This window comes from Alicyclobacillus kakegawensis NBRC 103104, assembly GCF_001552655.1.
Taxonomy (GTDB): domain Bacteria; phylum Bacillota; class Bacilli; order Alicyclobacillales; family Alicyclobacillaceae; genus Alicyclobacillus_G; species Alicyclobacillus_G kakegawensis.
In genome coordinates this window covers 1-57,671 of the sequence record NZ_BCRP01000010.1, presented here as the reverse complement: position 1 = coordinate 57,671, position 57,671 = coordinate 1, and the positions used below count along the sequence as shown (strand labels likewise).

The window sequence follows — 57,671 nt, the reverse complement described above, 5'->3', positions numbered from 1 at the left end:
GTCCAAGCATCGTGGATGCGTTGTTGGTGATCTTTCCACAGATCCCCGAATACATCCATGGGCTTGTTTACAGCATTTGATAAATGGAGATCCGCCAGAGCAAAAAAATTCATGCCAGTCCAATCCCTTCTCCGCTCATCATAGCAATCTGTCATTTGCAGACGCAAACCTCATGATCCCATACTTCATCTCATCTTCACAAAGCAATCGGCAAAATCACCGGACGGTATGGCCCAGTCGGCTCCATACATGGCATGGTTAAGACACAGACTCGGGAGGGTGTCCGATTGGGATGATGTGGACAGACGAACAAGCGCGGGTTGTGACGGGAGCCTGTGCGAACCGCGTGATCTTCGCCGCGCCGGGTAGCGGGAAGACGGCCGTGCTCACGGCTCACGTTCACCAACTTTTGGCTACTGGCCTCATGCGGGGACGGGAAATCGCCGTGCTCACCTTTACCCGTCAGGCGGCTTCTGAATTGAAACATCGATTGCGGGCGGACAATGGTCTTCCTGAGGAAGAGGTTGAGGCACTGCGGGTGGGCACCTTTCATTCCCAGGTATTTCGCGCCTTGCTGGAATCCCGGGTTCGGGTGCCGGTTCCATTGCACGCATCGGAACAGATGGAGATGATGCGGACCGCGATGGAGATGTCCGGGAAGAATCCATCGCCGGTGAACGTGCGCAAGGTGATGGGTGAGTTGACGAAACAAAAATCCGTCTGGCCGCAGTCCAAGGTGCCACGTTCGCTGCGGCGCACATTCGCAGCATACGAACGGTTGAAGCGCCAGCAGAATCGCTGCGACCTGGACGATTTGCTGTTGGCTATGTGCGACTTGGTGGAGGATGAGGCACGATGGAAGCGCGTATCCTGGCTGCATTCTCTCCGTTACATTCTCGTCGATGAGTTTCAGGATACCAATGCGGTGCAGTGGTATATTCTCCAGCGACTCTGTCGGCTTAGCGGAGCCAGTTTATGTGTGGTGGGTGACGATGACCAAGCGATCTATGGGTTTCGGGGCGCCAGCCCTCGTTGGCTGTTGGGATTTTCAAAAGCCATGCCCGAAGCGGAAGAGGTGATACTGTCGCGCAATTTTCGCTCCTGTTCCCGCATCGTTGCGTACAGCCGCCGATTGATTGAACACAACCGTGCGCGCGTTGGCAAGCCGATTGTCGCCGTCCGCGAACAGGCCGGTCTTTGCCGGGCGCTGCCATGGGCCACCGAGGCGGATGAAGCCGAGGGGGTCGCACGGCTTGTGCGTGCGGAGACGACCTCGTCTGTGGCCATCCTCGCCCGCACACGGCGTCAATTGATGTTTGTGTATCAAGCCCTTCCCATCAGCATCCGACGCGGGATTGGTTTTCACACGCTCCATGAGGCGAAGGGACGGGAATGGGATGTCGTGCATATCATTGGAGCGGTGGGTGACAACCCGTACCTTTCCTGGCAGGTCTGGGACAGAAATCATCCGGCCGACACGGCGCAAAGCGAAGAGGAGCGGCGTCTTTTCTATGTTGGCATGACTCGCGCGCGCTTGCGGCTGTTTATTCATGTGCCGAACCAGTGCCGGGGGAGGCATTGCCTGCCGATTGAGTATGTCGAAGAATGTGGACTATCCCTTTCGTAAGCCCTGTGATATACTATGTGAAAATGGAATCGGCCAGAGAATGAACAACAGTGTACAAGCGGGTGTGGCGGAATTGGCAGACGCACCAGATTTAGGTTCTGGCGGGAAACCGTGGGGGTTCGAGTCCCTTCACCCGCACCAATTTGGGACAGGACGGCCCAATTTGCCGTCCTTTTGTCGTATTGTCGCCATCATCCCGTATATGGAAGCCGAATCCTCATGGTATCATAATGACAAGAGTTGTCTCAGGGGGTGATCAGCATGCCCGTCACGATATATGATGTTGCACGCGAAGCGAAAGTTTCCATGGCCACGGTGTCGCGGGTGCTCAATGGCACCGCCGTTGTCAAGGAAGAAACGAAGAAGCGTGTACTGGACGCCATCGCCGCATTGGGCTACCGTCCCAACGCGGTTGCACGTGGTTTGGCCAGCAAGAAGACGCAGACTATCGGCGTCATTGTTCCTGATGTGTCTGCGGCCTTTGTGGCGGAAGTTGTCCGCGGCATTGAAGACATCGCGGCCATGTATGCATACCAGATTATCCTGACCAATTCCGATTCGCAGTTGGAACGCGAAATCGATTTGGTGGGAACGATGTGGGAAAAACAGGTCGATGGGATTATTTACATGACAGACAAGCTGCGGAAGGAACACATCAGCGCTTTTGAACAGGCGCAAATTCCGGTGGTTCTGTGCGCTACGGAAGACCCAGAGCGCCGGATTCCTTCTGTGAACATAAACAACCGGCAGGCGGGCGCCGATGCCGGGCAGTATCTGATGGAGCGCGGATGTCAGCGCATTGCGTTTGTCACCGTGGAGGAAGGGCGCTCCGTCCTGTCGGATCGGCGCGGGAGGGGGCTGCAGGCGAGCCTCCAGGGTCAGCCGCTAATTCGCATCGAAACGCGTGATGGTCGGTACGAAAGCGCCCTGCCAAGGATTCAGCAGGCGCTCAAGGAACACGAGATCGACGGTATCGTGGCTGCTTCCGACGAACTTGGACTGGCTTCGATTCATGCTGCCCAAGACCTGGGCCGCTCGGTTCCAGAGGACATCAAGGTCATCGCATTTGACAACACTCGCTTGGCGGAAATGGTGCGTCCCAAAATGTCGGTGATTGCTCAGCCGATGTACGACTTCGGGGCTGTTTCCATGCGCTTGCTCACGAAGTTTTTGCGTGATGAACCGGTGGACAATTACACCGTAATCCTGCAACATGATATTGTGGAACGGCTGTCCACCTGATTCGGTTCGCGTGGCGCGCGTATGGCACGGATTGTGGTCGCTCCGACAGCTTTGGAGGAGGCACTAAGAATGATCCGTGAGTTTATCGAACGGCACCGCCAAGAGATGATTGAGTCGTTGCAAGGGTTGCTGCGCATCCCCAGCGTCAAAGGACCTGCCCAACCGGGGCGCCCGTTTGGGGACGGCCCGGCCGAGGCATTGTCCTATGCACTCCAGTACGCTGCCAAGCATGGGTTTCGGGTTGCTGATATCGATGGCTACGCTGGGCATGTGGAGCTTGGGGACGCCGAAGGCTATGTCGCGGTCTTGTCCCACTTGGACGTGGTGCCTGTGGGACCCGGGTGGACCTATCCTCCGTTTGCGGCGGAGATTCACGATGAGCGGGTCTATGCCCGGGGGGCGATTGACGATAAAGGGCCAGCATGGAGCGCATTGTGGGCGTTGATTGCCTTGAAGGAATTGGGCTGGACCACAAAGCGCAAGGTCCGATTGATCTTTGGCCTCGATGAAGAGAGCGACTGGCAATGCGTGCGCCATTACTTCTCGAAGCAACCTGCCCCGCTCGCCGGGTTCACACCGGACGCGGATTTTCCCTTGATTTTTGCTGAGAAGGGCGTCGCGACGCTGTGTTTGGAAATGCCGGCCGACAAGGACTCCATGGCACCGTGCGTGACTCGCTTTCATGGGGGCGACAGGCCGAACATGGTGCCGGATGCGGCCGAAATTGAAATTGACTGCCACTCGGAAACCGCCGCGCGGGAGTGGGAGCAGCAATTGCATAAAGAGGCCCGACAGCGCCACATGGAATTGGTGATCAAGCGGGAGAGTTCACAACTTCAGGTGTCTGTCCGGGGGGTATCCGCGCACGGGAGCACCCCGGAAAAAGGGGTCAACGCCATTGTTCAGTTGGCCACTCTGTTGACCAATCGAAATGTTGCGAACGCGTCGATGTGGCGCATGATTGCCTCCCAGGATACATGGGGCAAAGCACTTGGGTTGGACACCGAGGACGACATCACAGGCCCTTTGACCAGTAACCTAGGTTGTGCCGAATTGATAGATGGGCGGTTTCGCTTTTGGTTCAACATTCGTTACCCCATCGGCGCCCGGGTGGGGGAATTGATCGAGAAGTGCCAGGAATATGTATCGGATAGATGGTCTGTGAGTCTGGAGAACGACATGCCTCCCCATTATGTGCCATTAGACAGTCCTGTGGTACAGGTGTTACAACGGGTGTATGAGCAGCATACGGGTGCCCCAGCCCAACCTCTGGCCATCGGAGGCGCTACCTACGCAAGGGCCATTCCCAACGCGGTTGCTTTCGGTCCCTTGTTTCCGGGGCAACCAGACCTTGCCCATCGCCGGGATGAATACTGGGGTATCCACGATTTTCTACGCTGCGTCGAGATATATGCGCATGCCATTCATGAATTGGCGAATACGCTGTAACAACTCCGGTCGCCAGATCGAGGCGCTTGGTTGCACGGATCATGGCGCTGGCTGCCTGGGTAGACAAAGGAGGGAGAACTCGATGCGAGTGGAGCGGATTGCCAAAGACAAAGTGCGCATCTTTGTCAGCTACGACGACCTTGAGGAACGCGGGATCGATCGCGATGAAATTTGGAAAAATGGACGCAAGGTCCAAGAGTTGTTTTGGGATATTATGGAGACCGCCTACACGGAAGTTGGATTTGAAATTGCGGGTCCCATCGCGGTGGAGGCGTTCACCATGCCGACCGAGGGTGTCGTCGTCATTGTCACCCGGGTACCGAGCCTTCCAGCGCCGGATGAGGACGAGGAGGAGGAGATGGATGTCGAGCTGACGCCCGATGTGTTCTCGTCCTTCGCCTTCGCGTTCGAGGATTTTGAAGATGTGGTTCGTGCAGCTCACGCCATCTGGCCGAATTACGATGTGGGTGGCACGTTGTACGAATATAAGGGAAAATATCATTTGTACTTCGACGAGGACAGGTTGGCAGAAGAGGATTATGACCCACTGTGGGCGTTGCTGCATGAGTTTGGTGAATTTTCGGATACAACCTACGCTGTGTTGGAGGAATACGGGAACTGCATTCTCCGTGACAACGCCATCGCGGACCTGGTGCGCCTGTTTCCGCTCTATATTTGACGACTCTGTTCCTAAAAGGCGGGCCGCAGGGCCCGCTTTCGTGTATAAGGGGGCTGCCTCCTGCCGCAATTCAGTCTATGCCAGCGGCAGACCTTTTGCCTGCACCACATTCCATTGTATACTGTTGGCGGCCTCCTTGATGCAAGCCGATAGATCTTATTACGACTCGACCTTTAAAGGAGTATGACCATGCAAGCGCAAACCGATCCAACCTCCTCGCCCGGGGTGGACATGGAAGTTCTCGATGTCTATGCCAACACGCAGGGCGTGATTGAGGAGGCTTTGAAATATCTGGGCTACAATCGACAGATGTTTGACCTCCTGAAAGAGCCCATTCGGGTTCTGACCGTGCGCTTTCCCGTCCGCATGGACGATGGCAGTGTGCGTGTTTTCACCGGTTACCGAGCCCAGCATAACGATGCCATCGGGCCAACCAAGGGCGGAATTCGTCTGCATCCGGATGTCAACGAAGACGAAGTGAAAGCTCTCTCCATCTGGATGTCTGTCAAGTGTGGCATTGCGGGACTTCCATACGGGGGCGGCAAAGGCGGCATCGCATGTGACCCGCGGGAGATGTCCTTCTCGGAAATCGAACGCTTGAGCCGAGCGTATGTCCGAGCCATTAGTCAAATCGTGGGACCTACGAAAGACATCCCGGCACCGGATGTGTTCAGTAATTCTCAGAACATGGCCTGGATGCTCGATGAGTATGCCAGTATACGGGAATTCGATTCACCCGGATTCATCACCGGTAAGCCTTTGGTGTTGGGCGGCAGCAGGGGACGGGAGCGTGCCACTGCGCGCGGGGTGGCCATATGCATTGAGGAAGCTGCGCGCGTCAAAGGCATGTCGTTGTCAGGCGCCCGCATCATTGTGCAGGGGTTTGGCAACGCAGGCAGCTACTTGGCCAAATTCATGCACGATCACGGTGCTAAGGTTGTTGGCATATCGGACGCCTACGGCGCATTGTACAATCCTGATGGGCTGGATATCGCTGATTTGCTGGAACGACGGGACTCATTTGGAACCGTCACGAAGGCTTTTCACGATACCATCACGAACCGTGAGTTGTTGGAGAAAGAATGTGACATTTTGGTCCCAGCTGCTGTAGAAAATCAAATTACCGCTGAGAACGCATCCCGCGTACAAGCTGCCATCGTCGTAGAGGCAGCCAACGGTCCAACCACGCCGCGGGCCACGCAGCTTTTGACGGACCGCGGGGTTTTGGTTGTTCCCGACGTGTTGGCCAACTCCGGCGGCGTCATCGTCTCCTACTTCGAATGGGTACAGAACAACCAGGGCATGTACTGGACCGAAGAAGAGGTGGAGACGAAGCTGGAGAGGCTTATGCGGACAAGCTTTGACACCGTTTATGGGACCGCTCGGCGTTATGGAATCGACATGCGGTTGGCGGCTTATATTGTAGGCGTGAAGAAGTTGGCGGAAGCCGCCCGTTGGCGAGGTTGGGTGTGAGCCTATGCATGGAGAAGGAAATTTGGCTTGAGCGACGAATGAAATAGCGAGCGCTGGAAAGTTTATCACAAGACGGCGCCGACCATAATGGATGTATTCGCCCGCGTACGATAGGGGGTACAAAATATGCGGTCGGAAACACTCGTCTCCGAAGGAGTGCAGGATGACGTGGCGCTGACAAATCAGCGGGTCAAAGTGCACATTCGTTGCCGAAAGTGCGGAGAGACGTTCATTTTGCGCGGAGTTCGCGACGCGAAGGGGCGAATCGAAACCGGCTTTAAACGCTGTTTGTGCGACAACGAGGACGATTTCGACATCGAACCTTTGAACTGAGGTGCCTGCTCACCTGTCCAACCTTCGGGTTGTTTTGCCGGTATGCCTGCCGAAACGGCAGGCATATTTATTTTGTCCTTTTGACACAATATCCCCGAATCGAACAAAAGGAGACAGGGGGATAAGCGGCGGTGTTAAAAAAGCTCAAATGGATGGGGCTGCTTGGGGCTGCACTGCTCACCCTGTGGCAGCCGGCAATGAATGCATCGCGGGTTGAGGCGTTCACCGCCCGCAACCTGCAGTACGGCAGCCAAGGATACGACGTCGATGAGCTGCAGAACCGGCTTAAATTTCTCGGATACTATCACGGCAAGGTCGACGGCATCTTTGGCTGGGACACCTATTGGGCTGTGCGCGACTTTCAGTATCGCTTCGGCATGAAGCCGACGGGGCTTGTGGACATGCATACAAAGATGATGTTGGTCAAGGCGACGAAGAACTGGCACTATCGCGGTCCGTTGCCGGCCAAGCCCAGGGCGACCGGGGCAGCCGGCGAGCAGCTCCCGCCAACCGTAGGCGGGATATCCCAATCTGACATCAACCTGCTTGCGCATCTCGTATATGGAGAAGCCCGGGGGGAGCCGTTTGTCGGTCAGGTGGCGGTGGCCGCCGTGGTGTTGAACCGGGTGAAGAGTGACAAGTTTCCCAACACAGTCGCGGGAGTGATTTACCATCCGGGAGCCTTCACGTGTGTTTCGGACGGGCAATTTAACCTGCAGCCGAACAAGCAGGCTTACCAAGCGGCCTTGGATGCGGCTCACGGCTGGGACCCGTCACACGGCGCGTTGTATTACTACAATCCGAAGAAGTCCCAAAACGGCTTCATGATTCGACGGCCGAAAATCGTCACCATTGGGGATCATATCTTCACGCGTTGAAGAATGAGCGGAACTCTGTTCGAGTGAAAGGAGAGTTGTCTCTATGCTGCAGCGCACCACATGGGTCGCCATACCTGTGGCCGCCTTGGCGGTGGTAGGAGGGAGCCTGGGCTGGTGGGGTTACAGTGAGCACCAGCAGAAACAGGCTCTCGCGGCGGAAGTGCAGAGCCGCTATGCGGGAACCTTCCACAACCTGACGAGTGATGTGAGCCACCTGGAGGAAGAAATGGGCAAGGCCCTGATCACGGCGGACGTGGCATCGTTTCAAGAGCACCTACGCAACATCTGGCGCATGACCAGCATCGCACAGGAGGACGTGGGCAATCTTCCTCTACAATTGATGCCGATGCATAACACCCAACAGTTCTTGTCGAACGTGAGCAAGACGATGGACAATTGGCTGACCGAAGGGGTGGCTCCCACCCAGGCTAACGTGCATCGGCAGTTGCAGACGATGTACATGAATGCCCATAAGCTTTCAAACTCCCTGATGCAGATGCAGGGGACGGTCTTAGATCGGAACCTGAATTGGATGACGGTAACGCAAGCCTTGCAGCAGAGGCAGCAAAAGACCGATAACCAAATTATCGATGGATTCCAAAAAATGGACGGAGCGGCGGGCGCGTTTGTCGAAACCCAGAATACTCCTTCTACACCGCACCGACCCAGCACGAAGGCACTGTCGGGCCAGGCAAAGATCACCGGCAGCGCGGCACGCGCGGCGGTCGCGCGAATGCTAGGGGTCGCAGTGGGTTCCGATTGGAAAGTGACGTTGACGGATAAGGGGGCGCACGTACCAGAGTACATCGTCACGGGTTCCACCAAATGGGGACATCTGCGTGCGTTCGTCAGCCAGCCAGGAGGCCACGTGTTGTCCTATCAGCTGGATTATCGGCCGGGGAAAGGGACGTACGACTTTGGCAGCGCAGCTCGGGCGGCACAAGTTTGGTTGCAACGGAATGGTTTTGGCACGGTTGAACCGTTGAATTCGTATCAATACGATCACGTTGCCTATTTCATGTTTGCTCCCGTGTATCAAGGCGCCGCCGTAATGTCGCAGACCTTATCCGTCAAGGTGGCGCTCGACAAAGGGGGCATTATCGGATATGACGGCAGCAACTACTTTTATTACCCGGTGACTCATGTACCCTCCCGCGTTTATACGGCTTCCCAATTGCAAAAGCGTCTCCATCCGGCGTTTCAGGTGCGCATGGAGCGCGAGTGTATCGTGCGGGACAAAAACGGGGACTACCAGCCCGCCGTGGCGTTCTACGGGGTGGAAAACGGAGAAACCTACCGCGTGTACATGAATGCACATAACGGCCGCGAGATGGCTATCGAACAATTGACTCATCACTCATGACCGAGGGCTATTGAACCCACGGCGGTCTCGCATATCCGGCGGGGCCGCCGTTTTTTATTGTGGTTGCGGCGGCCCCGCCTGTGTCAGTTGTCTTATAATAATAAATATGGAAGCGGGGGTGGGGCGAATGAGGCTGCCTGTGGTGGGGCAGTGGCTACGGATACGCGAACAGCCTGATCAACCACACTATCTATGCAAATTGCTCGACATAACAGACGCTTATTGGCTGGTGGACAATCCGGTACCAGACGCGGGTCAACCGCCGCTGCAACTGGCTTTGCACAGAAACATATGGGTGGAGTACCAGGCGAAGGATGGCGCGTTGTGTGCCTTTACCGGAGAGGTCATAGGAAGGCAGGAGGGCGTGTTGCCATCCTGGGAGATTCGGGCGCCGAGGCGGGACGAGATCATTCGTCAGCAACGACGAGAGTTCCTTCGTGTACCGGCCGATATCCCGGTCCGGCTGGAATGGACGGATGGACAGCATAAGCGAATCGACGATGTATTTACCCGCGACATCAGCGGCGGTGGACTGGCGCTGCTGATCCCAAGGCAAGTCCGTCTCCAGCCTGGAATGATAGTCCGAGTCTTCTTTTCCTTGCCAACCAATCAGTTCGCAGTAGATGCTCAATGCCACGTAGTCCGGGTTTCAGACCGCAACGAAGCGGGATATGCGGTGGCTTCCATGGCGTTCACCAGCATCAAAGAGGCGGTTCGCCAACGCATCATTCAATACACATTTCAACGGCAAAGGGCATTGATGTAGGGGGTGGCGTGCCTGTGAGTCTCGGCATGTCCCGCCGGTGAGAGGCATATCCTAGGAGTGGAGGGATGCCGATGGCTGGCGAGACATGGACCCGGCGGTTACATGACCTGGTGGCGCGCACGGATGGCGTGTTGTTGCCTGTGTGTGCAGGTTGCCTGACCTTTCTGCTGGCGGTCCAGGCAGCGGGCCGGTTGCCTTTCGTGCGCGAGCATCTGGATGCGGCGGCGGATCGATTCGTCCAGATGCCGAGCGAGGTGGTCCCGGCCAGTGTAGAGGCGGAGCAGGCAACCATCACGCTGTACTTGTCGCCTGAGACTTCCCTCGATGCGCCCATCCATGTCTTTTGCAACGGCCGGTTGGTGGGGGTGTTTGAACGGGCCTCTTTGTCGCTCCAACTGCACGAAGGAGACCAAATCACGCTGTATGCGCCGACATTGAAGCACAGCTTGACCGTCGAAGTGGACCAGAACAATCCCCGGCTGTTGACGCCGGCTCCCGGCTGGACCGCGACGTTGGGGCCAGACCAACCACGCGTGCATCTGCCGACCGCAAAGTTCACGGTGTAGGTGCGTTGCGTACCGTCGATTCCCTATGCTACTATATGGTTACTGGTATAGCGCTACAGTTACCCGCTCGCGCTGTCGTGCGTCTTAACCTATAGTGTCAAACGAGGCATAGAGAATGGCTCGGTGAGGGCTTACGAAAAGCGGGCGTTGGCCTGCTTTTCTTGTTCTCGGACGCTGGAAAAAGACGTATCAGCACCAAGGTCAAGACGGAATCATAGGGGTTTATTTGCGTATGAGTCGTATGGCTATTGCCATTGATGGACCTGCAGGCGCCGGAAAGAGCACAGTGGCCAAGGCAGTCGCGCAGCAGCTTGGCATCCTCTACCTGGATACAGGGGCGATGTATCGCGCCGTTGCGTGGCTGGCGGATCAACACGGTGTGAATGTCGACGATGAGGCAGGATTGGTGCAGCTACTGCGGACCCACTCATTGTCCATCGGCGAGTCGTCATCGGGAGCACTTGCCGTGTTTGTGGATGGAGAGGACGTCACTCCTTATCTGCGTTCTCCCGAGGTGTCGGCCAAGGTCTCGCGGGTGGCGGCCAAGCCGCGAGTGCGTCAACTGCTCACACAGTTGCAGCAAGAATTCAGTAAAGAGCACGCCGTCGTCATGGATGGGCGGGACATTGGCACAGTTGTCCTCCCAGACGCCGACGTCAAAATCTTTCTAACAGCGAGCCTGGATGAGAGAGTGCGCAGGCGTCGTCAAGAACTGGAAGACCAGGGGTTCACTGTATCGCACGAGGATTTGGCGCGCTCAATTGAGGAGCGTGACCGTCTGGACGCGTCGCGGGCTGTTGCGCCACTTTGTCCCGCCCAGGATGCCCGACACGTGGATTCGACAGGGCGTTCGGTGGAGGAAGTTGTGGCGGAGATTCTCGCGATTGTGGAGCAAGTCGTGCATGAATAGAACGGACGACCCGACGCGCACATTCTGGTTTCGCGTCGCACGCGTGATAGTGACGAGCTTCTTCCGTGTGACGTACCGGTTTCGCATCGTGGGCGCGGACAACATACCGAGTACAGGACCGCTGATCTTGGCGTCCAATCACATCAGCAATTTGGATCCGCCCGTGATTGGGATATGCACGCACCGCCACGTGCAATTCATGGCCAAGGCAGAACTGTTTAGAATCCGTCCTATCGGCGCTTTTCTGCGATGGCTCGGAGGTTTTCCCGTTCGTCGCGGTCTTCGTGACACCACCGCCATCAAGTACGCTGTTTCGGTGCCCAAACGGGGTGGATGCCTGGTCATCTTTCCGGAGGGGCACCGGTCCAAGGATGGACGTTTGGGCAAGGGATTGACGGGGGTTGCGTTTATCGCACGGCGAGCCGGGTGCCCGATTGTTCCGGTGGCTATCGTGGGGCCCTATCGCTTCCGACAACCGCTGACTGTCCGGTTTGGTCGACCACTGTTGCCAGAGGCCGATGATAGCAATGAGACCTTGTTGGAGAAGCTGATGTCCAGTATCCAGGAGCTGCTGAACGAGGGGCATGCTTGAGGTTCCGCGACGGGTTGGGCATAGGGCATTGACCTGGAACGTAAGCCGCATACTATGGATCATCCATTCGTCGCGTATGGCTCGGTTTTCGCCGCTGCGGTCGGGAATCGAGAGTACTATACAAAGTTCTGTGGTCACATGAGGAGGGCTTCGGATGTCTGAGGATCTTCAGGAAATGTTGAATACTGCTGCTCTGCAGCCGGGGGACGTCGTCAATGGGACCGTAACCGCCGTTGACGACAAAAAGGTGTCTGTAGATATCGGATATAAATTTGAAGGCATCATCCCCATCCGTGAATTGTCCGCGTTGCGTATTGATCACCCGAGTGAAGTCGTTGCTGTGGGAGACACGGTCCGGACGAAGGTGCTGAAAATTGACGAGGACTCGGAAGTCGTCGTCCTGTCCAAGCGGGACGCGGATGCCGCCGATGCCTGGGACGACCTTCTGCGCAAGTATGAAAACAACGAAGCGTTCGACGTTGTGGTCAAGGACGTGGTGAAGGGTGGACTGGTCGCCGACGTCGGCGTGCGCGCATTCATTCCGGCCTCATTGGTTGACCGGCACTTTGTCGAAGATTTGAGCGAGTTTAAGGACAAGACCATCCGGGTCCGTGTCATCGAAATCGATCCCGAAAACAACAAGTTGGTGCTGTCGCGGAAGGCTGTCCTGGACGATGAGCACCAGGCGCAGGTGCAAAACATCATGCGCTCTCTCGAAACGGGCGCGGTGGTTGAGGGCACCGTCCAGCGGTTGACCAGCTTCGGTGTGTTCGTGGATGTCGGAGGTGTGGACGGCTTGGTGCACATCTCCGAATTGGCATGGCACCATGTGGATGACCCTGCGGAGGTCGTCAAGAAGGGGGACAAGGTCCGGGTCAAGATCCTGCGGGTGGACCCGGAGGCTGGACGCATTTCGTTGTCCATAAAGGAAGCCGAGCCAAGCCCGTGGGAGCGCTACATCGACGAGTTCCGCGAGGGCGACGTGGTGACCGGCACGGTGAAACGGCTTGTGGATTTCGGAGCTTTTGTGGAGCTTCGTCCGGGCTTGGAAGGGCTGGTCCATGTCTCCCAGATCTCTCGTCAGCACGTTGCCCATCCGGCCGATGTGCTCAGCCCGGGACAGGAGGTTCAGGTAAAAATCCTGTCATTCGATCCGGATCGTCAGCGCATTTCGCTGTCCATCAAGGAGGCGGGCAACGATCCGCTCGGTGGCGGCTCCCGTCAATCAGACCGCCTGTTTGACCGGCACAACGATACCCATTCCGGGACAGGAGCGACGCTTGGAGATCTGTTTGGCGACTTGTTCAAACGCTAAACAGGCCGCTTGTCTCGTATCCCTATACAGGCGCATGGCCAATGGCCGTGCGTCTTTTTTTACTGCCAGGGGAAGACTACCGTGTGATAGTGCCCCTCTACAAGGCGGGCCCTGGAGCCCGTTTCACCTAGTGTCTGGCGGCGGGTGCGGAGGATGAGAGAATGAATGACGTGCATGTGGTGATGATTGTGAGCGCGTTGGTTTTAGCGTTGGAGCTTGTGTACCCGGCGCTCAGTTCCAGCCGGCAGCGCGGCCAATGCACCTGGGTGGTATATCTTGTAAACTTGTCCGCCGTGTTTGTCCAGCTGTTGACCCCGCCAGGTCCGTGGCTGCTTCTCATGCCGGGAGCCCTGTTTTTGTATGGAACCTGTCGCGTTCTGTTGCTCGCCCATCGAAGGCTCCCCGTATTGGCATGTGGCTCCCTGTTGTCCGCCTGGGCCGGCCGCTGGATGTGGGAACATTACCCATTCAACTCCTGGCATGGGGTGCCCATGTGTGTGTGGTCGGGGCTGGTGTGCGCTTGTGTGTTGAGCGCGATGACACGAGACATCCAGGAACAGATCATGGGATCTGGATTGGCCCTGCTCTTACAGCTTCCAAGCCGGCCACCCTGGCAATCGTACGCATCCTGGGTCACTCTCGTCGGGCAGTGGTGGACCGTGATCGCTGTGCTCAGCGTGATTCACGTGTTGACCCGCTGCGTGTTGGCCATGCGGCGCCGCGGCCGATCCGGTTTGCCCGTGTCGTTAAGTTGACCGCATTGGACAACATCAAGCATAATGATATAATGACAACTTCCGAGTCAGGAGTGGTACGATGCCTCGCATCGCGAGAGTGCGGCCAAATTCGTTGGCCGAGGAGTTGGAATTGGCTCCCGGCGATGAAATCGTGAAAATCAATGGGCAACCCATTCAAGATATTATCGACTTGTCCTACGCGCTCGCTACTGAGGACATGGAGTTGGAAATCAAGCGGGCGAATGGTGAAGAGTGGATTTTAGAAGTGGAAAAGGACTATGACGAGGGTCTGGGCGTGGATTTCGAACATCCCACGGTGGACCGCGTGCGGCTGTGCCACAATAAGTGCGTGTTTTGCTTTGTGGACCAGATTCCGAAGAACATGCGGGAGACCCTCAACGTCCGCGATGACGATTACCGGCTGTCGTTTTTACATGGTAACTTTGTCACTCTGACCAACGTCAAGGATGAGGAACTTCAACGCATCGTCAATATGAAAATGTCGCCGCTGAATATATCGGTGCACACCACCAACCCCGAACTCCGTGTGCGCATGCTGGCGAACAAGCGGTCGGGCGAGATTCTGCGCCAGATCTCGTTCCTGGCCGAACACGGGATTGAGATGAACACGCAGATCGTCCTGTGTCCCGAATGGAACGACGGCCCTGAGCTGGATCGCACCATTGCCGACCTGCATCCGTTCTATCCGGCTGTGCGCACGCTGTCGGTGGTCCCGGTTGGCTTAACCAAGCACCGTCGGGGACTGCACAAGCTTCGTCCCTGCACCCCAGAAGAAGCCCGGCAGGTGATCAAGCAAATCCAGGCGTGGCAGGAGAAGTTGCGGCCTCGACTGCATGCGTCGTTCGTGCACGCCGCGGACGAATTTTACGTGCTGGCCGATATGGATGTCCCTCCATCGGAGTACTATGACGACTTCGGCCAGACGGAGAACGGTGTCGGCATCATCCGCACGTTCCTCGATGAATTGGAAGAGGCCTGGCCGCATGTGCCCAAGCGAGTGAACGGTCGGTCGCGCAAAGTGGCTGTTGTCACAGCGGTTTCCGCTGCGAAGACGATTCGTCAGTCCTTGGCCCGGCTGGACGGCATTAACGGTTTGACCGTCGAGGTGTTTCCGATTGCCAATTACTTTTACGGTCCCCATGTGACTGTCACGGGGCTGTTAACCGGTCAAGACATTGCGCAGCAATTGTCCGGACAGATTGACAGGTTCGACACCGTCTTGTTGCCGGACATCATGCTCAAGGACGAAGAGGACGTCTTTTTGGACGATTGGACGGTCGAACGGCTGGCGCGAGAGTTGGGGAAGCCGGTAACAGTGGTTCCGGCGACGGGCAGGGGACTGCTGTTTGGCACGCTCGGCTTCACCCAGGCGTTGCCGCCGCGTCGGCGGTATGAAGCCACCCTCAGAAGCATGGATGTCGGCCTGAGCACGCCGTCGCCGTTGCCCGCGTCCTCCTGATGTTCATCCGCTACGTCTCAAGAAAAGGAGTATGGTTATGGCTGTGCCGGTTGTCGCCATTGTGGGACGGTCGAACGTGGGCAAGTCCACCTTGTTCAACCGTCTGCTTGGCGAGCGCATCGCGATTGTGGAAGACAGACCTGGTGTGACACGAGACCGATTATACGCGCGCATGGAGTGGAATGGGATTTCGCTGGCCCTCATGGATACGGGCGGGATCGAGTTGGGCGAAGCGGACGAAATGGTCAATCTGATCCGCGTGCAAGCCGAGCTGGCCATCGACGAGGCGGATGTCATCGTGTTTGTGGTCGACGGCCGTGAGGGCGTCACCTACGCGGACATGGACGTGGCCAAGTTGCTGCGCAGGTCCGGAAAACCGGTTGTTCTGGCGGTTAACAAGCTGGACCATCCCAACCACCATGCTCACGCCTATGATTTCTACGAACTTGGTTTTGGCCATCCCATTCCGATTTCTGCCGAACACGGCAGCGGTACCGGAGACCTGTTGGATGAGGTATTGACCAAGCTGCCAACCGCGTCGCCACCGGAGGAGGACGACGATGCCATTCGTGTGGCATTCATTGGCCGGCCCAACGTCGGCAAGTCGTCCCTTCTCAACGCGCTCGTCGGCGAGGAGCGGGTCATGGTCAGTGACAAGGCGGGGACCACGCGCGACGCGGTCGATACACGCGTCGATGCTGGTGAGGATGCGTTTATCCTTGTGGACACGGCCGGTATACGGCGGCGCGGGAAGGTCTATGAGGATGTGGAAAAGTACAGCGTCTTGCGGGCGCTTAGGGCCATTGAGAGGGCGGAAGTGGCGTTTGTGGTCCTCGATGGCAAGCAGGGGCTGGCGGAGCAGGACAAACGAATTGCTGGCTACGCGCTCGACGCGGGGTGCGCCATTGGGTTTATCGTGAACAAATGGGACATTGTCGACAAGGACGATAAGACGGCTCAGCGATTCACGGCCCAAGTCCGCGAGGCGTTCCCGTTCATGAAGTGGGCTCCGGTGCTGTATGTGTCTGCGCGTACAGGACAGCGGGTGCATCGGATTTTGCCGCTGGCCAAAGAAATGGCGGAGATGCACGCGATGCGCGTTGCGACCTCGACGCTGAACAGCGTGATTCAGGATGCGGTGGCGGCTGTGCCGCCTCCGACCGACAAAGGGCGGAAGCTGAAAATCCTTTACGCCACGCAGGTGGCGGTCAAACCTCCGACATTTGTGATCTTCGTCAACAATGCGGAGATCATGCATTTTTCGTATGAACGCTACCTTGAGAATCGGTTGCGGGAGGCGTTTGGTTTCGAGGGGACGCCCATTCGCCTGCGTGTACGCGAACGTGGTTGAACCTGTGCTATCCTACAGGTAGGGAAACGGCTTGTCTGGGTTGAGAAAGGTGGCCTCGGAAAACAGGGCCGTCTGCGCAAAGCTCAGTGCAGGGGATATGGGGGAGGAATTACCGTGCTGGTGTTGAGCATTCTAGTGGCGTACTTGCTCGGGTCCATCTCAACCAGTACGCTAATTGCCCGCTGGTTGGCTCGAATCGACATCCGCCAGCACGGAAGCGGCAATGCGGGAGCGACGAACACACTGCGCGTCCTCGGCTTGAAGTGGGGCGTGACCGTTCTCGTTCTTGATGTTCTGAAGGGAATCGTAGCTGTACTCATCGCTCAGGCATGGGGACACGGAAATCCATGGTTTTTGTATCTATCCGGTCTCGCGGTCATCGTGGGGCACAATTGGCCAGTGTTTTTTGGGCTCCGCGGCGGTAAAGGGGTGGCGACGACGATTGGCGTCTATCTTCTGTTATTGCCGCTGCCCACAGTCTGCGCGGGCGTGATCGCACTGGCTCTCATCGTTTTGACTCGATTCGTGTCCCTGGGCGCGCTGACATTCGTGGTATTGGCCCCCGTCTTTGTGGTTCTTATCCATCCGCAAATCGGTGTCTTTCTCTTCACGTGTGCCGCTGCAGTCTTGTCCATTTATCGTCACCGCGCCAACATCGGACGGTTGTGGCGCCGGGAGGAAAATCGAATTTTTGGCGGGCACGGCTGATTGGGGCCGACGTCACGAGCGCGGGCGTGCAAGGGATAGGGGGTATGGCCGTTGAAAATCGCGGTGCTGGGCGCAGGCAGTTGGGGCACAGCGCTGGCAGCGGTGTGCGTGCGCAACGGGCATGAGACGCGCATTTGGGCACGCAGTACCCGCATGGTCGAGGAGATCAATCAGCATCACCGCAATCGCCGCTACCTCGGGGAGGCCGAGTTGCCGACGGGACTCCATGCCTCGGTGGACCTGGAGTCGGTCTTGGCAGGCGCCGAGATCGTGCTGTATGTGGTGCCGTCGGCGGCGATGGCCGAGGTATTGGCGGCGACGCGTTCCTTGCTGCCGCCTGAATGCATGTTGGCCCACGCTGTCAAAGGGTTCGATCCGGCCAGTCACCGCCGCATGAGCACCTTGATGCAAGACCTCACGGGCTGGCCGCCGGAGCGGATCTGTGCCATCACAGGGCCCAGCCACGCTGAAGAAGTGATTGCCTGTCTGCCCACCACCATCGTCGCGGCGTCCACGTGCCGTTCGACTGCGGAACAGCTGCAGGATGCGCTGATGAACGGCAGCCTGCGTGTCTACACAAATCCAGACATTGTAGGTGCGGAAATCGGGGGATCACTGAAAAACATCATCGCCCTGGCGGTGGGGGTGGCCGATGGGCTCGGGTTTGGCGACAACGCGCGCGCCGCGTTGATGACCCGGGGAATGGCGGAGATCATCCGTCTTGGGGTGCGGCTGGGAGCGGCCGCCATGACGTTTGCGGGCCTTTCCGGGATCGGTGATTTGATTGTGACCTGCACCAGCCAACACAGTCGGAATTTCCGGGCCGGGCGGATGATCGGCCGTGGCATGACACTCGATGAATCGCTGCGCCATGTGGGCATGGTGGTCGAGGGTATCTCGACAACCCGCGTAGCGATGGCCCTGGCTGCGCAGTGCGAAGTGGAGATGCCCATCACGTCCGCCTTGCATGCCGTCCTGTTTGAAGGTAAAAACCCTTCGCATGCGGTAGAAGAGTTGATGGGCCGGGCTCGCAGCCATGAGATGGAGGAAGTGGCCATTGAGGGGGCCGTCCCGCAGTGGCTCTACTAACCGCTTTTCCGCTCACCCGCGTGTTTCTGCAGGATCATTTTGATACACTGGACGTGCATCTATGCTTTCCGAAAAGGTGAAAACATAGCTCCGGGAGGTCGTTGTATGAGCCATATCCCCCCTGATCTCAAGTATTCCAAGGAACATGAATGGGTTCGCGCGCAAGGCGGCCGGGCCCATGTGGGGATCACGCACTTTGCCCAAGACGAACTCGGTGACATCGTGTTCGTCGAATTGCCGGACGTCGGTGCCACGGTGCATGCCAACGAAACCTTCGGCACCGTGGAGTCGGTAAAAACCGTCTCTGATTTGTACGCGCCGGTCTCAGGACGGGTGGTCGCGGTGAACGACAAATTGACCGACCATCCGGAACTCGTGAACAGCAGCCCATACGGAGAGGGATGGATGATTGTCATCGAGATGGAGAACCCCGGAGAATTGGACGACCTCCTGGATGCGGGAGACTATGAATCGTTTGTGTCCGAATCGTAATTTTGTTTTGGCAATGCACCTGTGTATCCGGGCGGCTGTATGAGACCGCGGGTTGGCATTCCGCGCTGATCTTATGGCGGGCAATCCAGCGAATGTCACGCTGGTTTGCCCGCTGTTTTCTTTTCACCTTCCGTCGCCGTCCAGGTGCCCGGTTTGTTCTACGCACGAGTCTGGCACGTATCCATAGATCAGTGTCAGGAACGGCGAGCCTCCTGGGCATAGCCCGCGCCGAACCGCATATACATGTAATGTCCTCATAGAGTTGGACAGTCTTGGGGCTCTGGCCCGCTGCGCGAGGAGGAGGAAAGCGTGGAGAAATTCGACGTATTCAAAGACATTGCCGAGCGGACAGGGGGCGATATCTACCTCGGCGTGGTTGGCCCCGTACGCACAGGCAAGTCTACTTTCATCAAAAAATTCATGGAACTCATCGTGCTGCCGAATATCAAGGATGAAGCCGATAAGACACGTGCGACCGACGAACTGCCTCAGAGCGCTGCCGGTCGCACCATCATGACCACCGAGCCGAAGTTTATCCCCAATCAATCGGTGGAGGTTTCGGTGGCGGAAGGCCTGGACGTAAACGTACGGGTAGTGGACTGCGTGGGTTACGCGGTGGCCGGCGCCCGCGGCTATGAAGACGACAACGGGCCGCGAATGGTTTCAACGCCCTGGTTTGATGACCCGATTCCGTTCCAGGAAGCGGCGGAAATCGGCACCCGCAAGGTCATCAGTGACCACTCCACGCTGGGCGTCGTCGTCACCACAGACGGCACCGTTGCCGAGATCCCGCGATACGCCTATGTCGAGGCGGAAGAGCGTGTCGTGGAGGAATTGAAGGAACTGGGCAAGCCGTTCGTGGTCATCGTGAATTCAGCGAATCCGGCCTCTCAGCAGGCCCAGGACTTGCGACAGGAATTGGCTGAAAAGTATGATGTCCCCATCATTGCCCTGTCCTGTGCCACACTCACAACACATGAGATCAACATCGTTCTGCGCGAGGCGCTGTACGAGTTTCCTGTTAAAGAGGTCAACGTGAACCTGCCCAACTGGGTGATGGTGCTGGATGAGGACCATTGGCTGCGCCAGCGCTTTCAGACCTGTGTGCATGAGACCATCCAGGACATCCGGCGAATTCGCGACATAGACCGGGTGGTCAGCCAATTCGGGACGTACGAGTTTGTGTCGCATGCCGGATTGTCGCATATGGACATGGGCAAGGGCATTGCCGTGATAGAGTTATCCGCCCCCGATGAACTGTATGACCAAGTGCTGACGGAAGTCGTCGGCGAGCGGATTACAGGACGGGATCAACTGCTGCGGATGATGAAAGAGTTTGTCTTCGCCAAGCGCGAATACGACAAGGTGGCGGACGCACTGAAGATGGTCAAGATGACCGGTTACGGTATTGCACCGCCAGCCCTGGAAGAGATGACGTTGGATGAACCGGAACTAATCAAGCAAGGGTCGCGGTTTGGCGTTCGGCTCAAGGCCACAGCGCCGTCGATTCACATGATTCGGGTTGATGTGGAATCCGAATTCGCCCCGATAGTCGGTACGGAGAAACAGTCTGAGGAACTGGTCCGATACCTCATGCAGGATTTTGAGCAAGATCCTTTGAAAATCTGGGACAGCGACATTTTTGGAAAGTCCCTGGCCGCGATTGTGCGAGAAGGGATATCTGGGAAACTCTCGCTGATGCCGGAAAACGCGCAGTACAAACTGCGGGAGACCCTTCAGCGCATCATCAACGAGGGCAGCGGCGGGCTCATCGCCATCATCCTCTGAATCGGTGTGTCAATCAAAAATGACAGGAGCCGTGGCGGAGGCGAAGGGTATAAATTCGAAAAAACCCGGCAACACCTGTAAAATCACGGTGTTGTGCGAGGTGTTGAGAATGAACAAGGCGGAATTGGTCCAACTGGTCGCTGAGCGCACTCGCTTCACAAAAAAGGATTGCGCGTTGGTGGTGGACACTGTCTTCGATGTCATCACCCAAGCGTTGGCGCAAGGAGAGAAGGTTCAACTGGTCGGGTTTGGGCACTTTGACATCCGCGAACGGGCGGCGCGCAAAGGGCGCAACCCGCAGACCGGGGAGGTCATAGACATCGCGGCGAGTCGTGTGCCGTCGTTCAAAGCCGGCAAAGGGCTGCGTGCCGAGGTTCAATAGGCCGTTGCCCTCGCCCCCGCGGTGTGCTGTGTGCAGCAGGCTGATCGCGATTTCACGTGGATGATTGCAATGTCGGTGAACATCGGCTATAATGACTTGTGCGCGGCAATGAATCCACGGGATGTGGCGCAGCCTGGTAGCGCGCTACCTTGGGGAGGTAGAGGTCCCGGGTTCAAATCCCGGCATTCCGACCAAAAAACCAGCGTCGTTGTACGCTGGTTTTTCATTGTTCTGGCGTACTCTGGGCCTGATGGCGGGAACGCTTCGGGCATCGCCATCCGGGCGTGATTGAAGGGGGGAGCGGAATGTCGGAATCTCCTGTTCTTGGTGACTACTTTGTGATTCAAGCGTTGGAAAACGGGGTCCAGGTGATGGGCCTGACCCGCGGCCCAGAAACCAAGTTTCATCATACCGAGAAGCTGGACCGCGGGGAGGTGATGGTGGTTCAGTTTACAGAACACACCTCAGCCATGAAGATCCGTGGGAAAGCGTTGGTGTACACCAAGCACGGCAAGGTGGCGGTGGGCGGTGAAGACGGAAGGTGAAGCGAGAATCTCGCCGTTCAGGGACTGATGATGCAGGCGGGATTTTGCGGCTGTGATATACTATATACTATGCATGGGCGAAGGCTGCAGATGGCTTGGGCGGGCGTCCCACGAAGGATTCTGGACGACAGCAAGGGGATGAAACTTGCGTGGCACTTGCCGAGGTGAACGACATTCGGTTTCAAGAGCTGGACCAACGAGTCCGCCGCTACATTGATCACCCACTGTTGCGGAAACACCGCATAGAGCCTGCAGCCAGCCGGTTTCATTTCGACGTGCTGTCAGCCATCCTTCGCGGCGCCAATCTGCCTTCCGTGCGAACTCGTCCAATTCTGGAAGCGGTTCTGTTACTGCAGTTGGGTCTGTCCATTCACGATGAAGTGGATGCTCACACCGGACAGGTTCGCCAGTTGATGGTTCTCACTGGGGACTACAGCAGCGGGCGGTATTACTGGATACTGGCTCGTCTGGGCGATCTGCGTCTGTTGGCGGGTCTTTGTGAAGCGGTCGTGAAAGTCAACGAGGCCAAAATGGCGCTGTGGAGTCTGCAACAAGGTGCTGAGCGAGAGCCTTCCCAAGAGCGCCTACAAGAAAAATTGGAGCTCTGCTCTACGGTACACGGAGAACTGCTGTACGCGGTCTGCGAGTGGCTGTTTCCTGGTGATGCGGCTTGGCTCAATCAAGTCAAGTCCTTGGTCAAGGCGTACGTTTTGAGTGACCGTCAATCGGTCGATGATTTGCCGAACATGTTCTCAGTGCGACAGCTCAATCAGTGGTTGTCCGATCTGATTGAGAATATTCTACGGGGTCCTATCAATGTGCGATTGCAGCAGACCACCAATTTTCTGCTGGAGTGCCTGTTGCCGGTACAGCGAAACTTAGAACAACGATTGTTGGCCGAGGGGAACCGATGATGGCTGTGCGGACGGATAAAGCGCGGTACGTGCACGATGTATTTGCCCAGATCGCGCGCAGATACGACATGATGAATACGGTGCTCAGCTTTTCGCAGCACAAGGGGTGGCGGCGCTTCGCCATGAAGCACCTGAAGCTTGAGCCTGGCAGCCGCGCTTTGGACGTCGCATGCGGAACCGGCGATTGGACGCTGTCCTTGGCGCGGGCGGTCGGGGAGCAGGGTGAAGTGGTCGGCATCGACTTTTGTCAGGAAATGTTGGATGTCGCTGAGGACAAGCTGCGCCGCCACTCTGACCTGGCCCGTCGGACACGGCTTGTGCAAGGGGATGCGATGGCGTTGCCGTTTGCGCAAGATACGTTTGATGCGGCGACGATTGGCTTCGCTTTACGCAATGTGCCGGATGTCCGCCAGGTCCTGGCGGAAATGACGCGCGTCGTGCGGCCGGGGGGCTGGGTTGTAAGCCTGGAGTTGTCCAAGCCGGAGTGGCCGGTGTGGCGATCGCTGTATTACTTTTATTTTAACCGGATTCTACCCTGGATTGGTGCGCTGGCAGTGGGGAAAAGGGCGCCATACGCGTGGCTGCCCGAGTCCTTGGTTGATTTTCCGGATCGCCGCCAGTTGGAACAGATATTTCGCGAAGTCGGGCTTGAACAAGTGCGAAGTTATCCGTTGACAGGCGGCGTAGCGGCCCTCCATCTCGGCCGTAAGGCAGGAGGCTAAGCATGGAGTTTCACTCGGTCTATCGGGTGTACGAGAACGATTTGCGTTGCGTTGAACGTTGCCTCATCGAAGCCGTGGCGTCCGCCAATCCAGCGATGACTCAATCGGCAAGGCAACTCCTGGAGGCCGGCGGAAAGCGAATCCGGCCGCTGTTTGCCCTGATGTGCAGCCGACTTGGCGGCCGACGTCCGGACGAGAAGGTATACCGCGCGGCGGCCGCTCTCGAATTGGTACATATGGCCTCTCTGGTGCACGACGATGTGGTCGATGAATCGGACGTGCGCAGGGGAAGGCCGACTGTGCGAGCTCGGTTTGGGAACCGTCCAGCCATGTACACGGGCGATTTTTTGTTCGCCCGTGCGATTCAACTGCTGACCACCATTGACATTCCCGCGGTTCATGAAGAGATGTCTCTGGCTATGGTTCGTATGTGTGAGGGAGAAATTGACCAAATCCGAGATTTTTATAATTGGCATCAATCGTTGCGGTCGTATTTGCGCCGCGTGGAACGGAAAACAGCGCTGTTGATCTCGGTGAGCTGCGCGGTCGGAGCCCGCGTAGGCGGGTGCGATGAGACGACCGTCCGCGCGGCACGCAGGTTTGGTCATTACACAGGCATGTCATTTCAGATCATAGATGATTTGCTGGATTTTATTGGCGATGCCGAGGTGGTGGGCAAACCGGTGGGTGGCGATTTGCGGCAGGGAAACCTGACGCTGCCCACTTTGCATGCACTGGCGGCCGGTCCTTATGCGCAGGAATTGCGCAGCTTGGTACATACCGAAATGGACGCGAGTGACGTGGAGAGAGCTGTTCACCTGATTCGTTCTTCGAATTCACTGGACTACGCCAGGTCGCTGGCAGAGAGGTATTTGGACAAGGCGGTGGCCGAATTGGATTTGCTGCCAGCCGATAAGGTGGTGGGGCAACTGCGCATCATTGCCGAGTTTGTCAACCAGCGCGTTTATTAGGTGTCGGAAGCTTGCAGACATCGTCCGCCTTCCCGTAAAATGGGGCGCGTACAACACGGAAGGGAGTACGGACATGGCAACAGAATTGACGTTTGTGATGGTAAAACCAGATGGCGTGCAGCGGGGCTTGGTGGGCGAGATTGTCGCTCGTTTTGAGCGTAAAGGGCTCAAACTGCGGGCGGCAAAGTTGTTGTCCGTGAGCCGCGAACTGGCTGAACAGCATTACGCGGAGCACCGTGAACGCCCGTTCTTTCAGGACTTGGTAACATTCATCACCTCCTCGCCCGTGTTCGCGATGGTCTGGGAAGGAGAAGGAGCCATCCATATCGTTCGCGGCATGATGGGAAAAACCAATCCCGCGGAGGCGGCACCTGGAACGATTCGTGGCGACTATGGACTCACCATCGCCATGAACGTGATTCACGGTTCCGATTCTCCGGAGAGTGCAGACCGAGAGATCAGGCTGTGGTTCCCAGAGGGCACGCTGGCGTACGAGCGCGCCGTGGACGTTTGGTTGGCCTAGGCGGCGGTTGAGTTTGACTGCGCGCATCGCCAATCGAGGCGCTGCCTCGGGAATGGCCTCTGTCCCCTCATGGGGCAGAGGTCTTTCGATTGGTTGGCTTCTTTCTCGTCATTCCCGGCGGGGTTTCCGAAGGCCTGCGCACCTGCAGCGGCGGTCGTCGGTGGATGGGGGGACCGTCGTGAATCCAGGCGAGTAGACGCTGCTTGTTTGATATGACGGCTTCGTATCCGGCGTAAAAACTGTCCTCCAGTCGTCGCAGCGAGGTCCAATTCATGCCCTGTAGGCATGGCTCCACGACATAGACATCGTCTCCGCCCACGTCATCCTCTATGGTCTCCCGCAAAAGCACATCGAACGAGCGGCAAAGGACGTCCACCAGGTGGCGGGGCTGCCAGTCTCTGTCCAACGTATGCAGGTTAACCACGATGATTTTTTGGCACCCCATTTCTCGCAGCACATACACAGGTACATAGTGGCGCATCGCCCCGTCGACCAGCACCCGGTTGTCTCGGTAGACGGGGCGAAATATGCCAGGCAATGCACAGCTGGCGAGCAGGCACTGGTCAATCGGCGACGCGGGCAGGGCCCGTCCTGAGGCCAGGGCGGGCGGATAGTTGGAGAACACGACCGGATCGCCGCTGACCAAATCGGTGGCAAGGGCGAAAAAGGGGGTGCCGGGCTTGCGTCCAGATAGGGTCTTGCGGAAATAACGCTGCAGGGTCTGACCGCGGACCAGCCCTCCGGGCCATCTCATCCAGCGCAGCCGATACGATAGATGGATGGGCAGGCGGAAAAACCGAGAGACGCGCAGGGACCATGGCAGCCCATAATCAAGCAGGGAAATTCCCGGAAAGTGTCGAATAAGGTCCAGGTAATCTGTGCGAGTGTAGCCATGGGCGAACAAGGCGGCCACCACGGCCCCGGCGCTGGTTCCTGCTACCATGGCGGGAGACACGCCCAGGTCGCGAAGAGCCTCCAAGGCGCCAGCATGAGCGGCAGCTTTGAGGGTTCCTCCGCTTAGGGCTACACCAATTCGGAAGGGTAGTTCCGATGTGGGGATCACGAGGGGCTCACCTCCAGGAGCAAGGGGACACCTATGGACGACTTCGACGCATTCATGCATGCGTTTCGCAAACGGCTTGGCCTCGATTTAACCTTCTATAAACGACCTCAACTGGAGCGGCGGATTCGCTCTTTCCAAATCCGTCATCACTATCCCAATTTGAACGCGTTGGCCGAGGCCGTAACACAAGATGCAAAACTGCGTCAGGCATTTTTGGACAAGATCACGATCAACGTATCCGAGTTTTTTCGCAATCCAGAGCGCTGGCGGGCGCTGTGGCCATGGATTGAGAGGCTGCAAGTGGCACCTGTGCGCGTCTGGAGCTCCGCGTGTGCGACTGGTGAAGAGCCGTATACACTGGCTATCCTGTTTGAGCAGCATGGGGTCTCCTACCGCATTCTTGCCACCGATATTGATGAGTCTGCTCTCGCCGCTGCCCAGGACGGCGTCTATCGCCTGCATCAACTGCGGTCGTTGCCGGACTCCGAGCGGAATCGATATTTTGTGCCTCAACCTGGAGGCAGTTGGCGCATCCAGCCGCGCCTGCAGAGACACATCGGGTTTCTGCAGCACGACCTGTTCAGCGATGCGCTTCCGCCGGGGGCGCCTTTTCATCTCATCGTATGTCGAAACGTGTTGATTTATTTTACCGAGGAAGGAAAGGACCGGGTTATCACAAAGCTCGCGGACGCGCTGGCGCCCGGAGGCATTCTGTTTGTCGGGTCGACCGAGCAGTTCCTACAGAGCCATCGATACGGTCTCGTCAACGTCGCCCCATTTCTGTACCAGAAGTCGTCCCGCTAGGTGACAACGCCTCCATCCAGGGGAGTGTTTTTGCGTTTGCCACGCAACGGGATTGAGTTTCGTGGAGGGGCGCGTTAGTATAGTCTTGAAAATAGAAGTTTCAAGGAATTTTGTCCGTTCTGTCCGCCTGCGTTTGAGTTCCTAATTTAACGGTGTTCAATCCCGTTTGAGGAGGATACATACCGTGGCTCCGATCTACGTCTGGCTGCCCACAGTGGTTCTGCTTGTGGTGTTTGTGCTCTGGGGATTTTGGATGAACGCCGGCCGCCGATGAGAGCATCTGCGGGCTTCTCCCCGGTACCGGGTGAGACCGACACCAAGCCGATGCCTCTGGTGTAGGAGTCATATTTTTGCGCTGCCTCCCATAGGGTTGTTCGTAGTTGTCCCAGGACACTGGGTGGCTGCGAGGAGGGGAGGGGGCACTGTGGTCGGCCAATGGACCGCTCTGCTGTCGAGCGTGTTGTATTCTCTGTCTTATCTGTTGCTGCATGTCGCTCAGCGCCGCGGCGAAACCTGTGACAACGGGGTTTTGCCCGTTCTCTGCCTTTCCTCGCTTGTGCTGCTCGCAGCCTCTGGTGTCCGTATATCGCTTGAGCCTTCTGCTTGGGTATGGCCTTGGCCGCACATCGGTTTCATGGCTCTGTCTGGGTTGTGTGGAACATTTTTGGGCCGGACAGCTCTGTTTGCGTCGATGGTGCGCTTAGGGGCCACGCGCAGCGTGGTGGTGAAATCTCTCTCTCCCATCGTCACCATCATGACTGCGGTGGTCTTTTTGCATGAACCGCTCAAAATTGAGGAATGGTTGGGCATCTTCATGATGTTGTCCGGTGTCGGCTTGCTGCTGGTGGAGCGGAGCCGGCGGGACACTCGGGCGGTCTTTCGGACCCGTGTGCTGGAGGGTGTCGTCCTCGGATTGGCTGCCGCTGTGTTTGAAGGGGTGGGTCATACCTGGCGCAAGCTCGGTATGGATGCGGGAGACGCCCTATGGGCGGCCGCCATCGATCTGACTGTAGCTGCGGCGGCCTATGTGGCCTACCTGGCGGGGAAAGGAAGGCTCAGGGCGTACACGCGCTTTTACGTATCTGTGCGCAGTCCCTACACCTTGGCGTCTTCCATCACCTCGGCCGCCGCGGTCCTGACCTTTTACGCAGCTGTGGATTTCGCGCCGGTGAGCGTGGTGGCCACGATTGTCGGTATTCAGCCGGTGGTGCTGGTCATCCTGTCGTCGCTGTGGTTTCGCAGCTTGGAAGACAAAACGTGGTTGACGTTTGTGTATACGCCTTTGACTGTACTGGGAGTTTGGATGGTCGTCCGCGGCGGATGATGCACGCTGTCACAGTTTGAATCTGTGACCGTTGTCTCTCAGCCATCTGCGCCGCTCTGGGTAATCTGGGATGGTGCGGGCGACAGCATCCCAAAATGGCCGCGCGTGATTGCGGTGTCGAAGGTGTGCCAGTTCGTGCACGATAAGGTAATCTATGATGGCCATGGGCGCCATCAATATGTGCCAATTAAGTCGTATGGTTCCATCTGACGAACAACTGCCCCAGCGCGATTTTTGCTCCTTCAAGATGATTCGTTTCGGCCATCCGTAAACCGGGGCGAAGGTTTCTACACGTTCTTCAATCACAGGCCTGCCCGCTTTCATGTACCAGTCGCGAAACAGGCGCCGCAGTGCAGCAGTATCCGCCACCGGCTCTAAATCACGCACGCCTGTCCGAGCGGGGAGCGGCGTATACAACGAGAAGCTCTGGGCGTTCCAGTGAAGCTCCGGCGGTTTCCCCTCGCTAACGTGAATGACATGTAAAGGATACTTCTCGCCCAGATACCAAAACATCTCTCCTGGTTCGAAACGGTGTGGCTCCACGGATTTAAGCTTGTTTTCAATCTCGTCCATTTTTCGGACAATCCACTCCGCCTTGCGCGCAACCATCGATTCATCTTGAGCGTCCGGAACGGACAGCGGAGCACGGATGTACACCCCGCGTTCACCATCCACATGCAGGGTTACCTTCGTCTTGCGTGGCCGGTGCTCAATGACATACTGGACGATCCGGTCGTCAAACCGAAATTCGGGCATTCTGTGGCTCCTTTCTAGGGACTGTCTTCAGGTTACACGCCCCCAAGGAAGTCCGGCAAGTTCTCACCACGCCCCGGGCCCCATCGTTGTTCTGATGAGAATGACGGGCTGCAGCCGGCTGAAGTGACGGTCTGCTTCACCTGACCGAAAAACGCGAATGCGCTTGCAGGAATTTGCGTAGTCGATTGCCAATTAAGAAAGAGGGCGTCGATTTTCTTTCCTGAAAGGACGGGGTGTTTTGTGCACAGCACCGCAAAACGACAGATTCGTATTGGCATGATTGGTTATAAATTTATGGGCAAGGCCCACAGTCACGCGTATCGGGACCTCCCGTTTTTCTTCGATATGGAGGCCCTGCCCGTGATGCAGGCGATCGCGGGTCGCGACGAGGCCGCGGTGCAGGCGGCAGCCCAGCAGCTGGGGTGGCAATCCTATGAAACCGATTGGCGCCGCCTGATAGAGCGTGACGACATTGATGTCATCGACATTGTCACTCCCAATAACACGCACGCGGAAATGGCCATCGCGGCCGCCAGAGCCGGCAAACACGTGATATGTGAAAAGCCTCTCGGCATGAGTGTCGACGAGGCGCAGCGGATGCTTCAGGCGGTCCAAGAAACCGGCGTGGTCAATGTCATTTGCCACAACTACCGATTTTCCCCGGCCGTTCAACTTGCCAAGAAGCTGATTGACGAGGGGCGACTTGGCCGCATTTATCATATCCGCGCCACCTACCTGCAGGATTGGATTATGGATCCGCAGTTTCCCCTTGTTTGGCGCTTGCGCAAGGAAGTGACCGGATCCGGTGCGCACGGGGACATCGCGGCCCACATCATCGACTTGGCTCGCTTTTTGGTCGGAGAATTCCGCGAGGTTGTGGGTATGATGGAAACGTTCATCAAGCAGCGTCCCTTGGGTGAGATGACGGGCGGTCTGCACGCCCAAACCACTCAGGGAGCCATGGGAGAGGTCGATGTTGACGATGCCTCCGCTTTTCTCGCCCGTTTCGAAAGCGGAGCCATCGGGGTCTTTGAAGCGACACGGTTTGCGGCTGGCAACCGCAACGGAAACCGGTTCGAAATCAATGGGGAAAAGGGCTCCATTCGTTGGGACTTGGAGAACATGAACAATCTCCAGGTGTATCTCACGGACGACGAACCTGGGCTGCAGGGCTTTCGCACCATTAACTGCACCGAGGATGTCCATCCGTACGCTGGCGCCTATTGGCCGGCTGGACACATCATTGGCTATGAGCACACATTCCTCAATCTGTTCTACGAAGCCTTGCAAAGCGTGGCGCGCGGCACAGGTGCAAAGCCTGATTTTGTCGACGGGCTGCGCAATCAGCAGGTGTTGGAGGCAGTGGAACGGTCCGTTGCCAGCGGCCAGTGGGAAAAGGTGGGTGAATGATGCCAGAGGTAGCTCAGGGATTGCGTCCGATGAAAGTGGGCGTGGTCGGCTGTGGGAACATCAGCCGCGTATACCTGACCAATCTTCAGGCGTTGCCCACGGTTGAGGTCGTGGCGGTCGCCGACCTGGACATGGCGCGCGCCCAAGAAAAAGCACGGGAATTCTCCATTCCCCACGTCTTTACGGTGCCAGATCTGTTGGCCCGGGAGGAGATTGATTGCGTTCTCAATCTGACAGTGCCCAAAGCGCACGCTGAGGTTTCGCTGGCGGCCCTGGAACACGGGAAACATGTGTATGTGGAGAAGCCGCTGGCCGTGGATCTAGCGGCCGCTCGGAGTGTGCTGGAAACCGCGCGCACGCGTGGCCTTCGCGTAGGTTGCGCGCCGGACACGTTCCTCGGGGGCGGGCTGCAGACTTGCCGCAAGTTGATCGACGAGGGATGGATTGGCGAGCCGGTGGCGGCGACGGCGTTCATGTTGAGCCACGGGCACGAGCATTGGCATCCGGATCCCGCCTTTTATTATCAAATGGGGGGCGGCCCCATGTTCGACATGGGCCCCTACTATCTGACCGCGTTGGTTCACCTGCTGGGGCCCATGCGCAGGGTCACCGGGTCCGCGAGGATCACCTTTCCGGAGCGGATTGTCACCAGTCCGGTGCGGCGCGGAGAGAGGATCCCGGTCTCTACGCCGACGCACATTGCTGGCGTCATCGATTTTGAATGCGGTGCCATCGCCACGCTCGTGACCAGTTTCGACGTGTGGTACGGTGAGGTGCCGCGCATCGAGATTTATGGCAGTGAAGGGTCCTTGAGCGTACCAGATCCAAACCATTTCGCGGGTCCGGTGCGGATTCGCCGACGCGGCGCTGACCAGTGGAGCGACATCCCGGTCCTGTTTGACTTCGTCGAAAACAGCCGCGGGCTGGGCGTCGCGGAAATGGCCGCGTCTCTGCAAAGGGGACAGCAGCATCGCGCGCATGGCGACCTCGGCTACCATGTGCTCGAAGCCATGCATGGGTTTCACATCGCATCCGATGAGGGGAAGCACTACGAGTTGCAAAGCACTTGTGAACGTCCAGAACCATTTATTGCCCAGGATGTGCTGGGAGTCCTGTAGGCCCCGGGCATTCAACCGGAGGCGAGTCGGGCAACTCCCGACTCGCCGTGAGGACACAGGAGGGAACGGCCATGTCCAGTCCTAAGGTTTCATGTCACCTTATCACCTGGGGGGCAGATTTCATCACCGGCTTAGAGGAGGCGTCCTCGCTCGGCTTTCGCGCTTGCGAAACCTTTACCCACATTGCGCTTCAGTATGAAGAGCGAGTGGAAGAGTTTCAGGAACTCCTGCACCGGTACGGATTTGTCCTCTCCGCCCTGTATGGAGGCGGCCGATTCAGCGACAAAACTAAGCAATTGGAGGTCATCGAGTACAACACCCGTGTCGCCGAATTCCTCGCGAAAAACGGGAGCGACCGCATTGTGTTTGGCCCCAAGGGCCCGCGTGCGGCCGGCGGTACGCCGTTGGAAGACCTGAAGACAGCGGCACAGACGATCAATGAAGCGGCGAAGCGCTGCGCGGAACTGGGCGTCCAGGCATGTGTGCACCCCCACTTGGGCACGGAGATTCAGGACGAGCGGGAACTGGATGTGATTATGGAACTCACAGATCCAAAATATGTGTATTTTTGCCCGGACACAGCGCACTTGGCCAAAGCCGGTATGAATCCGGAAGCCATTTTCCGGCGCTATCAGGACCGCATCGCGTACGTCCATCTGAAAGATGTGACGCCCGATGAAGTGGATGTCGAGTCGTTTCCCATCTTGTCCGGGAACGAAGCGTTGCCCATCTTCTGCGAGCTCGGTCTGGGCACATTGAACTTCACGCCCATCATCCAGTGCTTGCAGGACATCGGCTACGACGGCTGGCTCACAGTTGAAATCGACCAGTCCACCAGCACACCACGGCAAAGTTTGACCGTGTGCCGCGACTTTGTCGAGAAACGCCTGGGGATCCCGGTGAGTGAAACGCGTCTCTAGGCTGTTACTCTCCACCGCTTTCCACGAACACACGCTCGTGCAAAGGGCCGAAGCCTTTGCACGAACGTGTCCGACGTGGTAGACACACATCTGCACGGGAGGCTGCGGACAATGGCAACGATTGAGGATTTTACGAAGTTGGATTTACGCGTGGGTACCATCATCGAAGCAGAGGCGTTTCCGGAAGCGCGTGTACCGGCCATTAAATTGACCATTGATTTTGGCCCGCTGGGCGTCAAACGTTCCAGCGCTCAGATCACCAAACGGTATGCGCCGGACAATCTGAAAGGGCGTCAGGTGGTCGCGGTGGTCCATTTCCCGCCCAAACGCATCGCGGGGTTTGTCTCGGAGGTCTTGGTGCTGGGCGCTATACCCGAAAAGGGAGATGTGGTGCTGCTTGCACCAGATGCGGCAGTTGAAAACGGCACCCCCATTGCATAGCCAGGGCGGCGATGTTTGCACTTGTGACCTATTTGGAACGGTCCTGCATCGGGGCGGAAGGTGGAGGCGGAGGCGGCTCCGGCTCCGGCTCCGGGGTTTCCATCTGCTGTCGCCCATCGCGGATGGCTGCGGTCATGTCTGCGCCCGACAACGGGGGCGCGGACAACGAGCCGTTTCTGACGGCGTGTTGATTCGCCATGAAGACGGGGTGCCGCGCTGGTCGATAGGACGGGAGTTGATTGCGCTCGCCGGTGCAGCGTGTGAATGCATGGACCTCGCGAGACATGCCGCTCCATACCGTGACAGGCAAGGTGTTTCGCGCGTTTCTCCCGCGTTTTCACGGAGCCTTTTATCGTGAATGCCTGAATGCGGGAACCATCGCCCCTGCCGTGTATGATCCGGACGTCGAAACGGTGCGGTGCACGCGCCTCGCAGTCGCGGCAGCATCGTGGCGGGCATCACGGCCATGAGTCGCCCCCCATGGGATACCAATTTGTCACCAATAGAACGGACTTGCCAGTGCTCCCAATGTGAGCCCAGTCAAGGCCCCGAATCCGAAATACGCCAACGGTGAATAGACCAATTCATCCCTTTCGCTTGAATCACACGTTCGAATGGCGTGGTTGATCCCTAAGTTTGAACCCGTCATGTTCATTCCAGTCGTGCTGTAGGGAATCATATAAATCCCGCTCGTTGTCACAGAATGGAGATAACCACAGTAAATTCTGCCGTTGACATGGTGGGCATTGACTGGTCGGCCGACCAGACGCCTCGCGACAGGATAAAGTGGGTGATACATTTTCTTTTCCTCCTCATTTGCAATTGGGTCGTTTCATCCATTTTCAAGATCATGTCGGTGTCCAATAAGGAATCGTGTTCCTATAAGAGAAAAAGATGCCCTTAAGTGGACACCTTGTTCTCGCACATGCTAACACACAGTCGGAGTTGTTGTGCCTGCTCCGCCGTATCCGTATCCAGGAACCAACAAGAAGAAAAGAACGAAGATGATCAGGAATACCACGGCCCAACGGGTATATCCACCAAAGACCCCGTACATCAGAACTCCCCCCTCTCATCGGTCTTCACCTCTCGATGTCCATAGAATGTTTGAGGGATTGTCCTGTCGAAGGGTATATGCCTTGGGGAATTTGACCTGAATTCGCTTGATAGTGAACAGACGCCCAGCGTCTTCTTTCTTGCGCTGTTATATCGGATTGATATATCATATTGTTATATCAGGGGGATATATCAGGGAACAAATCAGATCTGGGCGACGGTGTGGAGGTGGGGGATGTGTACGAACTGTTCGTTCTCGGCGAGCTCTGGGATAAGCCGTTGCACGGCTACCTCCTGAAAAATATTCTTTCCAACCAACTCGGGCGCCAAGTTAGCTTCGGTGTCCTTTATCCGGCGCTGCGCAAGCTGGCGTCGGATGGATTCATTCGCGAGCACACGGAGGAACACCGCGCAGAGACAGGTCGGCCACGTAAGGTATACTCCATCACAGACCGGGGCCGGCAACGCTTCGCTGAGCTTATGGATGAACCGATTGAGCCGGGGCCGGACGCCGAGATTGTCTTCCGCATCAAGTTATCGAAGTTCGGTTACGTCGAGGCCGACGTTCGGCTCAAGGTGCTCCGCAACTATCACGATTGTCTGGAGCAGGAGTTGGATCGGGTCACGTACTGCCAGCGGTTTATTGAATCGCACCCAGACATCAGCGACCGAGAACGACCGTACGTCTTGCGGGCTATCGCACACCAGATCCACATCGTCCGCGCGGATCTCGCATGGGTGGAGGACGAGATTGTGCATACCGAGTCGGACGCCGCCAGAGCCAGAGACTAGCATTTCGTCGTCTCGGGGATGCTCAAACTCTACAACCTGGAAAATATAGAAAATCTAATCATCCCCTGTAAACTCCGCATAAGGAGGACCGCAGATAAATGTCACACGCATCAGGAAATGATCTACGGGTTCAAGCCGGACACAAATGGTGGGCGCTGGCCGCCGTATGCTTCGGTCTTTTCATGGCCCTCCTTGACGTGACGATTGTCAATGTCGCACTTCCGACCATCCAACGCGATCTCACTGCACCGTTTGACGATCTGGAATGGGTGGTTAACGCTTATACGCTGGTCTTCGCAGTTGCGCTTGTCACCTGTGGACGCCTCGGTGACATCTTTGGGCGCAAACGGGTGTTCATGTGCGGCCTTGCCGTGTTTTCGCTTGGATCACTCCTTTGCGCTTTGTCTGGAGACATTCACCTGTTCGGCCTGTCCCACTCTGCAATGCTGATTGCCGCACGTGCCGTTCAGGGCCTCGGCGGTTCGGCGATGGCGCCACTTTCGCTCGCCATCATCTCGGCGACGTTCCATGGGCGTGAGCGTGGTACGGCCATTGGCATCTGGGGGGGCGTGAGTGGTCTTGCAACCGCCATTGGTCCGCTCGTCGGCGGTGTCCTGGTGGAGAAGGTGAACTGGCAGTCCATCTTTTGGATCAACGTGCCCATCGGCGTCGTGGGTATCGCATTGTCGCTTTGGGCGATTTCGGAGTCACGGGACGAACGTGCCCCGAGGAGCATTGATTTGTATGGTCTTGTCACCGTGACGGTGTTCTTGTTCTGTCTCGTGCTTGCGTTCATCCTGGTCAACCATCCGGACAAAGGATGGACGTCGCCTTACATCCTTACGCTCTTCGGTATCGCGTTGGTCGCATTGGTGGCGTTTGTCGTAGGCGAGCTTTTGCTCAAGCATCCAATGTTGGATCCTCGCCTGTTCAAGAATCCGAGCTTCACGGGTGCAGCGATTGCCGGTTTCACCCTGTCGGCTGGATTTTACGCACTGTTTTTCTTCCTTACGATGTTCTTCCAAAACCGTTTAAGTTTTAGCGCGTTGGACACAGGGCTTCGTTTCTTGCCGATGAGTGGGTTGGTCTTTGTCGGTGCTCCGCTGGCGGGACGGCTTACGGACAAGATTGGACCGAAGTGGGTATTGGCAACCGGCATGGGCCTGCTTACAGTAGGCGTCCTACTTATGACGCGTATCGGCAGTGTATCGACTCCGTCAGAGTGGGTCTGGCTGCTTCCCGCATTCATTGTCGCAGGTGTCGGCAATGGTGTCGTCAATCCGCCAATCTCTGCCATCGCGGTCGGTACTGTGGAGCCTTACCGGGCGGGTATGGCTTCGGGTGCAAACAACGTCTGCCGTCAGGTCGGCTTGGCGTTTGGTATCGCGTTCCTCAGTGCACTCTTGTCCAAGCGCTACGACACCTTGGTGCAGAGCGGTGTCGCGGCGCTGCGAACGCCGGGTCTGTCGGACTCGGCCAAGGGAAGCATCGTCAAGGGGATTCAATCCGCCGGAACCATTGCGGGCAGTACGGGCCTCCGAGGAGAACCGAACCCGTACACCCACAACCCGTTGTTCCCAAAGCTGTCCACGTTGGCTCAGACGTCCTTTGCGACCGCCACGGCGGACATCCTGTGGGCAGCTGCCGTCACCCTCTGTGTTGGCTTCGTCGCGGTCGTCATTCTCGTGCGCCGGCAGGATTTGAAGCACTGAAGCCGTGGGGGAATGTCGCCGCGGGACCCTATGCGGTCACGTAAGGGACTGGCGCCGCGACTCGCTGGCGCCAGTCGTCCTTAAAAGCTCTGATGCACTTGGGGGAAATTCTTGCGCCTCTTTTCCCGGTGATGCGGGATCTGGTGGTCGCCGTCAGCGTCGCTATCCGGATGCTCGAGCATGACGACATTTACACAGGACACCCGGATCAAGGAAGTTGGCGGATTACTGTCGTGCTGCCCGGTGAAAGGCGGGATAAGGCGTCGTGGATTCGGTCTGAACATCTTTCCGAGTAACCGTCAGGTAACCGACAAGCACCATGATAAGAATCGTCAAGCCAAGGCTAACCGGACCTTTTCCCAGTCCAAGACCGCCGCTACTATGAGATACCGAGATCCAGTCGGCAAACGAGGCGCCTACCGGACGTGTCATGATGTAGGCGAACCAGAAAGCGAAAATCTTGTTCAAGCCCCACAAGGAACCTAGAGCTGGGACAGCAAGCAAGACGGCAAACAGTATCCCTGAGGAGAAATAACCCAAGTGCATGGTCGTGGCGGTCAAATCTCCCGCAGCGGTGCCGAGTGCGAACGTTGCCATGACGGTGGCCCAGTAAAAAGCCTCACGACGACGAGTGTAGATACTATGGACAGACAGTGTCTTTTCAACCTTATACCAAGTTAAGAAAATAAGTGTCAGCACGACCACGAAGAATGCGGTTGATGCAAAGTAAGGGACACCGAATCCAACGTGTACCGCGTCCGCCGTCATTGTGCCAAATATACTGACCATGATGACCACTAACCAGTAGATCCATGCCACATATCGGTGCACAGAGAACTGCAGTATCAACGAGGCCACAAGACCGATTCCGCCGAGCGCGATTGCAATGAACGGATTTATATGGTAGACGAGATAATCAGAGGTCACTTCGCCCATTGCAGTGGTCAGGAGCTTGATAATCCAGAAGTAAACCGTAATTTCCGGAACCTTGACCGATAAGGACTTAGTCATAGGCTAACTCTTTCCCCCAATTCTCCGGAATCAACCTCCATAGCTGCGAGGAGCCGACTCAACGGACTATAGCTAGGTAACCTCAAAAAAATCTCTAGACAACCGGGGGTCTGACGGACTCCCAAAAGAGAACAGCACTTACAGTAGGCAAATTGTATGCTCTATCATCCTACTGTTGCGTTTGAAGCAGACGAAGTACCTGTTCTAGCAGTTGCCGAACCTGGACACGGACGACATGGTGCCATTTCGGCACTGGTGCCGTCGTCAGAGACGGTGCCGGCCATATATGACTCCGTTTCCCGGAAAACGCGTTTTCGATTTAATGTGCTATAAATAAAATTCATAATTAACGAATTAAATTATGTGTTGACAATAAATCGAATAATATTCACAATATTATTGTATACAATATTGTGAAGCATACTGCGGGCCATGGATGCGGATTGAGTATGGATGTTGAACCTATGTATAGGGGGAGGTGACACCCGAGGATGAGAAAACATCGAAAATGTTCGTGTTCGTAACCAGAAGTGTAAAGAGACAGGGGGAGGTCTTCGTATCTGTTCCTTATACCAATTGAAACGTGGCGAAGCATGAAAGCGGTTCCTGGAGCGAAAGGAAGGGGCCCTGAATGGAAAATTGCAAGAATCTCGATTCTTACGCGTTAGGTTTATCCATCCTGTTTTTCTTTATGTGGGGATTTATCTTCTTGGATCAACTAGCTCTATCCATTATCACCCCGTATATGGTCAAAGCGCTGTCTCTATCCAACGGTCAAGTCGGGCTGATAAACATGTGGCAAGCCATTGGCAGTGCCATCGCTGGTCCATTGGTAGCGATTTGGTCGGACCGAATTGGTTACCGAAAGGCTTTGGTTGTCGTAGCTGTCCTTTTGACCTCGATATTTTCCGGTTTAACAACATTCGCGCACTCCTCCACCTCCCTGTCCATTATGCGCTTTTTGGTTGGCGTGGCTGAAGGCGGAATCATGCCGATTGCGATCACCATGATTCGGTTATCATCAAGTCCACATCGATTTGGACGAAACGTGCGGATTGTCTATGCAGGAGCCTCCGTCATTGCGGCGACTCTTGGTCCAACCATGGTCACACAATTGGTTGCTATTACGAGTTGGAACATGGCGTTTCTCCTGATCAGTATCCCAAGTTTCGTTTTGACATTCATCATATGGATTGTCGCACGGGAATCTCCGCGGGATGTGAAAATCAGAAGCCTTGATTTAAGTCGCGGGAACCTCGTCGAACTGTTTAAATATCGGAACTTTATCTTGTGTGTGTTGATATGCATTGCGTTCATGGGCGGCTTGGTGATATTTGCCGCATTTGGTCCACTCTATTTAACCACAGTTGCACACCTTTCCCCACAAAGAATGGGTTACATTTGGTCGTTGTGGGGATTGGTTGGTATACTATGGCAATTTACGATTCCGATAATTTCGGACTACACAGGGAGAAAACCTGCGGTTGTGATATTTTACCTTGTATGCGCCGTGGCACCATTGTTCATGTATTTTTTCCCGACAAGTACTATCACTTTGGTTGTTCTCATAGCAGTTGGTGGCACAATCACCTCGATGACTGTGTTTCATGCGAGTATCATTCCCGTCGAATCCATGCCTTCTAGTCTCACGGCCACGGGCAGTGCGATTATTTTGGGCATCGGTTCCTTGATCGGCGCGTTTGTAACGGCAATTTCCGGTTCCTTGGCCGATCATTACGGATTGCCAATCGTAGAGATGATCTCTGCGGTCGTATTTATCCTCTCGGCACTTATCGCCATTTTCGTCATTGAAACAAACACCAGAAGGGCACAGAGAACGGATGCAGCAGACACTGAATTCGTAAGCAGCTAATTTTTACTATAAATAAGTATGATAAGTAATGGAGGGATTGTTGAATGCTTACTAAAGAGGAAAATGAGTTGTTGACCAGGGTGGAAGGAGATGCCCCGATGGGCAAGATGCTTCGCCAGTACTGGGTGCCCGCAATTCGTTCTGAAGCTCTGGTAGCGGATGGCGATCCCGTTCGGGTGCGTTTATTTGGTGAAAATTTTGTTGCCTTTCGCGGTACGGATGGGAAGGTTGCCATCTTTGACGAAAGGTGTCCTCACCGCGGTGCCTCCTTGTTGCTTGCCCGTAATGAAGATTGCGCTTTAACGTGCATATTCCATGGCTGGAAGTTTGGCAACAATGGGCAGACGATAGACGTCCCAACTGAGCCTGCAGACCACCGGGAGGCTTTTGCCAAAAAAGTTCCGCTAAAGAGTTATCCGGTCAAGGAGGCAGGAACCATCGTTTGGGTGTGGCTTGGGGAAGGTGAAGTCCCTGAATTCCCGGCACTTGAATTCACCACGCTTCCTAACAGCCATGTAAGGTCATGGGTGGCCTATGTTCAAGTAAACTGGCTGCAGGGTCTGGAAGCATTAATTGATACCGCTCATGTGGGAGTCCTGCATAAATCGCATATCCCAATCGTGGCCGAGGGAGATGAATTTGAGGACATAGCGCCGCGCTACGATATCGATCCCCAGCCTTATGGCTTCCGTGCGGCCGCGCTGCGAAAGACGAAGGGAGGTTTGGAATATGTGCGTGTAACCGAATATATCGTACCTTGGCACGCCTATATTCCACAACCAGGGCCGGCACAGGTTTGTGTAATGTCCGCACCTGTTGATGATTATAACGTCGCCCAATGGTATATCTCTTACAACCCATACGAGCCGGTGACCGACCAGGCCGTCAAATCCTTTGAATCGATGATCGGATCGGATCCAAACAATTTTTACAATCCGAAAGGAACGTTCGATAATCGTTGGCTCCAGAACCGAGAGTTGATGAAGCACGGACATTGGTCTGGTGTGCATGGTATTCCTATTGAAGATTTTATCGTAGAAGAGAGCATGGGTCCGATTGTCGATCGGACGAAGGAGTACTTAGGATCCACGGATGTCGCGATAACTCGTATGCGGCGGATGTTCTTAAAATCACTCGATGATTTCCGGGAGGGGAAGCCGCCTTTTGCACAGGATAAAAAGATTGACTACACCCAGATCAGAACGAAGACCTTTTATATGCCGGGAAATGCAGATTGGCGAGATAAGTTCAGGGAAGTGGTGTTGAGATAAATTGCATTGAATATGAGCACGATGGGATACCGTTGTGAAGGAGATGTGCCCTCCATGAATGACTTTCCATCAACGTTTCACGCCGCAGTTCAACGAATGTTCGATGTTCGAGATCAGGTAGTCGTTGTCACGGGGGCAGCCAGCGGCCTTGGTCTAGCGATGGCGGAGATCATGGCAGAGTGTGGTGCTCGGGTCGTCCTGACAGACGTCAATCCAGCCGCCCTCGAAGGTGCAGCCAACCGTTTGCGGAACGCAGGTTTGCAGGCGTTCTCCATGGAACTCGACGTCGCGAGCGCCGAGCAGGTTGACCGGGTGTTCGAAAGGATTGAACGGGAACACGGGGCTATCAACACAGTGTTTGCGAACGCCGGGATTGGGACGGGAGGAAATCTGTGGTCGAAAGAAGGGAAGTTAGAGTCATTTTCGCGCGATGACTGGAAAAAAGTCATCGCCATTAACCTAGAGGGCGTGTTTTGGACGATGCAGGCCGCCGCACGCGCGATGCGACCGCGCAGAGCTGGCAGCATTATCGTGACGGCTTCTACGGCTGGATTGCGGGCAGAGCCGATTGTCGGGTACGCCTACATTGCCGCGAAGGCTGCTGTTGTCAATCTTGTACGCCAAGCCGCTCTGGACCTGGCACCATTTGGGGTCCGGGTCAATGCGATTGCACCGGGCCCGTTTAACACGAACATTGGCGGCCCTGGGCCCAGGCCTGCGCACGTGGTCGAAGCTTTTCATCGAACGGTTCCATTGGGGCGTTGGGCAGAGCCGCACGAGATCCAGGGGCTTGCATTGTTTCTCGCTTCGCCGGCTGCCAGTTTTGTAACTGGCGGTGTATATGCGATAGATGGTGGAGCTTTAGCCCTCAGTCAATGTGATGCCCAGGACCTCGAGCAGGACCAATGGTCAGAATAAAGAGGTGAACCGGATGGGAGTCGTGCAACCTGGCTCCAAAATTCTCGAACGTGGCCGCAACGTATCCGTCCAGGATCTCAAGGAGCGGGCTCGTTGGTTGAGAATGCGCATCGTTGAATTGATAGACGAGGCCGGTCTTGGGCATTACTCCAGCAGTTTCTCCTGTGTTGAAATCCTCTGTGTCTTGTATTACCACACATTGCGACTCAAGCCGTCAGAACCAGCCTGGCCGCACCGGGATCGGTTTTTATTGGGGAAAGGGCATGTAGCGGTAGCTTTATGGCCAATTCTTAAGGACCTTGGATACTTCGAGCAAGATTGGTTAGATCATTACGGCCACCCGGGATGTCCACTGACGGATCACCCGGATATGAAGGTGGTTCCTGGCGTGGACTTTAGTTCTGGTTCACTGGGGCACAATCTATCTGTTGCGGTTGGGATGTGCCTAGCAGCCAAGCTAAAGGAAGAAGATTATCGTACTTACGTGCTTCTGGGTGACGGAGAGGTTCAGGAGGGTCAGGTTTGGGAAGCTGCGATGGCGGCAAGTCACTACAGGCTAGGGAACCTCATCGCGATTGTCGACGCCAACGCATTCTCAGGCGGCGGACCGACGAATTCCGCTATGAACATAGAACCTATTGTCACCCGGTTTGAGTCTTTCGGATGGACCTGCCGTGAAGTCGATGGTCATGACTTTCCAACACTCCTCCATACGTTCGATGAGGTTCGAGACTCTAAAACCGAGAAGCCGGTATGCCTCATTGCTCGTACAAAAAAAGGAAAAGGGGTCGTCGCCATGGAAACGGCGCCACAACAGTGGCATCTCGGCGTGCTCTCGGAGGATGAAAAGAGGCGGGTTTTGCGAGAACTGCAAACTGGCATCGGTATGTCGGGGGGATTGGCTTGAAAGAAAGTACGCAGATGACGACGCAGCGGATGGCGAATGTGTTTACAGAGCACGAGGCGGCTGTGCCTTCATCGCAAAGGACGGCCGTCATCCAAGAACTTATCGGATTGGCTTCACGGGACACAAGAGTGGTAGTGACATCCGCAGATATGGGAGCCGCTGTCGCTGAATTTCGCAGACACTTTCCAAACCGATACTTTGACTTTGGCATCGCCGAAGCGAACGCAATATCCGCGGCTGCAGGCATGGCAGCATGTGACCTAATCCCGTACGTCATTTCCATGGCTCCGTTTGGAGCGATTAAATGTGCTGAGCAGATTCGGACGGATGTGGCGTACAACCACTTACCAGTGCGCATTCTGGCCTTTCTCTCTGGATTAGCCATGGGCTTTTTTGGTGCGAGTCACCATGCCATTGAGGACATCGCAATTCTGCGAACCATTCCCAATCTGACCTTGATTGCCCCTAGTGATCCGAACTCGGCGATTGCCTTGTTGCGAGCATCCGCGGAACATCCAGGTCCGGTTTTCTTTCGACTGAGTGAAGGGGTTGACGATTTGGTGTATCCAAAGCCTCCGGAGGTTTCTTGGGGAAAAATTTTAAATATTCGACGCGGGGTTGATGTGACCATCGTGGCCACCGGAATTGGGGTACGAAAGTCCCTGGAAGCGGCGAACGTGCTTGAACAGCAAGGGATTTCGGTATGTGTCATGGATGCAGTGTTCTTGAAACCGTTTGACCACACGACCGTGGCACAAGCTGCCCGGACCGCTCGGGCCATTATCACGGTGGATGAGCACAGCGTCAACGGGGGGCTGGCGACGGTCGTCGCGGAGACGTTGGCCCGTCACGGGATTTCCGTACCTTTGGCGAGCGTGGGCCTACCGGATGAGGACCTGGAGGTCGGGGTTCCTTCTTATTTATTGGAGAGGTACGGTGTGTCCGTGGACGGGATTGTGGCTAAGGTCAACGAGGTACTGCGGTAGACCCTTTCTTGCTGAGGATGTGGTGGCATGAGGGCGGTGGTGTTGTCCGATGGCGGAGATTTGGCAGTCTGCATAATTCCTGATCCGATGCCGGGCCCACATGAGGTGGTGGTGGCCGTAAGGGGCTGTGGGGTCTGTGGGTCAGATGTTCATTGGGTCGCATCTCGTTCTGGGCCGCGTGGGATGATTTTAGGGCATGAGTTTTGGGGAGAAATTGCTGAAGTCGGACCACAGGTTACACAGTGGAAATGTGGCGACTTGGTTGCGGTCAATCCAATCGGGGGCTGCGGTTTCTGCCCAGCTTGCCGACGGCGGATGCCATTTGCCTGTCGTCACCGTCCGAACTTGGGCATCAATGCTCCTGGAGCGTTCGCGGAGTATGTTGTGGTTCCTGAAGACCAGTTGTGCCGAATCCCAGCCTATGCAAATCCAGAGCACGCATCCTGCGTGGAGCCATTGGCTGTGGCTCTTAGGGCCGTTGAGTTGTCCGGCGGCGTTGCGAACAAAGAAGTGCTTGTATACGGGGTGGGGCCAATTGGGCTGCACCTGATTCTTGCCTTACGGCAGCAGGGAGCGCGTACGGTTGTCGCGGTCGGGCGGTCCGTAACTCGCCGAGAAGCTGCCAAGGCGTTTGGTGCCGATGAAGTGATTGACGCGACTGCTATCGACGTCCCATCTCATATAGGCAACTTCTTTGAGGATTTCGATGTAGCTTTTGAGTGCTCAGGTGCACCTGCGGGCGTACAGGCATGTTTATCCGCGTTGCAGTTCGGTGGTCGCCTGGTTCAGGTGGGTTTGAGTTCACTGCCGTTTTCTATGGCGGTATCGCAGGTTGTGGCAAAAGGGCTACATTGGATTGGCAGCTGTGCCTTCGATGCGGACACGTTTCAAAAGGCGCACGAATTGATTTGCACTGGCCTCATTGACCCAGGGTCATTGGTGGGCGAACAAATCTCCCTCAATCAGGTACCGAGCGCTTTTGAGAAATTGCTGGGCGCAAACCCGCCGGTCAAAATCCGGATTAACCCTCGGCTCACCTAGGCATGCATTTCCGGAGGGATTACGTAAGACCCAAGATCCGAACAACCTCTAGACGATTCAGGTGTTTAGCGGAATGGGAGGAGACAAGGATGCATCGTTTCGAAGACAAAGTTGCATTTATTACGGGTGCTGCAAGTGGCATGGGCCGGGCGTTTGCCGAACGGTTTGCCCAAGAGGGCATGAAACTTGTCTTGGCCGACGTTGAGCAGGAACCTCTGCATGAATTTGTCCAAGCACTCGAGCGGGTGGGGACGGATGTAATCGCCATGACGGTCGATGTGTCAGACCCCGACCAAGTTCAACAGGCCGCCAACATGACGTTGGACCGATTCGGCACTGTTGACTTGGTGATTAACAATGCCGGTGTGGAAGGTTACCTGGACGGCTACATTTGGGAAGCCGATGCGAGCGACTGGGAATGGACCATGGGGGTAAACTTTTGGGGCGTCGTTCACGGTGTACAATCGTTTTTACCCATTCTTCTCGATAAGGATGAAGGTCACCTCGTCAACACGGCCTCGATGACAGCATTAGTTCGCGGTGCGAATATGTATGGGATATCCAAACATGCTGTCTTGGCCTATACGGAGACGATACGCAATGATTTGGATCGCAGAGGGTCACATGTACATGTATCGGTTCTCTGTCCGGGAATTATTGCCACCAACCTATTCTTAGGCAGCCGGAATCGGCCGCCTCGACTACAACGGCCGGCAAAAGTAGAAGAGTTGGAGCAGGGGCGGAAAATTCGAATGGAGATGCATCAAAGACTAGCGTCCGGTATGGCGCCCCCACAGGTCGCTGACATCTTAGTCCAAGGAATTCGCAACAACCAGTTTTACATCCTCACAGACGATGAATGGAACCCACAGATTGAAAGTCGCGTCACGGAAATTTTCGCCGGAGTCCCCAATCTCAATCCAGGTTCATGAATGACAGGAGGATGAACGGATGTCCGATGATTTTCGCAATCAAGTTGCCATCATCACGGGTGCCTTTGGCGCGATTGGCAGTGCGGTGGCCGCAAGGTTGTATCAGTCCGGCGCTCAATTGGTGTTGGTGGATAAGATGGAAGTCGTTCAGTCGACGAACCCAAACGAGTTCCCAAACGCCTTGTTGGTGGGGGCGGATGTAACGGACGAACATCAAGTACAAGGGTACGTTGAGCAAGCCCTGTCTGCGTTCGGCCGGATCGACCTGTTCTTTAACAACGCGGGTGTGGAAGGTAAAGTCTGTCCTCTGACAGAAACGTCCCTGGCTGATTTCGATTCTGTGATGGCTGTGAATACACGCGGCGTGTTCTTAGGTTTGCGGGAGGTCATGAAGGCATTTCAGAAACAGGGGACAGGCGGAGCCATCGTGAACTCCGCCTCCATGGCGGGGTTTCGCGGTGGACCTGGGCTCGCTCCGTACGTCGCGTCGAAACACGCAGTGATTGGTCTCACTCGTAATGCCGCTCTCGAAGGCGCCGAATGGGGGATTCGAGTAAATGCGGTGGCCCCCGGCTATATTGACTCTCGTATGCTGCATTCAATCAATTCGCAGTTGCCTCGTGCAGAAGCCAGCTTGGACACCACACAGAACATGATCCGCCAGGTTCCAATGAAGCGGTTGGGTAGTCCAGAAGATGTAGCGGCTGCGGTCTGCTGGCTGCTGAGCCCAGAGGCGAGCTATGTGACCGGTACGGTCACCGTTATTGATGGGGGATTGAATTGTTAGTGATGAAAAAATTTCGCTGCGTCCCTCCGTTAACCGTTTGGAAAATTACTGAACCACCCTAAATCAGGCGTGGAATCTGTGTTAAAAATTCTCTATGATCGTTTTAGAATAATTCTATAGACCTTCAGGGCAGGGTGAGGCCGGTATCTCTTTGGCCAATTCCCGACCGGTGGTGATGCAGATGGTCTGCTAAGCCCACGAGCCCGAGGTTATCAACACTCACCTTTCCTTGTCGTTGATAACCGCAGGCACGAACGGGTGAGAATCCCGTGCCGACGGTATAGTCCGGATGGAAGAAGGTTAGCAAGCAGAGCAAGCGTCTTGATCCTAATTTTGCGTCGCCATAAAACGCCTGTTCAGCATTGCACATGTACCCTGAAGAGTCTCCAGAAAGGAGGCTCATTTTGTTGGCCGTTGCGGTGTTTTTTGTTACCATGTCTGGGCTGCTTCATTCCATCTGGAACCTTTTTGCCAAACAGAGTCTGAACAAGGCTGTGTTCCTCTGGTGCCTGCAATGGGTGGCCGTGATCGTGTATCTGCCGTGGGCTGCCATCGCTGTTCAGCATCACGTGGTGCCCCCTAAAGGTTGGCTGTTTCTTACGATCACGTCCGCACTGCACGGCTTGTACGTGATCTTGCTGTCGCAAACCTACAGTGTCGGAGACCTTTCTCAGGTGTATCCCTTGATGCGTGGGATCAGTCCACTGCTCGTGCCGCTTATCGGGGTGTTCGTCCTGGGCGAGGGACTGACGGGTTTAGGATGGCTGGGTGTGGGATGCGTTGTGGCCGGCATATGGATTCTGGGCAACTGGCGATTGGTCCGCCGTACCCACGGGTCATCGATTGCTCCAAAGACCACATGGCTTGCGCTGGGGGTCGGATTGTCCATCACCTCGTACACCACGCTCGATAAAATCACGCTACATTACATTCCGGCTGTGACACTGAACGATGCGAGCAATCTAGGGAACCTGATGGCGCTTTCGTGGCTGGCGGTCAAGTCCGGTGCCATCGGTGCCGAGTGGCAGGCCAATTGGCGAACCATCATTTTTGGCGGCATCATCTCACCCGGTGGATATCTGTTGTTTCTGCTGGCGCTTCGCATTCTTTCAGTGGCACAAATGGCGCCCATGCGGGAGATCGGGACCGTCTTCGGAACGGTCCTCGGCATCTTGGTGCTGAAAGAAGGTCAAGGTCGTCGCCGGATCATGGCGGCGGGGATGATTACACTCGGAGTGATCTTGCTTGGAATGTTCGGGTGATGAGACAAGAAGCATGATGAAACTAGGACGGGGGGTGGTCGGCCATGGATCTTCGCTCATCGCATATCTACCTACGTCGGCTTGAATGGTCCGTGCATAGTCAAGTACCATCGGTGTGATGCGTTCTTTGCGAGAAGGGGTGTAGCAGGTATCCTTTAGGTGAAATGGGGTATTATTGTGGCTAATCATCTATTTTACATTGTCGATGTATTCTCACAGGGCAAATATACGGGGAATCAACTTGCCGTTTTTGTGAATGCATCAAGTATGTCCGATTTGGATATGCAACAAATCGCCGCAGAAATAAACTACTCGGAAACGGCATTTATATTGTCAAGTCAGGAGAACAATGGCGGGTATGATGTGCGCATCTTTACGCCAACTGAAGAGATTCCTTTTGCTGGTCACCCCACTTTAGGAGCGGCTTTTGTACTAAGAGAAGAAGTTTTGAAAAGAAAAACCAACCTGCTAAAACTAAATCTCAAAGCAGGTCAGATTCCAGTTACCTACATTGATGATGTATTTTGGATGAGACAAAATTCTCCTACGTTTGGGCAAGTGCTCAATGTAACTCAAATTGCTGACGTTTTGAGTCTTCCAACAGATGCTATTGACGACAAATTTCCCATCCAGGAAGTGTCAACTGGATTGCCAGTCATCGTGGTTCCCCTCAGAAATTTATGTGCAGTTCAATCCGTAAAGATCAACAAGGACAGATACTTTGATCTGATTAGTGGGACAGAAGCTAAGGAAATGTTGGTCTTTTCTCAAGAAACCTATCATACTGAGAACGATCTAAATGTGCGTGCCTTCACTGAGTATTATGGCATCCCTGAAGATGCAGCGACAGGAAGTTCAAATGGTTGTTTGGCGGCTTGCTTAGTCCATCACAAGTATTTTGGGAGTGACACGATTGATCTTCGCTCCGAGCAGGGATATGAAATACAAAGACCTTCTTTGCTCTATTTGAAGGCCAGTAAGACGGGAACTGATTACAATGTATTGGTTGGCGGAGAAGTTGAGATGATTGCTAGAGGTGAATGGGAGGTTTAAACTAAAGGGGCTCATTTCTACTGCCGTGTTACTCGTTGCTATGTTCATGATTCTTCATCTAGGCTGGAATTTTCTGGGATATGTAGGGATGAAAACTCCATCCAAGTCAGTCGACCTTCACCACCAGGTGGCGTACATAACGTGCTCGGACGTATCCAAGTCAGGTCGGCGGACGAGTCCGACTCGCTCCGCTACCCGCATGGACGAAAGGTTGGTTGAGCGTGTCCGAGCAATTACTGGCAGCCCCGGCAGGTAGCTATTGGCCACTTTAACGTCTTCCCTAGCCACCTCGGTCGCATAGCCCTTACCCCAAGCATCGGGTGCAAATCGGTAGTACAGGTTCAAAACTTGGCGTCCCGACCATTCCATGACTCGGACACCACTGACGCCGATGATTTGCGGATCATCCAGCGTGGAAACGCACCAATAACCGATTCCATGCACGGACCAATCGTCTATCCACTGAGAGATGCACTCCTGTGCTTCCGTCAGGTCCCTCATCGGGCCGGCAGGATTGTGTTGATTGGTTTCTGGATTGGCATGTATGGCGAAGACCGCACTTTCGTCACCATGACGTGGGGTGCGAAGGATGAGCCTGTCCGTTCGCACGAGTGCAAAGGGGGATGATGTATTCATACGGGCCTCCAAGTAATATCCTCCCTATATGGATTCCTGACTGGATGTCGCAAATTCCCATTCCCTGTTCCTGTGTCTGTTCCCAGCCTCTATAATGAAGGCGGTAGAAGTGAAATGTCACGCATGGGGAAAAAATCATATGCACCCCAAATTTTATTGTCTTCAATCCGAATGACAACATTCACTGACAGGCGAATGATAGTATAAGAATATCATCGTTTCTAGTAGATGGTGATTGCCATGACGAAATAGATTTGCGTGACGTGCGGTACGCAGTATGCTCCGAGTGACGCGCCGCCAGCGGTTTGTACCATATGTGCGGACGAGCGGCAATATATTGGACATGATGCCCCATCTATTTACATGAGAAAGACCGTGAATGGGTGATGCGTCCAGTGGGTCAGTTTCATGTACAGTTACCCGAACGTGATCCTTTCGCCCGCGAGAGAAATCGAGCGTATCAAATCGATATTGGAGCCATTCGGATTTGAACGTCTCTATGGTTTCCGGTTCGAGCGAGTTGTTCAAAACAGTGCCAAGGAGGCCGTAATGAGGTCGGCGGATCGATCCATTCGTGCTCTTGGGTGAATAGGCGCTCTTCGAAATGAGCCAGATTGCTTCATTGGGAGATCTTGTCCGTTGTTTGTTTCAAACCATAAGGTGTTCAAGCGTCGGCCGTAGTCGGGCGATGTCTTCCACAAGGTCCACTTCAGTAGCACGAGCGTATGTCAATTGCACCCATCCACGCCCCGCTCCATATGCGCCTCCCGGCATGACCATCATGCCATGGCGGATGCAGGTTTTGAGAAGATTTGTGTCTTCCACGACGGAGGCGAGTTTGAGTCGCTGATATTTTGGAGAAGTTCATTCCTGCGAAATCTCACACTACACAAATTGGTTGGAGACATCGGAAGTGGATTGAAGTACGATGACTGCATATTTACGGAGAAGGTGAGCGCATGTACATACCGAAGCCGTTTGAGATGAACGATCCGACGGAAATCACGAACTTCATTCATGCCCATAGTTTTGGCATCCTGATCAGCACCTGTGACGGGCGACCGCTGGCTACCCATCTACCATTTCTTTACGATGCTGAGCAAAACGTCCTGCTTGCCCATATGGCCAAGGCGAACCCGCAGTGGCGGAACCTGAATGGGCAGTCAGTGTTGGTGATATTTCCAGGACCGCATGCTTACATTTCTCCTGCTTGGTACGAAGTGCCTGCGTCCGTGCCGACGTGGAACTATGTGGCCGTACATGTGCATGGTAAGTGCACTGTGATGGACCGTGATGAGGAACTGAGCGACCTGCTCGAGAGAATGGTGCGATTTTACGAACCGGACTCAGATGTACCATCCCAAGTCGACGAACCATTCTATCGGAACATGATGAAAGCCATCGTTGGCTTTCGGATCGACGTCACGAGTGTGGAAGGTGCGGCAAAACTCAGCCAGAATAAGCCAGTCGAGGTCAAGCAGCGAGTCATTGCCAAGCTGCGCCAATCTGTGGAGACCGGCGCTCAAGGTATAGCTCAGTTGATGCAGGAACGATGAAACGCCTTGAGAGGAACTGGACACAATTTGGGGTCCGGGTTGTCGAAGAACCGGATTGGCGCATGGAAAGGATTACGCCGCTGTCTACACAGGCAACCAAGAGGTGGTAGAGAAGAATGACACTGTGGTTAAGCCAGGGAGATGTAAAAACCTGTATCGATGAAAGGCAACTTATCCGAGAGATGAGAGAGGCATTTGAAGCGATATCACAGCAAAACCGCTGTGCCGCACCGAAACCGCAGCGAATCAGAGCAGATCTTTCATCCGTTGATGGAGCGCCAAGCAATGCGTCGGCGATGATTTTAGTCCCGGGTGTCGTGCCTGGGATTTCGGCTTACACAGTGAAAGTACATGCCAAGTACCCTGAGAATCCCAGGCAGGGGCTGCCGGCGATTCAAGGCGTCATTCAGTTGTTCGATGCAAGGAACGGGCAACTACTCGCTGTCTTGGATTCCCCCATTGTTACAGCCCATCGAACCGCGGCGGCCGCAGTGGTGGCAACGGACGTGCTTGCTCGGAAGGATAGTCGCAAAGTAGCTGTAATCGGGGCGGGTGTATAGGGGGAAACTCAATTTCATTATCTTCGACATGTTCGTGAGATCCAATCGGTTTCCGTTTATGACGTCGACACCAACCGGGCGGAACAATATGCCTATCGGCGACGCCGGGAAGGTATGGATTGCGGCGTCGCTTCATCTGTTAGAGAGGCGGTCGAAGATGCGGATATTGTCATTACTGCCACGTGGTCTCGAAGTCCGATACTGTTCTCAGACATGGTACGACCAGGCACCCACATCACCACGCTCGGTGCTGACGAACCGGGTAAGGTGGAACTGGCGGAGGAGCTGATTCGTGACGGGCGATTTTTCTGTGATGATAGAGAAAAGGCCGTGCGAGCGGGAGCGCTCAATACGTTTTCAGACCGGGGTGAGTTCAAGATAAGTACAGTGGGCGAGATTTTGATAAATGCGGACGGACGACAATCAGACAACGATATCACCATATTTGGCGGTGTTGGATTACCGTTTCAAGATTTGGTGGGGGCGTGGCATGTATATCAACGAGCACTCGTACTCGGAATAGGGTGATGATGGGGGGAGATATATCTTCGGATAGGAGGCACGGTCATGATCAATACACGCATACGTCCCATTTGATCGCCTCAGGGGCACAGCCCCGTAAGTGGAGAAAAATCTGGCCTCCCATACGGGGCCTTTGAGGTGATAATGATGAGATATAGTCGGATTTTGCGGCAGAGGGATTTCCTGTTCTTAACGGCTGGCACGGGCATTTCCACATTGGGTGACCAGATTGGATGGTTGGCACTCCTCTGGTTCGTGATGTTGCTTACAAAGTCCCCAGTTCAGATGGGGCTGGCCGGGTTGTGCTATGAATTACCGAGTGTTGGCGTCGGCATTTTCATCGGCGTCTTGATGGATCAGCTTTTCCGCAAGCGGCTCATGGTGATGGACAATATCCTTCGGGGATTATGTTTTGTATCCATTCCCATGCTGCACTGGGCACACATTCTTCCGTTTTGGCTGCTATGCGGGATGTTGGTGTGCGCCGGCATGTTAGCTCCTTTTACTACGGTCGGAGCGATGGCGTTTGTACCAGAAATCGTGCCGGTCGACATGTTGTCCGAAGCCAATGCTTGGGACGAAACACTGTGGCAAGCGGCATATCTCGCCGGCCCGCTCCTTGGCGGTATCCTCATCAGTTCTGTGGGGGCTCCTTTCTCCATTCTGGCGGATGGCCTGTCTTGTTGGGTCTGTGCTCTTTGCCTAGCCTTCATTCGGCGTACTGGTGGGGCGGAAATCAGCAGCGGAAAAGGCGGTTTTACGACTGCTTTGCAAAACGGCGCCAAGGCTTTATTTTCCATGCGTGTTGTATTGGCGATCACGCTGATCGCATTGTTCCTCAATATCACGTATGGAATGTTGGATGTATCCATTCCACTGTTCGTGCATGAGGAACTTCATCAGACTGGCCCTATGCTCGGGATGATGTGGACCGGATATGGTTTCGGAGCAATCGTGGGGACTGCGTTGGTGGGATTCGTGCGTATGAATGGGCGTCACGGTTTCTGGATGAGTGTGATGGTGGCTGGGATGGGTATGAGCCTCATCCCGATGGTTTGGGCACGTGGCCTATGGCTACCGATAATACTCATGTGGGTTGCGGGTTTCTGCTTTGGACCTTATGCACCACTTGCACGAACGATAGTGCAGAAGCTGGTGCCGGATGACCTGCGTGGCCGGGTGTTCGGAATTCGAACATCCATTATTGGTATCGGTGTTCCAGTCGGATCGGCACTCTGTGGAGTCGTGTTACAGACGATACACCCATCGGTTTGGATTGGTGCGACGGGTATAACAATTTTAACGCTCGGAATGGGCATGTTGGCGTGTCGAGGCCTGCGGGCAGTCTAAGGTGAATTCGTGAACAAACGAGATGGGCAGGGGGCTCAAAAGGGCTTCTGTCCCATCTGGCCAATATCCTTTGGGGAGAGTTCATTGATTCGGCGTGCTTACGAAACACCAAGCAGAGGAGTAAACTCGAAAAACTGAGTTGTGCAACGGTGGCTCGGGTCTGTCTCACGAACTGTAAATTTCCAACTATAGGATTTGGAGTGAATAAAAAGTGACGCCAGAACAGGAGCGCTGGAACGAAAAATACAGTCGTCGAGGTCCAAACCTGTCTCAACCGGAGGACTTTCTGGTGAACCGCCGACATCTTCTTCGTCCAGGAACGGTACTCGACATTGCATGTGGAGACGGCAGACACGCACTTTATCTGGCTCGGAAGGGATTCGCTGTGACGGGCGTTGATTTCTCTGCCGAGGGTCTCAGGCGCCTGACACATTTTGCTGCACAACAAGAGTTGTTCGTAAACACTTACCAGCGAGATTTGAGAGAAGAAGGCTCGCTCTCTGACCTGGGGCCGTTTGACAACATCATCGTCATTCATTTCAAGCCTCCGTTGTATACCTTTCAAGAGATGTTTCAGGTTTTGCGCCCGAACGGCATACTGCTCATGACTTCGTTCAACGCTCGGCAACATGCTGAAAGGAACTTTCCAGAGGAATATTGCTATGGGGAAAGAGAGTTTGTAAATTTGAATAAAGCGCTCGAATTGGTTGAGTATGTATCATACGAGGATGCTCGTGGTTATTTCGACGGATATGTTTTTCGAAAGAAAATAATATGATCCCGAAGGACAATATTGGTATAACTCAAATATATTAATTTATCTACGTCTATTGATTCAGGTGTTTTGAACTGTCGGCCTTCGTTGGCTCAAAATAAGAGCAAAATTCCTGGGAAGGAGTTGATAGGCATGAATTCCTTAAAGCCTAGCGCTCAAAGAGTACAAGGTGCCATTCAGGCACTCGGATACCCATACACCATTGTGGAACTCCCTGATAGTGCACGTACGGCCGCAGAGGCTGCCGCTGCCATAGGCTGCGACGTGGCACAGATCGCAAAATCTCTTGTATTTCGACGTAAGAATTCAAACTTACCGCTACTGGTGATAGCAAGTGGTATCAATCGTGTGAATGAGAACTGTATTGGTGAATGGCTACAGGAACCTTTGGAGAAGGCTGATGCCGACTACGTACGAGCGCACACAGGTTTCGTTATCGGGGGCGTACCGCCCATTGGTCATGCGCAGCCGCTGGAAACCCTGATTGATGACAATCTGCTCCAGTATGACGTGATCTGGGCAGCGGCTGGACATCCCAAGGCTGTGTTTCAATTGACACCGCAGGCATTAGTGAAAATGACCAATGGACACACCTTATCGGTGAAATAGGTTATACGTGAATCTGCTATGAGGCCATATCCTGCCTTCGACGTTGCGGAAGGATGCTGGAAACTGTAGATCAAGTTTCTGTTCCGTTATGACATCTTTTTTAGACTGATACCTGTGGGCGCTGTGTTCCGGTTTTTCATTATATTCAAAATAAACTGCTACTAACTGAAGGGAAAGGGGGTGTTGCCTTGAGGTTCTACCGTCACGTTCCAACCCAGATTGTCATTCTGCTCTTATTTCAGGTATTGATGTTGATAGCCTTTCGATTTACAACACTTTCTCTTCTTGGAGCCTATATTCTTGGCTACGTATTTTGTGTTTTATGGGGCAATATCGGTTATCTGGTGCTGTCTGATGCAGTTTTCTGCCTCGTCACAGTCTGGTTTTGTAAAATAGACAACTTCGGCATCGGGATAGACCTGTGCTTTTGGTATCTGCTGTTTACGTTCGTGCCTGGTGTTCTCATTGTGTATTTGAGAAACGTGCTCATCGCTCGTTTGCGTGCCCGTCTATTATATGGTTCACGCGGTTCACGCTGTGGAATTCATGAAAACGAGCGAGGTGACGCACACCGACAAAGGTGAACACCGTTTCACGTGCTGATTTGACAGCCGCCAATAGTTTGGACTCAGAGATAAGTGGGCTGATACAAATGGTCAATGCGGCGTATGGGAGAGCAGTTGCCGCAACGTGAACTCTGTTGTAAACGAAGGAGGGGGCGGAAGACCAGTATCATGTTATATCTGAGACTATTAAGGAACCGTTATTTCTTGATCTACTGGACGGGATCTACGATTGTTCAATTGGGTCTTCAATTTAGCACGATAGCCCTCACCTGGTTCGTCTTGCAAACCACGGGTTCAGCGGCTCAAATCGGTCTCGTGCTCGCCGTGGTTCCCATCTCAAGAATGGCGACGAGTCCATTCATTGGCTGTTTTATCGATAAGCTTCCAAGGCGGGCACTCATGATGTTGGACAACCTGTGTCAAGGGGTACTGTACGTACTGATTCCGGTGCTTTACGGGTTACATGTTCTATCATTTCCACTGCTGCTGGTCATCGTGGCACTGGCCGGAGCATTATCTCCTCTTTCGATGATTGGGAGAGGTGTCATCCTGCCAAACATCGTGTCTTCAGATGACCTGGAGATGGCGAATGGGTTTTCCCAACTTTGTATCAGCTTTGTGACACTGTTCGGTCCTGCGCTCGGGGGCGTTCTGGTCGGCCTGCTCGGGGCACAAATCACATTGGCCATTACATCGGCGTGTTATGCGCTCTATGTGCTATCACTCCTGTTGATTCCGGCCCCTCGATACGCTGCCTCCAATTATCAGGATGATACGACTGGATCTGAGCCACAGTTGAACGGATGGAAGTATCTCTATCGGATTCCGCTATTGTTGCTCCTTGTCATTGTTACCCTCTTTTTCAATCTGACTTACGGGCCATTGGGCGCTCCCGGTGTTGGTCTCCCGTGTGTTCCATGCCGGGGCCTCAACATTGGGGGTGATATGGAGCAGCTTCGCCGTTGGGTCACTGCTTGGGACACTGGCGTGGACCTGGTTGCGCCCGAACTGGTCGCTGCGGGTAATCATCTCCGGGATCATATTTTGCTGGGGGGGTGTTCAGCGGCGGCATCGGGTTGTCCATACACCCATGGCAGGCCATGGTCCTGATGTTCCTTGGCGGCGTTACGTTTGCTCCGTATAACATCTTGTCGGCAACCTTACAGCAGCAACTGATTCCCGACAGGCACCGCGGAAAGGTATATGGGGTGATGCAATCGATTACCAGTGTCGGGCTGCCGGTCGGGCAACTTGCCGGCGGCGTGATCGTGAAGGGTATCGGGGCGGGAATGACCATCCTCGCTGGAGGCCTTGCAACGGTTTTACTCGGCCTCATTGTTACATCGATGCGAGGAGCATGGCGAACTGCGGCCCAGAAGCCGAATCAAGCGGGATCTTGTTGAGCAGCCGCAAGGCCCGGACACGTATGCGGTCTAATGCATCGTGATCCAAGGTACGACCACCATCAGTCCATCAAGAATGTTGTGCATCCAGGCAACGCCAGCAAGGTCGTCCGTTCGATCATAATAGCGTCCCAACAAAAGCCCGATTATCAAGGCACCAATGGCTTGAGTTGCGGTGACACCGGGAGATTGATAGGTCACGTTTCCCAAATGATCAATGGAAAACAGTATCGCTGCGCACACAACTCCTGCCCGAGTTCCCAATACAGTTCGGTTTGAGAATCCGAGATTGAAGAGCCTCTGCAACGCTCCTCGATACAGCAACTCCTCTGTCCAACCAACAATCCCAAATTCAAATACTAGCCAGAGCAACGCCGATATCCATTCTCCGGTGGAGAGTGCCGCATGGACATTGATTTTTGGTCCGAAAAGGCCGAAGAGAATTCCCATCACTACAAAGTACGATATTGTCCTGACAAACAGGGTTCCGCCGTTGGGGCGAAGAGTAAATGTCGGCAGTATGATTTTCATGCACCTGAAGAGTATCAACGTACCGACAAGGATGACGGCATGCGACACGTACGCAGGAACAAAGTACCAACGAGTGTGATGCAGGGGAGCAAGGGGAATGGAGGCCGCTTCGGCAAGTCCACTAATGAGTGCCCAGCTGAATATTGCAATGAAAACATAACGGATCGGTTTGTTATTCACCGCTGGTGTCCTCCCGGTCTTTGAAGATGGAGTGCAGGATCTCGAGGGCATGCAACACCTCACGTTGTTCTTGCGGAGTCAATCCTTTCAGAAGCCCATACAAGTCTCCTTCGACGGGTTTGGATAGTCGTGATGTCACAAATTCATGTACTGTGGTGGCAGGGGAAAGAAGACGGCGACGGCTGTCCCTTCTGTCCGGCGAGCTGGTTACGAACCCTTGCCTATGCAACTCGGCCACAGCTTTGGAAACCATGCTTTGAGCCATCGACAATCGTCTAGATATCTCCTGTACGGTTGTGTTTGGAGACTCCACGATGTCACGAAGGACAATGTAGTGGTAGAACGGTAACTTTGCAGCAGATGTCCCGTTCAAAACATCCGTTTCCACCCAGGCCCGCAGTTTGCGGGCGACGTAATATACATCGGACATATCCAAGGTTCCTCACCTCATAAACATCTATATAGATACATCGTTATAGATATTAATGTCAAGCACCTATGCAATGGTTGGTTTGTCTCTGCCACGTACAGGTGTAACTGTGTCGACGGAAGGGAACGTCATTGCCCTGCGTGGTTCAACCTACGGTGGAGTCTATGGGGTATCCTTCGTAGAATTCAATGGCTTTTTTGTGTCTATGGCAGGGAACATAC

58 protein-coding genes, 2 tRNA genes, 2 pseudogenes and 1 riboswitch (1 of these 63 running past the window's edge) are annotated in these 57,671 nt (G+C 55.1%); of the genes and pseudogenes, 55 read left to right on the top strand and 7 right to left on the bottom strand.

Annotation, left to right across the window (positions count from 1 at the left end; all coding sequences use genetic code 11):
• Positions 1–113, bottom strand: the beginning of a protein-coding gene (locus AK2_RS09470) for a metallophosphoesterase (RefSeq protein ID WP_067933659.1). Its footprint begins 580 nt before the window's first position; 113 of the gene's 693 nt are visible here — the first part of the coding sequence; it begins with the start codon at positions 111–113; its stop codon lies off the left edge, out of view.
• A 179-nt stretch (positions 114–292) separates the two neighbouring features.
• Between AK2_RS09470 and AK2_RS09465 the strand changes: the two genes are divergently transcribed.
• From AK2_RS09465 to ndk, 28 genes are all read left to right on the top strand, one after another.
• Entirely contained in the window at positions 293–1,627 is a 1,335-nt protein-coding gene (locus AK2_RS09465) for a UvrD-helicase domain-containing protein (RefSeq protein WP_067933657.1), read from the top strand.
• 58 nt (positions 1,628–1,685) lie between these two features.
• A tRNA-Leu gene (locus AK2_RS09460) sits at positions 1,686–1,768 on the top strand.
• A gap of 120 nt (positions 1,769–1,888) precedes the next feature.
• A complete protein-coding gene (locus tag AK2_RS09455) occupies positions 1,889–2,869 on the top strand; it encodes a substrate-binding domain-containing protein (RefSeq protein ID WP_067933655.1) in 981 nt (326 codons plus the stop codon).
• A gap of 69 nt (positions 2,870–2,938) precedes the next feature.
• Positions 2,939–4,318, top strand: a complete 1,380-nt coding sequence (pepV, locus tag AK2_RS09450) for a dipeptidase PepV (RefSeq protein WP_067933653.1) — start codon at positions 2,939–2,941, stop codon at positions 4,316–4,318.
• An 82-nt stretch (positions 4,319–4,400) separates the two neighbouring features.
• Positions 4,401–4,997, top strand: a complete 597-nt coding sequence (locus tag AK2_RS09445) for an adaptor protein MecA (RefSeq protein WP_067933651.1) — start codon at positions 4,401–4,403, stop codon at positions 4,995–4,997.
• Positions 4,998–5,228: 231 nt separating this feature from the next.
• Positions 5,229–6,470, top strand: coding sequence for a Glu/Leu/Phe/Val family dehydrogenase (locus AK2_RS09440; protein ID WP_439645093.1), 1,242 nt, complete (start codon positions 5,229–5,231; stop codon positions 6,468–6,470).
• Between the two features lie 126 nt (positions 6,471–6,596).
• Positions 6,597–6,803, top strand: a complete 207-nt coding sequence (locus AK2_RS09435) for a hypothetical protein (protein ID WP_026961973.1) — start codon at positions 6,597–6,599, stop codon at positions 6,801–6,803.
• Positions 6,804–6,934: 131 nt separating this feature from the next.
• Entirely contained in the window at positions 6,935–7,681 is a 747-nt protein-coding gene (gene sleB, locus AK2_RS09430) for a spore cortex-lytic enzyme (protein WP_245632846.1), read from the top strand.
• 43 nt (positions 7,682–7,724) lie between these two features.
• On the top strand, positions 7,725–9,044 hold the full coding sequence (locus tag AK2_RS09425; protein WP_067933647.1) for a PepSY1/2 domain-containing protein: 1,320 nt from the start codon (positions 7,725–7,727) through the stop codon (positions 9,042–9,044).
• A 127-nt stretch (positions 9,045–9,171) separates the two neighbouring features.
• Positions 9,172–9,810: a flagellar brake protein gene (locus AK2_RS09420; RefSeq protein ID WP_067933645.1), complete on the top strand. Its 639-nt coding sequence runs from the start codon at positions 9,172–9,174 to the stop codon at positions 9,808–9,810.
• Between the two features lie 71 nt (positions 9,811–9,881).
• Positions 9,882–10,376, top strand: coding sequence for a hypothetical protein (locus AK2_RS09415; RefSeq protein ID WP_067933644.1), 495 nt, complete (start codon positions 9,882–9,884; stop codon positions 10,374–10,376).
• Positions 10,377–10,608: 232 nt separating this feature from the next.
• Positions 10,609–11,286: a (d)CMP kinase gene (cmk, locus tag AK2_RS09410; RefSeq protein ID WP_067933643.1), complete on the top strand. Its 678-nt coding sequence runs from the start codon at positions 10,609–10,611 to the stop codon at positions 11,284–11,286.
• On the top strand, positions 11,279–11,878 hold the full coding sequence (locus tag AK2_RS09405; RefSeq protein ID WP_067933641.1) for a lysophospholipid acyltransferase family protein: 600 nt from the start codon (positions 11,279–11,281) through the stop codon (positions 11,876–11,878). Before cmk ends, AK2_RS09405 begins: the two co-directional genes overlap by 8 nt.
• A 154-nt stretch (positions 11,879–12,032) precedes the next feature.
• The gene (gene rpsA / locus AK2_RS09400) at positions 12,033–13,193 is read left to right on the top strand and encodes a 30S ribosomal protein S1 (RefSeq protein WP_067933639.1); all 1,161 of its coding nucleotides are present in this window, start codon (positions 12,033–12,035) and stop codon (positions 13,191–13,193) included.
• Positions 13,194–13,354: 161 nt separating this feature from the next.
• Positions 13,355–13,948 (top strand): hypothetical protein, encoded by a 594-nt coding sequence (locus AK2_RS09395; protein WP_067933637.1) that lies wholly within the window; start codon positions 13,355–13,357, stop codon positions 13,946–13,948.
• Positions 13,949–14,009: 61 nt separating this feature from the next.
• Complete coding sequence (locus tag AK2_RS09390; RefSeq protein ID WP_067933635.1) at positions 14,010–15,410, top strand: DUF512 domain-containing protein; 1,401 nt, start codon at positions 14,010–14,012, stop codon at positions 15,408–15,410.
• 37 nt (positions 15,411–15,447) lie between these two features.
• Complete coding sequence (gene der, locus AK2_RS09385) at positions 15,448–16,761, top strand: ribosome biogenesis GTPase Der (RefSeq protein ID WP_067933632.1); 1,314 nt, start codon at positions 15,448–15,450, stop codon at positions 16,759–16,761.
• 114 nt (positions 16,762–16,875) lie between these two features.
• Positions 16,876–17,469: a glycerol-3-phosphate 1-O-acyltransferase PlsY gene (plsY, locus tag AK2_RS09380; RefSeq protein ID WP_369406135.1), complete on the top strand. Its 594-nt coding sequence runs from the start codon at positions 16,876–16,878 to the stop codon at positions 17,467–17,469.
• 51 nt (positions 17,470–17,520) lie between these two features.
• Positions 17,521–18,558, top strand: coding sequence for an NAD(P)H-dependent glycerol-3-phosphate dehydrogenase (locus AK2_RS09375; protein ID WP_067933629.1), 1,038 nt, complete (start codon positions 17,521–17,523; stop codon positions 18,556–18,558).
• 105 nt (positions 18,559–18,663) lie between these two features.
• On the top strand, positions 18,664–19,050 hold the full coding sequence (gene gcvH / locus AK2_RS09370) for a glycine cleavage system protein GcvH (protein ID WP_067933627.1): 387 nt from the start codon (positions 18,664–18,666) through the stop codon (positions 19,048–19,050).
• Positions 19,051–19,359: 309 nt separating this feature from the next.
• Positions 19,360–20,838, top strand: a complete 1,479-nt coding sequence (gene spoIVA / locus AK2_RS09365; protein ID WP_067933625.1) for a stage IV sporulation protein A — start codon at positions 19,360–19,362, stop codon at positions 20,836–20,838.
• Positions 20,839–20,857: 19 nt separating this feature from the next.
• Entirely contained in the window at positions 20,858–21,220 is a 363-nt protein-coding gene (gene hbs, locus AK2_RS09360; RefSeq protein WP_281180640.1) for a non-specific DNA-binding protein Hbs, read from the top strand.
• A gap of 117 nt (positions 21,221–21,337) precedes the next feature.
• Positions 21,338–21,414 (top strand) — tRNA-Pro (locus tag AK2_RS09355).
• A 111-nt stretch (positions 21,415–21,525) separates the two neighbouring features.
• The gene (gene mtrB / locus AK2_RS09350) at positions 21,526–21,765 is read left to right on the top strand and encodes a trp RNA-binding attenuation protein MtrB (protein ID WP_067933620.1); all 240 of its coding nucleotides are present in this window, start codon (positions 21,526–21,528) and stop codon (positions 21,763–21,765) included.
• Between the two features lie 149 nt (positions 21,766–21,914).
• Positions 21,915–22,679: a heptaprenyl diphosphate synthase component 1 gene (locus tag AK2_RS09345; RefSeq protein ID WP_067933618.1), complete on the top strand. Its 765-nt coding sequence runs from the start codon at positions 21,915–21,917 to the stop codon at positions 22,677–22,679.
• Complete coding sequence (locus AK2_RS09340; RefSeq protein WP_067933616.1) at positions 22,679–23,401, top strand: demethylmenaquinone methyltransferase; 723 nt, start codon at positions 22,679–22,681, stop codon at positions 23,399–23,401. Before AK2_RS09345 ends, AK2_RS09340 begins: the two co-directional genes overlap by 1 nt.
• Positions 23,402–23,403: 2 nt before the next feature.
• A complete protein-coding gene (locus AK2_RS09335) occupies positions 23,404–24,372 on the top strand; it encodes a polyprenyl synthetase family protein (RefSeq protein ID WP_067933614.1) in 969 nt (322 codons plus the stop codon).
• 73 nt (positions 24,373–24,445) lie between these two features.
• On the top strand, positions 24,446–24,895 hold the full coding sequence (gene ndk / locus AK2_RS09330; protein WP_067933612.1) for a nucleoside-diphosphate kinase: 450 nt from the start codon (positions 24,446–24,448) through the stop codon (positions 24,893–24,895).
• A gap of 67 nt (positions 24,896–24,962) precedes the next feature.
• On the opposite strand, the gene AK2_RS09325 is transcribed toward ndk, so the two are convergent.
• Positions 24,963–25,958 carry a patatin-like phospholipase family protein gene (locus AK2_RS09325; RefSeq protein ID WP_169794765.1) on the bottom strand — a complete coding sequence of 332 codons (996 nt, stop codon included), beginning with the start codon at positions 25,956–25,958 and terminating at the stop codon, positions 24,963–24,965.
• Between the two features lie 33 nt (positions 25,959–25,991).
• On the opposite strand from AK2_RS09325, the gene AK2_RS09320 reads away from it, so the two are divergent.
• The gene (locus tag AK2_RS09320; RefSeq protein ID WP_067933608.1) at positions 25,992–26,762 is read left to right on the top strand and encodes a CheR family methyltransferase; all 771 of its coding nucleotides are present in this window, start codon (positions 25,992–25,994) and stop codon (positions 26,760–26,762) included.
• A 424-nt stretch (positions 26,763–27,186) separates the two neighbouring features.
• Complete coding sequence (locus AK2_RS09315) at positions 27,187–28,086, top strand: EamA family transporter (protein WP_067933606.1); 900 nt, start codon at positions 27,187–27,189, stop codon at positions 28,084–28,086.
• A 9-nt stretch (positions 28,087–28,095) separates the two neighbouring features.
• Here AK2_RS09315 and AK2_RS09310 read toward each other — a convergent pair whose 3' ends face one another.
• Positions 28,096–28,842 carry a M48 family metallopeptidase gene (locus AK2_RS09310; protein ID WP_067933604.1) on the bottom strand — a complete coding sequence of 249 codons (747 nt, stop codon included), beginning with the start codon at positions 28,840–28,842 and terminating at the stop codon, positions 28,096–28,098.
• Between the two features lie 276 nt (positions 28,843–29,118).
• Here AK2_RS09310 and AK2_RS09305 point away from each other — a divergent pair, with 276 nt between their 5' ends.
• From AK2_RS09305 to AK2_RS09275, 6 genes are all read left to right on the top strand, one after another.
• A complete protein-coding gene (locus AK2_RS09305; RefSeq protein WP_067933786.1) occupies positions 29,119–30,252 on the top strand; it encodes a Gfo/Idh/MocA family protein in 1,134 nt (377 codons plus the stop codon).
• On the top strand, positions 30,252–31,370 hold the full coding sequence (locus AK2_RS09300; RefSeq protein ID WP_067933602.1) for a Gfo/Idh/MocA family protein: 1,119 nt from the start codon (positions 30,252–30,254) through the stop codon (positions 31,368–31,370). Before AK2_RS09305 ends, AK2_RS09300 begins: the two co-directional genes overlap by 1 nt.
• Before the next feature lie 71 nt (positions 31,371–31,441).
• Positions 31,442–32,290, top strand: a complete 849-nt coding sequence (locus AK2_RS09295) for a sugar phosphate isomerase/epimerase family protein (RefSeq protein WP_067933600.1) — start codon at positions 31,442–31,444, stop codon at positions 32,288–32,290.
• A 111-nt stretch (positions 32,291–32,401) separates the two neighbouring features.
• Positions 32,402–32,731 (top strand): chaperone CsaA, encoded by a 330-nt coding sequence (gene csaA, locus AK2_RS09290; RefSeq protein WP_067933598.1) that lies wholly within the window; start codon positions 32,402–32,404, stop codon positions 32,729–32,731.
• Positions 32,732–34,024: 1,293 nt separating this feature from the next.
• Positions 34,025–34,579, top strand: a complete 555-nt coding sequence (locus AK2_RS09280; RefSeq protein ID WP_067933596.1) for a PadR family transcriptional regulator — start codon at positions 34,025–34,027, stop codon at positions 34,577–34,579.
• Between the two features lie 98 nt (positions 34,580–34,677).
• Positions 34,678–36,291, top strand: coding sequence for an MFS transporter (locus tag AK2_RS09275; protein ID WP_067933593.1), 1,614 nt, complete (start codon positions 34,678–34,680; stop codon positions 36,289–36,291).
• 225 nt (positions 36,292–36,516) lie between these two features.
• On the opposite strand, the gene AK2_RS09270 is transcribed toward AK2_RS09275, so the two are convergent.
• Positions 36,517–37,302 (bottom strand): COG4705 family protein, encoded by a 786-nt coding sequence (locus AK2_RS09270; RefSeq protein ID WP_067933591.1) that lies wholly within the window; start codon positions 37,300–37,302, stop codon positions 36,517–36,519.
• Between the two features lie 631 nt (positions 37,303–37,933).
• Between AK2_RS09270 and AK2_RS09265 the strand changes: the two genes are divergently transcribed.
• The 11 genes and pseudogenes from AK2_RS09265 to AK2_RS09220 all read left to right on the top strand — a co-directional run bounded on the left by AK2_RS09265 (position 37,934) and on the right by AK2_RS09220 (position 48,332).
• Entirely contained in the window at positions 37,934–39,175 is a 1,242-nt protein-coding gene (locus AK2_RS09265) for an MFS transporter (protein ID WP_067933589.1), read from the top strand.
• Positions 39,176–39,273: 98 nt separating this feature from the next.
• Positions 39,274–40,446 carry a Rieske 2Fe-2S domain-containing protein gene (locus AK2_RS09260; RefSeq protein WP_169794764.1) on the top strand — a complete coding sequence of 391 codons (1,173 nt, stop codon included), beginning with the start codon at positions 39,274–39,276 and terminating at the stop codon, positions 40,444–40,446.
• 54 nt (positions 40,447–40,500) lie between these two features.
• Entirely contained in the window at positions 40,501–41,364 is an 864-nt protein-coding gene (locus AK2_RS09255; protein ID WP_067933585.1) for an SDR family NAD(P)-dependent oxidoreductase, read from the top strand.
• Positions 41,365–41,377: 13 nt separating this feature from the next.
• The gene (locus tag AK2_RS09250) at positions 41,378–42,271 is read left to right on the top strand and encodes a transketolase (RefSeq protein WP_067933583.1); all 894 of its coding nucleotides are present in this window, start codon (positions 41,378–41,380) and stop codon (positions 42,269–42,271) included.
• Positions 42,268–43,257 (top strand): transketolase family protein, encoded by a 990-nt coding sequence (locus AK2_RS09245; protein WP_067933581.1) that lies wholly within the window; start codon positions 42,268–42,270, stop codon positions 43,255–43,257. The genes AK2_RS09250 and AK2_RS09245 overlap by 4 nt, the downstream gene beginning before the upstream one ends.
• Before the next feature lie 27 nt (positions 43,258–43,284).
• A pseudogene (locus AK2_RS17795) lies at positions 43,285–43,662 on the top strand (alcohol dehydrogenase catalytic domain-containing protein); the annotation flags it as partial.
• 57 nt (positions 43,663–43,719) lie between these two features.
• Positions 43,720–44,298: a zinc-binding dehydrogenase gene (locus tag AK2_RS17455; protein WP_067933579.1), complete on the top strand. Its 579-nt coding sequence runs from the start codon at positions 43,720–43,722 to the stop codon at positions 44,296–44,298.
• 89 nt (positions 44,299–44,387) lie between these two features.
• Positions 44,388–45,230: an SDR family NAD(P)-dependent oxidoreductase gene (locus tag AK2_RS09235; protein ID WP_067933576.1), complete on the top strand. Its 843-nt coding sequence runs from the start codon at positions 44,388–44,390 to the stop codon at positions 45,228–45,230.
• 19 nt (positions 45,231–45,249) lie between these two features.
• Positions 45,250–46,017 carry an SDR family NAD(P)-dependent oxidoreductase gene (locus AK2_RS09230; RefSeq protein ID WP_067933573.1) on the top strand — a complete coding sequence of 256 codons (768 nt, stop codon included), beginning with the start codon at positions 45,250–45,252 and terminating at the stop codon, positions 46,015–46,017.
• A gap of 116 nt (positions 46,018–46,133) precedes the next feature.
• Positions 46,134–46,322: riboswitch (FMN riboswitch) on the top strand.
• A 102-nt stretch (positions 46,323–46,424) separates the two neighbouring features.
• Positions 46,425–47,279, top strand: coding sequence for a DMT family transporter (locus AK2_RS09225; RefSeq protein ID WP_169794763.1), 855 nt, complete (start codon positions 46,425–46,427; stop codon positions 47,277–47,279).
• A gap of 159 nt (positions 47,280–47,438) precedes the next feature.
• On the top strand, positions 47,439–48,332 hold the full coding sequence (locus AK2_RS09220) for a PhzF family phenazine biosynthesis protein (protein ID WP_245632845.1): 894 nt from the start codon (positions 47,439–47,441) through the stop codon (positions 48,330–48,332).
• A 117-nt stretch (positions 48,333–48,449) separates the two neighbouring features.
• On the opposite strand, the gene AK2_RS09215 is transcribed toward AK2_RS09220, so the two are convergent.
• Positions 48,450–48,968 (bottom strand): GNAT family N-acetyltransferase, encoded by a 519-nt coding sequence (locus AK2_RS09215; RefSeq protein WP_157076289.1) that lies wholly within the window; start codon positions 48,966–48,968, stop codon positions 48,450–48,452.
• 959 nt (positions 48,969–49,927) lie between these two features.
• On the opposite strand from AK2_RS09215, the gene AK2_RS09210 reads away from it, so the two are divergent.
• The 8 genes and pseudogenes from AK2_RS09210 (at position 49,928) to AK2_RS17790 (ending at position 56,309) form a co-directional block, all read left to right on the top strand.
• A complete protein-coding gene (locus tag AK2_RS09210) occupies positions 49,928–50,524 on the top strand; it encodes an FMN-binding negative transcriptional regulator (RefSeq protein WP_067933561.1) in 597 nt (198 codons plus the stop codon).
• A gap of 116 nt (positions 50,525–50,640) precedes the next feature.
• Positions 50,641–51,612 (top strand): annotated as a pseudogene (locus tag AK2_RS17450) (ornithine cyclodeaminase family protein).
• Positions 51,613–51,753: 141 nt separating this feature from the next.
• Positions 51,754–52,956, top strand: a complete 1,203-nt coding sequence (locus AK2_RS09195; RefSeq protein ID WP_067933555.1) for an MFS transporter — start codon at positions 51,754–51,756, stop codon at positions 52,954–52,956.
• Between the two features lie 211 nt (positions 52,957–53,167).
• Entirely contained in the window at positions 53,168–53,734 is a 567-nt protein-coding gene (locus tag AK2_RS09190; protein ID WP_083521031.1) for a class I SAM-dependent methyltransferase, read from the top strand.
• 129 nt (positions 53,735–53,863) lie between these two features.
• Positions 53,864–54,340 (top strand): YbaK/EbsC family protein, encoded by a 477-nt coding sequence (locus AK2_RS09185; protein ID WP_067933552.1) that lies wholly within the window; start codon positions 53,864–53,866, stop codon positions 54,338–54,340.
• A 188-nt stretch (positions 54,341–54,528) separates the two neighbouring features.
• The gene (locus AK2_RS16875) at positions 54,529–54,924 is read left to right on the top strand and encodes a hypothetical protein (RefSeq protein ID WP_157076288.1); all 396 of its coding nucleotides are present in this window, start codon (positions 54,529–54,531) and stop codon (positions 54,922–54,924) included.
• A 75-nt stretch (positions 54,925–54,999) separates the two neighbouring features.
• On the top strand, positions 55,000–56,016 hold the full coding sequence (locus AK2_RS09180) for an MFS transporter (protein WP_083521030.1): 1,017 nt from the start codon (positions 55,000–55,002) through the stop codon (positions 56,014–56,016).
• Positions 56,007–56,309, top strand: a complete 303-nt coding sequence (locus tag AK2_RS17790; protein WP_369406134.1) for an MFS transporter — start codon at positions 56,007–56,009, stop codon at positions 56,307–56,309. The genes AK2_RS09180 and AK2_RS17790 overlap by 10 nt, the downstream gene beginning before the upstream one ends.
• A 30-nt stretch (positions 56,310–56,339) precedes the next feature.
• On the opposite strand, the gene AK2_RS09170 is transcribed toward AK2_RS17790, so the two are convergent.
• Both AK2_RS09170 and AK2_RS09165 read right to left on the bottom strand, forming a co-directional pair.
• Complete coding sequence (locus AK2_RS09170; RefSeq protein WP_067933549.1) at positions 56,340–57,020, bottom strand: CPBP family intramembrane glutamic endopeptidase; 681 nt, start codon at positions 57,018–57,020, stop codon at positions 56,340–56,342.
• Positions 57,013–57,450 carry a MarR family transcriptional regulator gene (locus AK2_RS09165; RefSeq protein WP_245632854.1) on the bottom strand — a complete coding sequence of 146 codons (438 nt, stop codon included), beginning with the start codon at positions 57,448–57,450 and terminating at the stop codon, positions 57,013–57,015. Before AK2_RS09165 ends, AK2_RS09170 begins: the two co-directional genes overlap by 8 nt.
• Positions 57,451–57,671: the final 221 nt, after the last annotated feature.

What these genes read in the sequence shown, in the direction of transcription:
- AK2_RS09465 (WP_067933657.1), top strand. Translation starts at nt 293, where the DNA reads ATGATGTGGACAGACGAACAAGCGCGGGTTGTGACGGGAGCCTGTGCG.
- AK2_RS09455 (WP_067933655.1), top strand. Translation starts at nt 1,889, where the DNA reads ATGCCCGTCACGATATATGATGTTGCACGCGAAGCGAAAGTTTCCATG.
- pepV (WP_067933653.1), top strand. Translation starts at nt 2,939, where the DNA reads ATGATCCGTGAGTTTATCGAACGGCACCGCCAAGAGATGATTGAGTCG.
- AK2_RS09445 (WP_067933651.1), top strand. Translation starts at nt 4,401, where the DNA reads ATGCGAGTGGAGCGGATTGCCAAAGACAAAGTGCGCATCTTTGTCAGC.
- AK2_RS09440 (WP_439645093.1), top strand. Translation starts at nt 5,229, where the DNA reads ATGGAAGTTCTCGATGTCTATGCCAACACGCAGGGCGTGATTGAGGAG.
- AK2_RS09435 (WP_026961973.1), top strand. Translation starts at nt 6,597, where the DNA reads ATGCGGTCGGAAACACTCGTCTCCGAAGGAGTGCAGGATGACGTGGCG.
- AK2_RS09425 (WP_067933647.1), top strand. Translation starts at nt 7,725, where the DNA reads ATGCTGCAGCGCACCACATGGGTCGCCATACCTGTGGCCGCCTTGGCG.
- AK2_RS09420 (WP_067933645.1), top strand. Translation starts at nt 9,172, where the DNA reads ATGAGGCTGCCTGTGGTGGGGCAGTGGCTACGGATACGCGAACAGCCT.
- AK2_RS09415 (WP_067933644.1), top strand. Translation starts at nt 9,882, where the DNA reads ATGGCTGGCGAGACATGGACCCGGCGGTTACATGACCTGGTGGCGCGC.
- cmk (WP_067933643.1), top strand. Translation starts at nt 10,609, where the DNA reads ATGAGTCGTATGGCTATTGCCATTGATGGACCTGCAGGCGCCGGAAAG.
- AK2_RS09405 (WP_067933641.1), top strand. Translation starts at nt 11,279, where the DNA reads ATGAATAGAACGGACGACCCGACGCGCACATTCTGGTTTCGCGTCGCA.
- rpsA (WP_067933639.1), top strand. Translation starts at nt 12,033, where the DNA reads ATGTCTGAGGATCTTCAGGAAATGTTGAATACTGCTGCTCTGCAGCCG.
- AK2_RS09395 (WP_067933637.1), top strand. Translation starts at nt 13,355, where the DNA reads ATGAATGACGTGCATGTGGTGATGATTGTGAGCGCGTTGGTTTTAGCG.
- AK2_RS09390 (WP_067933635.1), top strand. Translation starts at nt 14,010, where the DNA reads ATGCCTCGCATCGCGAGAGTGCGGCCAAATTCGTTGGCCGAGGAGTTG.
- der (WP_067933632.1), top strand. Translation starts at nt 15,448, where the DNA reads ATGGCTGTGCCGGTTGTCGCCATTGTGGGACGGTCGAACGTGGGCAAG.
- gcvH (WP_067933627.1), top strand. Translation starts at nt 18,664, where the DNA reads ATGAGCCATATCCCCCCTGATCTCAAGTATTCCAAGGAACATGAATGG.
- hbs (WP_281180640.1), top strand. Translation starts at nt 20,858, where the DNA reads ATGACAGGAGCCGTGGCGGAGGCGAAGGGTATAAATTCGAAAAAACCC.
- mtrB (WP_067933620.1), top strand. Translation starts at nt 21,526, where the DNA reads ATGTCGGAATCTCCTGTTCTTGGTGACTACTTTGTGATTCAAGCGTTG.
- AK2_RS09340 (WP_067933616.1), top strand. Translation starts at nt 22,679, where the DNA reads ATGGCTGTGCGGACGGATAAAGCGCGGTACGTGCACGATGTATTTGCC.
- AK2_RS09335 (WP_067933614.1), top strand. Translation starts at nt 23,404, where the DNA reads ATGGAGTTTCACTCGGTCTATCGGGTGTACGAGAACGATTTGCGTTGC.
- ndk (WP_067933612.1), top strand. Translation starts at nt 24,446, where the DNA reads ATGGCAACAGAATTGACGTTTGTGATGGTAAAACCAGATGGCGTGCAG.
- AK2_RS09320 (WP_067933608.1), top strand. Translation starts at nt 25,992, where the DNA reads ATGGACGACTTCGACGCATTCATGCATGCGTTTCGCAAACGGCTTGGC.
- AK2_RS09310 (WP_067933604.1), bottom strand. Translation starts at nt 28,842, where the DNA reads ATGCCCGAATTTCGGTTTGACGACCGGATCGTCCAGTATGTCATTGAG.
- AK2_RS09305 (WP_067933786.1), top strand. Translation starts at nt 29,119, where the DNA reads ATGATTGGTTATAAATTTATGGGCAAGGCCCACAGTCACGCGTATCGG.
- AK2_RS09300 (WP_067933602.1), top strand. Translation starts at nt 30,252, where the DNA reads ATGCCAGAGGTAGCTCAGGGATTGCGTCCGATGAAAGTGGGCGTGGTC.
- AK2_RS09295 (WP_067933600.1), top strand. Translation starts at nt 31,442, where the DNA reads ATGTCCAGTCCTAAGGTTTCATGTCACCTTATCACCTGGGGGGCAGAT.
- csaA (WP_067933598.1), top strand. Translation starts at nt 32,402, where the DNA reads ATGGCAACGATTGAGGATTTTACGAAGTTGGATTTACGCGTGGGTACC.
- AK2_RS09275 (WP_067933593.1), top strand. Translation starts at nt 34,678, where the DNA reads ATGTCACACGCATCAGGAAATGATCTACGGGTTCAAGCCGGACACAAA.
- AK2_RS09270 (WP_067933591.1), bottom strand. Translation starts at nt 37,302, where the DNA reads ATGACTAAGTCCTTATCGGTCAAGGTTCCGGAAATTACGGTTTACTTC.
- AK2_RS09265 (WP_067933589.1), top strand. Translation starts at nt 37,934, where the DNA reads ATGGAAAATTGCAAGAATCTCGATTCTTACGCGTTAGGTTTATCCATC.
- AK2_RS09260 (WP_169794764.1), top strand. Translation starts at nt 39,274, where the DNA reads ATGGGCAAGATGCTTCGCCAGTACTGGGTGCCCGCAATTCGTTCTGAA.
- AK2_RS09255 (WP_067933585.1), top strand. Translation starts at nt 40,501, where the DNA reads ATGAATGACTTTCCATCAACGTTTCACGCCGCAGTTCAACGAATGTTC.
- AK2_RS09250 (WP_067933583.1), top strand. Translation starts at nt 41,378, where the DNA reads ATGGGAGTCGTGCAACCTGGCTCCAAAATTCTCGAACGTGGCCGCAAC.
- AK2_RS09235 (WP_067933576.1), top strand. Translation starts at nt 44,388, where the DNA reads ATGCATCGTTTCGAAGACAAAGTTGCATTTATTACGGGTGCTGCAAGT.
- AK2_RS09230 (WP_067933573.1), top strand. Translation starts at nt 45,250, where the DNA reads ATGTCCGATGATTTTCGCAATCAAGTTGCCATCATCACGGGTGCCTTT.
- AK2_RS09215 (WP_157076289.1), bottom strand. Translation starts at nt 48,968, where the DNA reads ATGAATACATCATCCCCCTTTGCACTCGTGCGAACGGACAGGCTCATC.
- AK2_RS09210 (WP_067933561.1), top strand. Translation starts at nt 49,928, where the DNA reads ATGTACATACCGAAGCCGTTTGAGATGAACGATCCGACGGAAATCACG.
- AK2_RS09195 (WP_067933555.1), top strand. Translation starts at nt 51,754, where the DNA reads ATGAGATATAGTCGGATTTTGCGGCAGAGGGATTTCCTGTTCTTAACG.
- AK2_RS09185 (WP_067933552.1), top strand. Translation starts at nt 53,864, where the DNA reads ATGAATTCCTTAAAGCCTAGCGCTCAAAGAGTACAAGGTGCCATTCAG.
- AK2_RS09180 (WP_083521030.1), top strand. Translation starts at nt 55,000, where the DNA reads ATGCGGCGTATGGGAGAGCAGTTGCCGCAACGTGAACTCTGTTGTAAA.
- AK2_RS17790 (WP_369406134.1), top strand. Translation starts at nt 56,007, where the DNA reads ATGGTCCTGATGTTCCTTGGCGGCGTTACGTTTGCTCCGTATAACATC.
- AK2_RS09165 (WP_245632854.1), bottom strand. Translation starts at nt 57,450, where the DNA reads ATGTCCGATGTATATTACGTCGCCCGCAAACTGCGGGCCTGGGTGGAA.